The sequence below is a fragment of the Micromonospora citrea genome (assembly GCF_049629545.1).
Taxonomy (GTDB): Bacteria; Actinomycetota; Actinomycetes; order Mycobacteriales; family Micromonosporaceae; genus Micromonospora; species Micromonospora citrea_A.
In genome coordinates, this window is sequence record NZ_JBNADX010000008.1 from 167208 (window position 1) to 221999 (window position 54792).

Here is a 54792-nt window from a genome sequence, read left to right on the forward strand (position 1 = left end):
CGACGTACTCGACGTCGTACTCGAACTTCTCCTCCCAGCTCAGGCTGTTGCGGCCACGCACCTGGGCCAGGCCGGTGATTCCCGGACGGACCTCATGCCGGCGGGCCTGTTCCGGGGTGTACCGGTCGAGGTAACGGATCAACAGCGGGCGTGGCCCGATCAGGCTCATGTCGCCGCGCAGCACGTTCCACAGCTCCGGTAGTTCGTCGAGGCTGAACGCCCGCAGCCACCTGCCGACGCGGGTGAGCCGGTCGGCGTCAGCCACCAGGCCCCGGGCCGGGTCGACGGGCCGCATGGTGCGGAACTTCACCATCTGGAACAGCTCACCGTCACGGCCGGGGCGAGGGTGCCGGAACATGACCGGCCGGCCCAGCGTCACCAGTACCACCAGCGAGACGGCCAGCAGGACCGGGGCGGTGAGGATCAGCAGGACGGCCGCCCCCACCACATCGAGTATCCGCTTGTACCGGTCGTACCGGCGAGTGGACGGCAGAGGCGGGAGCGGTGCGGCCTCGAGGGTGAGCAGAGAGCCGGAACATCGGCCACCGGCGTTCTCGAAGATGCGTTCTTGCACAGGTGAGTCCTCCAGAAAGTCCAGCGAACGTCTGCTCACGCCACCACCGGAACCCGATCTCGCTCCGGGGCAGCCGCAGCGTCGGGATAGGTGTCCAGGCGGACCTGGTCCCCAACGGCGTTGGTCCACGTGAGCATCACCAGATCGTCCGCGCCCGGGTTTGCGATCTCGTACTCCCACATCGTCGGAACGTCGACCACCACCACCTCCTCCTCGCCTGCCACGGTCAGGCGGACGACCGCCTGGTGGCCGACGCGACGGAGCACGATCTCCGCCGTGCCGTCGAGGACGAGGATGCGCCTCACCGTCGCCAGGTGGAAACGGCCGACCTGACGCTCACCGGGTCGCACGGTCGAACGGTGAACCTCACCCGTGCCCTCGGCGTCAGCCGACATCGCCCTGAGCGCCTGGTCTGCGGTTCCACGAGGTGCCGGCAGGAGGGGATGCCGACTGGGAACCAGGTGGGATCGATAGGTGTTGAAGAGCCGGACCGCATACCGGTCGGGCAACGAGGGAAGGCTTCCCCGGCGGTAGGTGCCGGCGTAGCCGGAGAGACGCCGGGCCAGCTCGGGGAGGGTGATCGCGGTTGCTGGCATCGCCGCGTCCCACGTCCCGGATGCGGGGGCTCCGAGCAGCCGTGCGGCGGCATCCGTCACATGCACCAACCTCAACTCCCGATCCTCGTGCACCTCGGGTACGCGCCCGTTGACCAGGACCCCGCAGAACGTCGCGGTGACCCCGTTCCGGAAGGGCCGGCCGTGCTCGCCGTACAGGTTGGGCAGTCGAACGTCCAGGAGGTCCGGTCTGGCGTCGGTCAGCGTGGCGGCGGCCATCGCCTTGGCATCGCCGTACGGCGTACCGTTGCCGGCGAGCACGGAATTTGCGAAGACCACCGAACCCGGTGGCCGAGCAGAGCGACGCAGGCCCTGCGCCAGCGCTTCGGCCAGTTTCACATTTCCCGCGACGACCTCCGTCGGGTCACCCAGATTGACCCCCGCCAGGTGCAGGACGCGGTCGACCCCTTCGAGCCGGGCGGCCACGACCTCGGGGGCTGCCAGGTCGGCCTGGCTGAGCACCACGGGCTCTGGCCAGCCCAGCGCTTGGGCGAGAACGCGTACGTGCCAGCCGAGGAACCCTCCCGCGCCGGTGACGGCTACGCGGGGGCGGGCGAGTTCGGTCGGACTGGCGCCGCCGGCGTTCGAGAGGGAGTCGCAAATCTTCACGAATATGTCCTATCAGACCGGAACGCCGCTTAGCGGACGAAAGCCGATGAACCGGGTGGGATCAGATTGCTTTCCGCCCCAAGGAGATCCAGTATCAGCTCCACGTAGTACGCGGCCACATGGTCCTGAGACCAGGCGTCCATCGTCTCCGACCGCAACCTCACCGTCTGTGCGCGCAACTGCGTCAGCAGGGCGGAGGAGACGGCCGCAGCCCGAGGCGGGACCAGCGTCATGCCCTCCAACACCCCGTCGGCGACCGCGCGGATGCCCCGGTTGTCCACCGCCACCACCGGCGTACCCATCATCAGGGCCTCCGCCACGGCAAGCCCGAAGCCCTCGCGCAGACTGGTCGACAACACCACGTCCGCGGCCGCCAACTCGGCTCCTGGCTCCGCCGTCCAGCCGGCCCGGGTGATGCCCGGCTCCTCCGGCGGATGCCACGACGGTTCGCCGGGGGCGGTCGACCCCACGATCCGCAGCTCAAGATCCGGCACGGACCGCCGCGCCAGTCGCCAGGCCTCGACCGCGAGGTCGATGTTCTTGTCCGGCGTCAGCCTGGCGAGCACCAGCGCCCGCGGGGGGCGGCCCTGCCGCGGCAGCCGCGGCAGCCCGTCCGAACGCAGTCGAAGGGGGTCGATCCCCGCTCCCCCGCAGGGCGCGAGGTGCACCTGCGCGCCCGGGGCCAGCCGCTGATAGATCTGCTGGTCACCACGGTTCGCCGCCACGTACGTCGGGGTGAGGCGGGACATCGCGCGCTCCACCGCGGAGAAGAGGCGCCCGGCCCGGTCCGCGCTGCCGAAGAGCGTCCCGTGCACGACCGCCACGTGCGGAGTTCGGGTCACCCGGGCGACGACCCGGCCGAGCGCGATCCCGTACGGAGTGTTCAGGTGCAGCAGACGCGGCCGCTCGGAGCGCACGATGCGGGTCAGGTCCCGACCGGCCCGGGCAACGGTACGCACGCCTTCCCGCCGGAACGGGGTGATCTCGTACACCTCGTCGAAGCTCTTCTGCAGCGACAGCGGCACCGTTCCCCTGCCCGCCACCGCCACTCTGCGGAACCCGTGCGGGGCGAGCGCGCGGGACACCGGCGCGACGAGGGACTCCAGCGTCGTGCCCAGCGCGGCGAGGAACAGCACGCAGTGGTCCCGCTCAGCCACGTCGCCGACCCTCGGCCTGTTGGTACGCCCACCAACCGCGGTGCGGAAACGCCACTGTGGTCAATTCACTCATGAAAGGGCCTTCTCGTCGTAGTTCACATCTCGTCTGGGTCAACGACCAACCGGACCGCTGGTCGTGACGGCGCGACAGCTGCGTGCACGGGCACTGCCGCAGCGCCGGTTCGCACAGTGGGCGCGGTCACGAGGCAGCCGTGTCGCCCCACTGAGAATGCACCTGCGCTGACCGATCTCGTCGGACTTCACCCAGGTCCACGACGACCATTCGCGCGCCACCGGCGATCACCCCCGGCCGGCCCGCTCCGCCTCACCAGGAGCTGCGTCGAACATGAGCGGCGCACAGATATCGAGACCAAGAAAACGGATTCCGGCCCCCCGGGAACGTGAAAACCAGGGGTGGACCGAGAGGATTCCGACAAGCAGTTAGGGGATTCGTGTGACCCCGGGCCCGCCGCCATGCCCAGAAGCGTCGCTGCCGCACTGACGCCGGCACAGCCGGCCCAGCACGTCGAGCCGCACGGCACGCCGGAACGCCCGGTGCGTCGTTACAGATGGTGTTGGGGGGCCTGCTCAGGGGAGCGTTCGCATCGTGAGACCCATGGAGCAGAGGAGTTTCTCCAGGTGAATCGAGAAGGAGTGCCGCAGATGTGTCATGTGGCTGTTGAGCGGCCGCACCGGGCAACTGCCCGAAGGGGTGCTGCGTGAGGGTCGTGGTTACCGTCGAGGCCCGGTTCTCCAGGACGCCGGATGGCGCGGTCTGGTCGGTCGAGGGTCCGAGCTACTCGTTCTGGACCCGTTATCTGTCAGCCTTCGACCAGGTCAGGATAGTGGCACGCGTCCAGAACACACCTGAGGTCGGCGACGACGCCCGCCGCGTGGACGGCCCTGGCGTCGAGGTATGGGGCATACCCTATTACCTGGGCCCGCGGGAGTACCTAACTGTCAGGCGTGCCGTTCACCGCAGCGTGGCCGCAGCGGCCGGACCGCACGACGCGGTCATACTTCGCGTGCCGTCGCTGATCGGCACCATAATGGCCGGCCTGCGGGAAAGGAACTCACTACCGTACGCCCTCGAGGTGGTCGGCGATCCCGTCGACGTCCTTTCACCGAAGGCTGTCAGTCATCCACTGAATCCACTCTTCCGCCGCTGGTACACGAGTCGCATGAAACAACAGTGCCTGCGGGCCGCAGCCGTTTCATACGTCACCCAACGCTCATTGCAGGCCCGATACCCGACGCGGCCCGGGATGCCGACCTCCGCCTACTCGAGCATAGACCTGCCGACGGACGCGTTCGTTTCCGCCGCACGCGTGTTCCGGCCCGCCGCGGGGCGGACGGTTCTGATCTCCGTGGGCTCGCTCGCCAGGCCCCACAAAGGCATCGACACTCTGCTGGAGGCGCTGGCGCTCCTGACGCGTGCGGGTTCGGACGTCGGGCTCGTACACGTCGGCGACGGGCTTTTCCGCCCTCAGTTGGAGCAACTGGCCGCACGCCTACGGGTCGGCGACCAGGTCCGCTTCCTCGGGACGTTGCCCAGCGGCGAGCCGATCCGTCGACAGCTCGACGCAGCCGACCTGTTCGTACATCCGTCCCGGGCCGAGGGGCTTCCGCGGGCGCTCATCGAGGGGATGGCTCGCGGACTGCCCGCGGTGGCCACCCGGGTCGGCGGAATACCCGAACTCCTGTCCGACGAGGATCTCGTGCCGCCGGACGACCCGCCCGCCCTGGCGAAAGCGATCACCCGCATGCTCCGTGATCCGAAGCTGATGGCAGGCGCCTCCGCGCGCAACCTAACGCAGGCTCGGCAATACGCGGCCGATCTGCTTGCCCCCCGACGCGACGATTTCTACCGCGCCCTGCGATCCAGCGTCGCCGATAGCGCGCAGACAAGGGCCGTCGAATCGGCGCAGGGAGCGAGCTGAACAGTTCGTCTGTCAGATGCCGCCTTGCCGGTCTGGCAGGGAGGGGGTGAGGTTCCCCGGTTCGCCGCAGGGTTTGATGTTCCCCGGGTTTCTCGGAGCCGTGTTGGTTGGCGTCAGGCTACGCACAGGGCGATCGGGTGTAGCCTGACATACTCGATCGGGGTGAGAATGCCCAGTCAGCTGTGGCGGCGTTGCCGGTTGTAGAAGATCTCCAGGTACTCGAAGGTCGCGTTGGCCAGTTCGATGCGGGTGCGCCGGCGACGGCGGTTGAGCAGCTCGGTCTGCATCCGGCCCCGAGGACGCGGCCGCGGTGGCGGGTGTGTCGTCGCCGGTGGCGATCCGGTGGTTCCGGCACGCTGGCGGTGTGAATCGTGCGTTGCCGCCGACGGTGTCAGGCCGCTATCTGTCGACAAGTGAACGAGAGGACATCGCCTTGGCGAGGTCGCAGGGCTTGGGCGTCGTGCGATCGCCCGCCAGTTCGGCCGAGACCCGTCGACCATCTCGCGGAGTAACGGCGCAACGCCTCGACCAGGACATACCGGTTGGACTACAAGGCTTCGACCGCGCAGTGGCATGCGGAGCGTCGAACACGCCGGCAGAAGACCGCGAAGCTGCTGGCCAATGATCGGCTGCGAGAGTACGTCCAGGAACGGCTTGCGTGTGCGATCCGGACAGCGGATGGCCGGCCAGTTACCGGCCCGCAGGCCCGCAGTGGCTGGGCCGCAACAAGCCCCACGAGGCCGATCGGGCATGGACGATTGGGTGGAGCCCGGAGCAGATCTCCCGGAGGCTCAGGGCGGAGTTCCCGGAGGACGAGTCCATGCGCATCAGCCATGAGGCGATCTACCAGGCGCTCTATGTTCAGAGCCGCGGCGCCCTCGCCGAGACGATCACCCAACTGCCCGAGCAGCTCCGCAGATCACTGACGTGGGACCGCGCCAAGAGTTGTCGGCGCACGCACGCATCACGGTCGAGACCGCCGTCCCGCGGTTCTTCGCCGACCCCCACAGCCCCTGGCAACGCGGCATTAACGAAAACACCAACGGCCTGCTGCGGGCAGTACTTCCCGAAAGGCACCGACCTCTCCAGGTGGAGCACCGAAGGAATCAACGCCGTCGCTACTCCCTCAACATTCGACCACGGCAACCCTCCACTGGAAGACCCCCACCATAGCCCTCGACGATCACCTGCAATCGCTCGCAACGAGCTGGTGTTGCGACGACCGGTTAAATCAGCCTCCTGCGCACGAAGCGCAGGAAGCACCGATCGCCGAGCCAGGGATCAAGGGAGAATCATCGGTCTGTGCTCAACTTGACGAGGGCGACAGCGGACGTGATCGATGCTGCATCGGTTGCGAAGGTGCAGCGGAACCCTCCCCGAAACGCTTTCCGCCCGGAATGGCCGTGGAGAAGAGCCACACCACGGCGAAAAGAATAGCGCCGTACAGAGCTGTTTTGAGGAAGGCAAGACTCTCCCCTCGGAAATTGTACATCCAAGTTACCGTGAATAGGACGCTAGCGTACGCGTAGCAATGACCCCTATCTACCACACTTATCAGACGGCGCTGCACGACTGTCAACAATGCAAAGAGGACGGGAATACCGACGAATCCGAAGTTCAGGTATGCCTCTGCGACTAGCGAGAAGCCGTACCCGCTCGCCGAGCCAGCGTTGTACTCCTCCACCAGCCAGACTCCGAGAGAATGCGACGGGGCGCCTGGGACAAGACTGGCCAGGCTTCGCATATAGGTCTCGCCATACGCGAATGGAGTGACATCCGGAACGGCCGCCATGACGAACGTATCGGGAAAGAGCGTGCTGCCTTCGTTCAGGAGGCGGGAAATCAGATCACCCTCGACGGCGAGGGGGTTACCTCGAAGACCTGCAAGGACGACCGCACCTATGGCTCCGGCCGAGCCTGCAGCCAGCAGCCGCACGGACATGGGCCGGTGGCGGAAGAGATGGACATGCAGCAGGATGCTAAACGCCACAAAGATGAAATCTCGCTCCTCAGTTAGCAGACAGTAGGTTACATAGCAGGCAAAATTTATCCAGTACGTCACCTTTCCGAAGCGAGTCATCGTGGCGGTGAAGTAGAGTGCGCAGCACAGGATTTGCGCCAGCAGGAAGTCGTAGTGCCATGGCCCACTCTGCTGAATACGCTCCAGCTTGCTTCCCGAGAATCCCGCCGTTCCTCGGCTGATAATGACCACCAGAGCATAGCCCGCCAAGGCTAAAAACAAGAACGGTGGCAGGTGGTAGCGGCGTCCGGTGTCGTTGAGCCGGGACCGATCCAGTACGGTCCGGCGGGCGGGCAGCAGGAAGCCGACGATCAGCATCCCGATCAGCGCCAGCAGAACACCCAATGCCGCCAGACCGATCTTGCTCTGCGCCGCGCCGGAGTAGATCCTGTTGCCGAGTGCGAAGTTCACCACCGGGCCAAGGCCAAAGTATGCGAAGAACGCGGCCAGGTACGGCAGGGTGTCCCGCCGGCCCGACCGCAGCAGCAGGACAGCGGGCACCGCAAATGCCCCGGCACATATCAGCCAGATGATCGTTACATTGTTCAGATCCATGCTCACTTCGCAAGTGCTCGCTTTAACAGGAGGGCTTTCAGGAGACTGTCACCGCCGACCGTGATGACCACGGACCAGGCGCCCCCGATCAACCCGAAACGTGGCACCAGTAGATATCCGCCAACCGCGGCGACGGCTACCATGATCAGGCTGGCGATCAGCTGGTTGCCGAACCTTCGGAGAGCGGAGAGTGCGCCATTGAGGAAGAAGACCACACCGCTGAGCACCGCCGCGACGGTCAGCAGGATCAGCACGGTGGTTTGGCCGTCATACGACGACCCGTAGACGACGCGGACGGTGACGGGTCCAATGGCGGCCACTGCGGCGACGGCCACCGCGCCGCAGGAAAGCGTCCCCAGCACCAGTTTCAGGGTGAGCGTGGTGAAGGCCGACAGGTCGCCTGCCGCGGATAGCCAGGTTAGTCGGGGTAGCAGCACCTGATAGAGCGCTGCGAAGAGGATGTTGGCGACGAGCACGACGTTGGCCAACGCCGCAAAGATGCCCAGGGCCGCAGCGCCCGCCACGTGTTCGACAAAGTACCGGGGCAGATTCACCGACAGCGACACCAGACCGGAGGCGATGCCGAGCGGCGCGGCGATCACCGCAAGCCGAGTAATCCGGCGCAGGGCCACCAAGGGGTCCGACGGCGGGACGTCATGAGCCACACCGGCCGTCCATGCAGCGGCGCCTAGCGGCTTCGCGGCCCAAGCGCAGTAGCCGATCGAGCCCACCAGGGAACCAACGACCGAGCCCACCACGGCCCACTTGATGCTCCCGGTCAGCATCAGCAGTGAGACCACTGCCACGATCGTGATGAGGCCGTTACACATCATCGATATTGCGATAGGGCGCATGCGCTCATGCCGCTGGAAAAGGCCCCAGTAGATGTCCCCCACGGCATCAAGAGCCTTGGCGACGCCGACCAGCAGTACTATGACCCCGTGCGCCTCTCCGACAAGCGCCGCGAGGACGCCGATCAGCACCAGCGCGACGACCATGCCTGACATTCGAAGCCGCAGGTAGTCGTTGAAGCTGAAGAGATGGCCGGTGTCCGTCACCTGCACCGTTCGTAGCGCAAAGCCGGCCAGCAGGATGATCGGTGCGCTGACCGAAAGCCCAAGAGCGTACTGGCCGACCATCTCCGGTGTGCCGAGGCGGGACAGCAGCACGATGACCGCCCACTGAGCCAACTGGGCGACGATGACGCCGAGCATGCTCCAGGTGATCCCGTTGCCGGCGTGCGGTAGACCTGCGGGCGTCGTCGCGACCGGACCAGCGACCCGTGGTTGACCCACAGGGTCGATGACCGACTGGTGTCGGGAGCCGCTTCCCCTCACCACTACACCGTCCTGTCCAGAGGTCGACGGGCGAACGACATTGCGTCAACGTGCTGCTGGCACGCGGGCCGACATCCACGCGACGGTGTTTTCGAGACCCACGCGCAGTGGGTAACGCTGAGCCGAAGGAAACAATTGCCTCAGCCGCGAGGAGTCGGCCTGCGAGTCGCGCACGTCGCCGGCGCGCGGTGGGCCGTGCACGACCTCGAGCGGCCGGCCGAGCACCTCCTCCAACTCGCTGATGAGTTCCAGCAGGGAGATCCGTACGCCGAAGGCGAGGTTGACCACGTCCGGGGCCGAGACCCGGCGCAGCACCGCGTCCACGATTACGTCTGTAACGCTGCCGACGTAGGTGAAGTCGCGTGTCTGTGTACCGTCACCATGCACCTGCAGCGGTCGACCAGAGAGCGCTGCGCTGACAAACCTGGGGACGACGGCAGCGTACGCGTGGTTCGCCGCTTGGCGGGGTCCGAAGACGTTGAAGAAGCGGAAGGGCAGCACGGACATGCCGTAGCAGGTGGCGTACGCGACGGCGTACGCCTCGGTGGCGAGCTTGGAAACCGCGTATGGGCTTACCGGCATGGGCCGGAGGCTCTCCACGCGGGGCAGCACCGGGTTCGCCCCGTAGACGGAGGACGAGGACGCGACGATCACCTGGGGCACGCCGTGGCGACGGACCGCCTCCAGCACCGTCAGGGTGCCGGTGGCATTGGCGTGGTGGCTGCAGATCGGATTGTCGATCGAGCGGGGCACCGAGCCGAGGGCCCCAAGATGGACGACGCTGGCCGCCCCCGCGACGGCCTCGTCGAGCAGATCGGGGTCGAGCACGCTGCCCTCGAACAAGCGGACCGGCAGGTCGAGCAGGTTGTCGCAGGATCCGGTAGACAGGTCGTCCACCGCGACGATCTCCCTGACCTGCGGCACCTCGGCGAGCGCCCGCACCAGATTGGAGCCTATGAAACCGGCCCCTCCGGTCACCACAATCTTCACGGTTTCTCCATCCGATCGGAAGCACGACGGCATCAGGCCGTCGTGCCGCACCCATGACGGCCCAACGATCGGCACCCCGGCAAGACGCGCCGAAACGCCATTTTCGCCCCATTCGACATGGACTGCGGCTCGAACACCCCCCGTGCGGCCCGTCCTTGTGATGAGCCGTACCGGTGACGGGATCGGGTCTGGTGCTGCACCGTCGAGTCGCACGCCTGCCTGGCCTGTAACGTGTGCGGCGACGATGGTGGTCGTCAACGACACCGCGCTGGTCGGCCAGCCCAGCTCCGGCCTCGTCACCGCCACCTTTGCGAAGGGCAGCCACACGCCGACCGGCTCGACCGCGTACAGCTACCGGCGGTTGAACCGCTGGCCTCTCCGGCTGCAGACGTCGTGGTGGTCACCCCGTCGGCACCGTAGTGCCTGGGTGCCGGTTCCCTCCGGCAGGCAGCGTGAGTTCAGTCAGGCCCGCTCCCTCGCAGCGGGGCACGGAATTTTCCCAGCACACGAGCCACCCCGTCCGGAACACTCGGCAGGGACCTCACCCACCCATTGACATCCGTCTCCACCGAGCGGAAGGCTCGCGACACAGGTCCTTCCACCGAAGGGGATGCGATGAGACCAACACGGCTGGCGATCGCCGGCGTGTTCACCCTGGTCGGCGCGCTGGCGCTGACCGCCCCGGCGACCGCGCGGCCACCGTCCGACCCGGACGGCCGCGACAGCTTGGAGGTGTACGTCGGCACGCTCGACGCGCAGCAGCTGGAGAAGCTGCGCGCCGCGGGGGTCGACCTCGGCCACGACCACCGTGGCACGGAGCACGACGGGTCGACCCGCGTGGAGACCGTGCTCAGCGAACGCCAGGCGCGGCGCCTCGCCGGTCAGGGCGTGAAGCTCGACGTCAAGAAGGTGCGCGGCAAGGCGGCTTCCCAGGCGCTGCGCGAGCAGGCGGCGGCGGGCTGGACGGCGTTCCGGTCGTACAGTGAGCCGGGCGGCCTGCGCGACGAGATCACCGCGACCGTGGCGCGGTACCCGAAGCTGGCGAAGCTGGAGACCATCGGCCGCACGGTGCAGGGCAAGCCGATCCTCGCGGTGAAGGTCACCAAGAACGCGCGGACCGTGCCGGACGGACGGCGCCCGGCGGTGCTCTACGGCAGCGCCCAGCACGCCCGTGAGTGGATCACGCCGGAGATGACCCGCCGGCTGATGCACCACGTGCTGGACAACTACGGCACCGACCCGGAGATCACCCGGGTGGTGGACAGCACCGAGCTGTGGTTCCTGCCGGTGGCCAACCCGGACGGCTACGACCACACCTTCACCCCGGGCAACCGGCTGTGGCGCAAGAACCTGCGGGACAACGACGGCGACGGGCAGATCACCGCCGCCGACGGCGTCGACCTCAACCGCAACTTCGCCTACAAGTGGGGGTACGACGACGAGGGCTCGTCGCCGGAGCCGAACAGCGACACCTACCGGGGCGCCGGCCCGAACTCGGAGCCGGAGACGAAGGCGCTGGACCGGCTCTTCAAGCGGGTGGGCTTCGAGTTCTTCGTCAACTACCACTCGGCCGCCCAACTGCTGCTCTACGGCGTCGGTTGGCAGGTGAGCACGCCGACCCCGGACGACGTCATCTACGAGACGATGGTCGGCGACGACGCCCACCCGGCGGTGCCCGGCTACGACCCGGACATCTCCGCCGAGCTGTACACCACCAACGGCGACACCGACTCGCACGCCACGGTCCGCTACGGCACCCTCGGCTTCACCCCGGAGATGTCGACCTGCCAGTCGGCGGCGGCGTCCGACCCGGACGACCAGTGGCGGCCGGAGGACTGTGTCAGCGGCTTCATCTTCCCCGACGACGAGAAGCTGATCTCGGCCGAGGTGGCGAAGAACCTGCCGTTCGCCTTGGCGGTGGCGAAGTCGGCGGCCGACCCGGACGACCCGGTGTCGGTGGTCGGCCGCAGCACCCCGGACTTCGTGGTGGACGCCTTCGACACCTCGTACGGGCGCACCCAGCAGGTCGCGTCGATCACCCGGCGGGCGCTGAAGGACGTCCGGATGCACTACGTGGTCAACGGCGGTCGGCCGAAGACCGTCAAGGTCCGCGAGTGGCGCGGCGGCGAACGGTACGGCGACACGCACTCCGACTACTACGCCGAACTGCGCGGCACGGTGACCGGCACGAAGCCGGGTGACCGGGTCGAGGTCTGGTTCACCGGGGTCAAGCCGCGCAAGGGCCCGGTGGCCAGCGAGCGCTTCACCTACCGGGTGCACGACGACGTCGGCGGGGACGTGCTGGTGTTGGCGATGGAGGACGTGACCGGGCTGAGCCCGGCGCAGACCGGCACCACGGCGAAGTACGCCGACGAGATCGCCGCATCCCTGACGAAGGCCGGCCGCAGCAGCGACGTCTACGACTTCGACGTCATGGGCCGCAAGGCGCCGCACCACCTGGGTGTGCTGTCGCACTACCGGGCCGTGGTCTGGGAGACCGGCGACGACATCATCCTGCGCTCCCCCGGCCAGGTGGGCGGCACCGCCGCCCGCGCCGCGCTGGACACCGAGCTGGCCGTCCGCGACTACCTCAACGAGGGCGGCAAGCTGCTGGTCAGCGGCAAGTACGCGCTCTTCGCCCAGGCGGCGAACGGCACGTACGTGTACCAGCCGAACGGACCGGCGGAGTGCACCGATCCCGACGACGTCACCTGCCTGGCGCTGTTCAACGACTTCCAGCAGTACTACCTGGGGGCGTACAACTACGTCAGCGACGGCGGCAGCGCTCCGGAGGGCGACCCGTACCCGGTGCGGGGCGCGGACGGGGCGTTCGCCGGGTTCTCCGGTCAGCTCAACGCGGAGGGCTCCGCCGGCAACCAGGACCACACGGCGTCGTTCCTGTCCACGTCGAGCTTCCTGCCGCCGGAGCAGTTCCCGCAGTTCGCCAGTTCGGCGACGGTGGACTGGGGTCGGCCGGGCGCCGCCCCGTTCGACCCGCGTACCGGTGACTGGTACCTGTACAGCGGGCGGGCCGACGAGTCGTACAAGCGGCTCACCCGGACCGTCGACCTGACCTCGGCCACCAGCGGTGAGCTGCGCTTCTTCACCTCGTACGACATCGAGCAGGACTGGGACTTCCTGATCGTCGAGGCGCACGAGGTGGGCAGCGACGACTGGACGACGCTGCCGGACCGCAACGGCCGCACCGGCACGGTGACCGGGGAGAGCTGCGCCTCGGGCTGGGTCACGGTGCACCCGTTCCTCGCCCACTACCAGGGCGCGGACTGCTCCCCCACCGGCAGCACGGGCACCTGGAACGCGGCCACCGGCGCGTCCGGCGGCTGGCAGGAGTTCTCGGTCGACCTGTCGGCGTACGCCGGCAAGCAGGTCGAGGTCTCCATCTCGTACGTCTCCGACTGGGGCACCCAGGGCCTGGGTGTCTTCCTGGACGACGCCCGGGTGTTCGTCGACGGCGCGGTGGTCTCGGAGACCTCCTTCGAGTCCGCCGATCTGGGCGGCTGGACGGTGAGCGGGCCGCCGGCCGGCTCCGCGACGGGCGCCAACGACTGGTCGCGCAGCCAGCAGGCGTTCGAGGAGGGGGCGGCGGTGGTCACCGACGACACCGTCTACCTCGGCTTCGGCCTGGAAGGGCTGGCCCCGGCGGCTCGGGACGACCTGGTCGCCCGGTCGCTGCGGCACCTGTTCGCCCGACCGTGAGCAGGAGGTAAGCCCGGGTGACAGTCGTGCGGCGGGAGACTTCCCGGCCTTCCGCCGCACGCCTTCGCCCCCCGGTTGCCCAGTCGAGGTGTCGGCAGAGTGTGGAGAGGACGAAGTCGACCACGCGACGGGACGTGTCGAGCATCAGATAGTCGGCCTGGAGGACACGCCGGCCGCAACCGGTTCACGCGTCGGCAGGCTCGGGGCTGACCCCCGTACCCCAGATGACCGACGCCCAGGGCCAGCCTTGTGGGACAAAGTTCGATCCGAGGTTCCAGGCACGGGAGGTGATGCTGTACATCGCACCGAGAGTGCCGGGGCGGACCTGCGAACAAGGCAGCAGAGGGCCCCCGGCCTGGCCAGTCCGTACATCGGTAAACCCTGCCCGCTCGAATGCTGCCTTCATCTGCTCTGTCGACATGATGTCCAGGTTGTGTGCGGCTGCGGTCTCCGGACAGAACCGCCGCATGAGGCGTGCAGTGACAGGATGCGAGTAGTTGGGCACGGTGACGGCTGCCATCCCGCCGGGACGCAGGAAACGGCGGTGATATCCGATTGCTTCGGCAGGATCGGTGAAGTGCTCGACCAGCCCGAATGACACCACCAGATCGGCGGAGGGGAGGGTGGAGGTGCGGATGTCACCCAAGTGCAGAGAGGCGGGGACTCCCGCCGCAGCCAGCGCCTTCTCTGCCGCCTCAAGGCCACCTGGAGCATAGTCGATTCCTGAATAGCGGTAGGCGGGCCTGAGTTGGTGCAGTTCAACCAACATGCTGCCGGGTGCGCAGCCCAACTCCAGAACCTCGATCTGCCCGGGCTTGCCGGTGCTGTCCAGCAGATCGGTGAGCAATTGACGCCAGGAGCGGGTTTGCCGCAGTCTCTGCTTGACAATGGTGACGGCACGGTTGGTCCGTCGGCCGGTCCAGATGCTGTCCCAGCTATCGGCAGTCGTCAGGTGGTTATCGTTAGTCATGGCGTTCCTCTCTCATCGACAGTCACAACGACCACTCGTCAGGCTTGAAACTGCCCGTGTCCTAACCGTGAATCAGTTGCAGCGGGGCATGAGAGGTCAGCCGGCGATCTAGGCAGAGACGACGGCCCTGGATGCCCAACGACACCCGGGACGACCGGATGCTCCTCGACTGGCTGCCGATCACCGTCATCACGCCCGTCATCTGTCCTGGTCCCCCGATTACCACCACCTTCGCCTCAACGAGAGATCCTCGACCGGAGTTACTCCGCGCCGGACGGGCCGTGTGGTGAGCTGTACCGGTGGCGGGGTACGTGTTCGGTCTGGTGCTGCATCCCACCCGGGACGTCACCGAGGTGGTCGGGATCATCGAACGGTGGGCGGCCCGGCACGGCAAGGCCCTCGCCGTCCGGGCGGAGGACCGGCACCGGGTGCCCGCCTCGGTGCAGGCGGTCCCGGCGGCGGAGCTGGCCGCCCACGCGGACGCGTTGATCAGCATCGGCGGGGACGGCACCATGCTGGGCGCCCTGCGCTCGGCGGTACGCACCCCGAAGCCGGTGCTCGGGGTGCACCTGGGGCGGGTCGGCTTCCTGGTCGAGGTGGAGCCGCCGGACCTGCCGCGTGCGCTGGACCGGCTGGTGGCGCACGACTTCACCGTCGAGTCGCACGCCTGCCTGGCGTGTGACGTCTGCGGCGACGACGTGGTGGCGTTCAACGACGTGGCGCTGGTCCGCCAACCCGGCTCCGGTTTCGTCACCGCCACCCTCGCCGTGGACGGGCAGCGGTACGGCTACTACCGCTGTGACGCCTTGATCGTGAGCACGCCGACCGGCTCGACGGCGTACAGCTACGCGGCGGGTGGGCCGCTGGTCTCCCCGGCGACGCACGCGGTGGTGGTGACCCCGTCGGCGCCGATGGCCGGCATCTCCCGCTCGGTGGTGCTCTCCCCGGGGGAGACGATCCACCTGGAGCTGCGTCCCGACTCCGCGCCGGTGACCGTGGAGATGGACGGCCTGGTGATCCGGGACGCCGCGACCGAGGGCGCGGTGCACGTGCGCTACCAGCGCGACGCCGGGCTGGTGGTCCGTTTGGACCCGCGCCGCTACCAGGAGCGCAACCAGCTCAAGCTCAGTCTGCTCGACCTGCCGCTGCTGCCCGACCAGCTGCGGGAGCTGCTGCCGGACGGGCTGCGGGAGCAGCTGCACCGCAAGGAGCTGCCCCCGCCCCGTTGACCGGTGCCCGGCCGTGCTCCGGCGGTGCTCAGGCCTTCGCCAGCACCCCGTCGACCAGCGCCTTCGCCTCCTCCTGGATCCGGGCGAGGTGCTCCGGGCCCTGGAACGACTCGGCGTAGATCTTGTAGACGTCCTCGGTGCCGGAGGGGCGGGCGGCGAACCAACCGGTGGCGGTGGTGACCTTCAGCCCGCCGATCGCCGCGCCGTTGCCGGGGGCGGCGGTGAGCGTGGCGGTGATCGGCTCACCGGCCAGTTCCGTGGCGCCGACCTGCTCCGGGGAGAGCTTGCCGAGCACCGCCTTCTGCCGCCGGTCGGCCGGGGCGTCGATCCGGGCGTACGCGGGCGCGCCGAAGCGCTCGGTCAGCTCGGCGTAGTGCTGGCTGGGGGTGCGCCCGGTGGTGGCGATGATCTCGGCGGCGAGCAGGCAGAGCAGGATGCCGTCCTTGTCGGTGGTCCAGGTGCTCCCGTCGCGGCGCAGGAAGGACGCGCCGGCGCTCTCCTCGCCGCCGAAGCCGACCGCGCCGTCGAGCAGGCCGGGCACGAACCACTTGAACCCGACGGGCACCTCCAGCAGCGGCCGTTCCAGGTCGGCCGCGATCCGGTCGATCATGGAGGAGGAGACCAGCGTCTTGCCGACCGCCGCGGCCGGGCCCCACTGCTTGCGGGTACGGAACAGGTGGCCGATCGCGACCGCGAGGTAGTGGTTGGGGTTCATCAGGCCCCCGTCGGGGGTGACGATGCCGTGCCGGTCGGCGTCGGCGTCGTTGCCGGTGGAGACCTGGTAGTCGGCGCGGGCGGCGATCAGCGAGGCCATCGCGTTCGGCGAGGAGCAGTCCATCCGGATCTTGCCGTCGCCGTCGAGGGTCATGAACCGCCAGGTCGGGTCGACCGTCGGGTTGATCACGGTGAGGTCGAGGCGGTGCCGCTCGGCGATCTCGCCCCAGTACGCGACGCTGGCCCCGCCGAGCGGGTCGGCGCCGATGCGCACCCCGGCGTCCCGGATCGCGTCGACGTCGATCGCGGCGGGCAGGTCGTCGACGTAGCCGGCGAGGAAGTCGTACTCCCCGGTGGTGTCGGCGGCGCGGGCCCGCGCGTACGGGATCCGCCGCACCTCCTTGAGCCCGGCGGCGAGGATCGCGTTGGCCCGGTCCTGGATCCATTTCGTGACGTCGGAGTCGGCGGGGCCGCCGTGGGTGGGGTTGTACTTGAAGCCACCGTCGTCGGGCGGGTTGTGCGACGGGGTGATCACGATGCCGTCGGCGAGGCCGCTGGTGCGGCCCCGGTTGTGGGTGAGCACGGCGTGCGACAGCGCCGGGGTCGGGGTGTAGCCGTCGCGGCTGTCCACGAGCACGGTGACGTCGTTGGCGGCGAGCACCTCCAGGGCGTCCACGGCGGCCGGCGCGGAGAGCGCGTGGGTGTCCCGGGCGAGGAAGAGCGGCCCGTCGATCCCCTGCTCCCGCCGGTGGTCGCAGAGCGCCTGGGTGACCGCGAGGATGTGGTCGGAGTTGAAGGCGTTGCGCAACGAGGACCCGCGGTGGCCGGAGGTGCCGAAGGAGACCTGCTGCCCCGGGTCGTCCGGGTCCGGGTGCTCGGCGTAGTAGGCGGTGACCAGCCGGGGCACGTCCACCAGGTCGGCGGGCTCGGCGGGCTGTCCGGCACGGGGGTGGGCCACTGCGGGATCCTCCTGTGGTTCGTGAGTCGCTGACGGGGACGTGCTCAGGGCTCGACGCGCTGCCCCTTGCCGATCACCACGATGCCGTTGTCGGAGACGGTGTAGCGCTGTCGGTCCTTCTCCAGGTCGACGCCGATCTCCGCACCCTCGGGGACGAAGACGTTCTTGTCCAGGATGGCCCGGCGGACCACGGCGTGCCGGCCGATCTCGACACCCTCCATCAGCACCGCGCCGTCCACGTGCGCCCAGGAGTGGACCTTCACCTTCGGCGAGACGACCGAGTTCTCCACCAGCGAGCCGGAGACCACCGCGCCGGGCGAGACCATCGAGCCGACCGCCCGGCCGACCCGCTCGCCCCACTGGTGCACGAACTTGGCCGGCGGCCACGGCGGCTGCTCGGTGTAGATCGGCCAGTCGAAGTTGTAGAGGTTGAACACCGGGTGCACGTTGATCAGGTCCATGTGGGCGTCGTAGAAGGAGTCCAGCGTCCCCACGTCGCGCCAGTAGCCGCGGTCCCGGTCGGTGCTGCCGGGCACCTCGTTGTCCTTGAAGTCGTAGACGTTGGCCTCGCCCCGCTCGACCAGCATCGGGATGATGCTGCCGCCCATGTCGTGCTTGCTGGTCTTGTCCTCCGCGTCGCGCTCGACGGCCTCGCAGAGCGCCCGGGTGCTGAACACGTAGTTGCCCATCGAGGCGTAGATCTGGTCCGGGGCGTCGGGCAGGCCCACCGCGTCGGTGGGCTTCTCGCGGAAGGCCCGGATCCGCCGGCCGTCCTCGCCGACCTCGATGACCCCGAACTGGTCGGCCATCGCCAGCGGCTGCCGGATGCCGGCGACGGTCACCGCCGCGCCGGAGGCGATGTGGTCCTCCACCATCTGCCGCGGGTCCATCCGGTAGATGTGGTCGGCGCCGAAGACGATCACGTGGTCCGGCTGCTCGTCGTGGATCAGGTTGAAGCTCTGGTAGATCGCGTCGGCGGAGCCGGCGAACCACCACGGGCCGCGGCGCTGCTGCGCCGGCACCGGCGTGACGTAGTTGCCGAGCAGCGTCGACATCCGCCACGTCTTGGTGATGTGCCGGTCCAGCGAGTGGGACTTGTACTGGGTCAGCACGACGATCTTCAGAAAGCCGGCGTTCGCCAGGTTGGACAGGACGAAGTCGACCATGCGGTACATCCCGCCGAACGGGACGGCCGGCTTGGCCCGGTCCGCGGTGAGCGGCATGAGGCGCTTGCCCTCTCCGCCGGCCAGGACGATCGCGAGCACCTTGGCAGCCATGTCCCGACGCTATCCATCCTGCCGCGACTTCACCACTCGTACGGGCACAGTTCCGCACCGGCGTGCGGGGCGCATTTCTGCACTATGGTGCCGGACATGACGGACTCCGCACCGCTTCGCGTCGACCTGCTGACCCGGGAGTACCCGCCGGAGGTGTACGGCGGGGCCGGCGTGCACGTCGAGTACCTGGCCCGGGAGCTGCGCCGACTCACCGACGTGCGGGTGCACTGCTTCGGCGCGTCGCGCACGGAGCCGGGCGTCACCGCGTACGCCGAGCCGGCCGGCCTGGCCGGCGCGAACGCGGCGCTGCGGACCATGGGGGTGGACCTGGAGATGGCGGCGGGCTGCGCCGGCACCGACGTGGTGCACAGCCACACCTGGTACGCCAACCTCGCCGGTCACACCGCGAAGCTGCTGCACGGGGTGCCGCACGTGGTGACCGCGCACAGCCTGGAGCCGCTGCGACCGTGGAAGGCCGAGCAGCTCGGCGGCGGGTACGCGCTCTCCTCCTGGTGCGAGCGCACGGCGGTGGAGGCCGCCGACGCGGTGATCGCGGTCAGCGAGGGCATGCGGCGCGACGTGCTGACCGCGTACCCGGCCGTGAACCCGGACCGGGTGCGGGTGGTCTACAACGGCATCGACACCGCCCAGTACGCCCCGGACACCGGCACCGACGTGGTGGACCGGCTCGGCATCGACCCGGCGCGCCCCAGCGTGGTGTACGTCGGTCGGATCACCCGGCAGAAGGGGCTGCCGTACCTGCTGCGCGCGGCCCGGGAGCTGCCCGCCGACACCCAGCTCGTGCTGCTGGCTGGCGCGCCGGACACCCCGGAGATCGCCGCCGAGGTCCAGGGCCTGGTGGCCGAGCTGCGGGCCAACCGTTCCGGGGTCGTCTGGGTGGCCGAGATGCTGCCCAAGCACGAGGTGATCCAGGTGCTCACCCACGCCACGATCTTCGTCTGCCCGTCGGTGTACGAGCCGATGGGCATCGTGAACCTGGAGGCGATGGCCTGCGAGACGGCGGTGGTGGCGACCGCGACCGGCGGCATCCCCGAGGTGGTGGCCGACGGCGACACCGGGCTGCTGGTCGGGATCGAGCAGGCCGCCGACGGCAGCGGACGGCCGCTGGACCCGGAGCGTTTCGTGGCCGACCTGGCCGCGACGATCAACGAGCTGCTGGCCGACCCGAAGCGGACCGAGGCGTTCGGTCTGGCCGGCCGTCGCCGGGCGGTGGAGCACTTCTCCTGGGACGCGATCGCGGCCCGCACCGTCGAGGTGTACCGGTCGGTGGGCGCGGCGGGCTGACCCGAGCGCGAAGCGATCTCGCGCAGTAGGTTGACGGGGTGAGCGGACGGTTCCCGATCGAAGACGTCTCCCCCGTGGTCGCCTGCGGTCGCTACCCGGCCAAGGCGGTGGTCGGCGAGGTGGTCCCGGTGTCGGCCCGCGCGTACCGGGAGGGACACGACGCGCTGGGCTGCAACGTGGTCTGGTTGGGCCCGGACGCCGTGGCGCGCCCGTTCACCCGGATGCGCCCCGGCGAGCCGGGCCAGGACCGCTGGCACGCCACCATCCGCCCGGACGCCGTCGGCGAGTGGATCTTCACCGTCGAGGCCTTCCAGGATCCCTATCTCACCTGGCAGAACGCGGTGACCAAGAAGCTCGCCGCCGGGCAGGGCGTGGCGGATCTCGGCAACGACCTGGCCGAGGGCGCACGGGTGCTCACCGAGGCCCTGGAGCTGGTGCCGGCGGCCGACGTGGCGCGGGTGCGGGCGGCGGTGGCCGCGCTGGAAGACACCGGGCGGGCGCTGCCCGCGCGGGTCGCCCCGGCGTTGGAGCTGGCCGGGCTGCTCTGGGCGCACCCGGTGCGGGAGCTGGTCACCACCGGCGCGGAGCACCGGCTCTGGGTGGACCGCCCCCGGGCGCTCTTCTCCGCCTGGTACGAGTTCTTCCCCCGCTCGGAGGGCGCGGTCCCGGCCACGGTCGACGCCCCGGCGCGGTCGGGCACCCTCGTCACCGCCATGGACCGGCTGGCCGGCGTGGCGGCGATGGGCTTCGACGTGCTCTACCTGCCGCCGATCCATCCGATCGGCCGGGTCAACCGCAAGGGCCGCAACAACTCGCTCACCGCCGGGCCGGACGACGTGGGCTCGCCGTGGGCGATCGGCGCCGCCGAGGGCGGCCACGACGCCATCCACCCCGACCTGGGTACGCCGGAGGACTTCCGCGACTTCGTCGCCGCCGCCGCCGAGCAGGGCCTGGAGGTGGCGATGGACCTGGCGTTGCAGTGCGCGCCGGACCACCCCTGGGTGACCGCGCACCCGGAGTGGTTCACCACCCGCGCCGACGGCAGCATCGCGTACGCGGAGAACCCGCCGAAGAAGTACCAGGACATCTACCCGCTGAACTTCGACAACGACCCGGAGGGCATCCGGGCGGAGGTCCTGCGGGTGGTGCTGCACTGGGTGGGCGAGGGCATCCGGATCTTCCGGGTGGACAACCCGCACACCAAGCCGTTCGACTTCTGGCACTGGCTGATCGCCGAGGTGAAGAAGGTCGACCCGGACGTGCTCTTCCTCGCCGAGGCGTTCACCCGTCCGGCGATCATGCACGGGCTCGGCAAGGTCGGCTTCACCCAGTCGTACACGTACTTCACCTGGCGCACCTCCGCCGCCGAGATGCGACGGTACTGCGAGGAACTGGTCGCGGCGGCCGACTACATGCGGCCGAACTTCTGGCCGAACACCCCGGACATCCTGCACGAGTCCCTGCAGCACGGCGGCCCGCCGATGTTCAAGATCCGGGCGGTGCTGGCCGCGCTGCTCTCCCCCTCCTGGGGCATGTACGCCGGCTACGAACTCTTCGAGCACGTGGCCCGCCCCGGCGCGGAGGAGTACCTGGACAACGAGAAGTACGAGCTGCGCCCCCGCGACTGGGCCGGCGCGCAGCAGCAGGGCCGTTCGCTGGCCCCGTTCATCGCCACCCTCAACCGGGTACGCCGCGACAACCCCGCCCTGCACCGGCTGCGCAACCTGCGCTTCCACGACATCGACAACCCGGCGCTGCTGTGCTGGTCGAAGCACGACCCGGACACCGGCAACACCGTCCTGGTGGTCTGCTCGTTCGACTCGCACACCGTGCAGTGGGGCAACACCACCCTGGACATGCCGGCGCTGGGCCTCGACTGGCACGACCGGTTCACCGTGCACGACGAGCTGACCGGCGCGAACTACGAGTGGGGCCAGCGCAACGCGGTCCGCCTCGACCCGTACCTGCAGCCCGCGCACGTGTTCACCCTGCGCCGGCCGACGGCGGGCGAGCCGGAGCCGGCGGGGAACGCCCCGGCCGGGCTGACCGTGACCGACGTGCCGGCAGACCTCTCCGGCGGCACCGCCCCGACCGCTCCCGCCCCGAAGGACGAGGACCGATGGACCAGCTGATCGCCGGCGAGACGCACGACCCGCACGCCCTGCTCGGCGCGCATCCCGCCGACGGGCGTACGACGATCCGCGCGATGCGCCGGGGCGCCGGCGACGTGGCCGTGGTGGTCGACGGCGAGCGGCACCCGATGGAGCGGGTGCACGACGTCGGCGTCTTCGAGGCCGTGGTTCCGGGCGAGGTCCTCGACTACCGGGTCGAGGCCGACGGCCGGCTCGCCGACGACCCGTACCGCTACCCGCCGACCCTCGGCGACCTCGACCTGCACCTGATCGGCGAGGGGCGACACGAACGGCTCTGGGAGGCGCTCGGCGCGCGGGTCTTCGACGAGGGTGTGGCCTTCTCGGTGTGGGCGCCCAACGCGCGCGGGGTGCGGGTGATCGGCGACTTCACCGGCTGGGGCGCCGACGACGGCTGGCCGATGCGCTGCCTGGGCTCCACCGGCGTCTGGGAGATCTTCGTGCCGGACGTGCCGGTCGGGGCCCGGTACAAGTACCGGGTCCTCGGCGCCGACGGGCGGTGGCGGGACAAGGCCGACCCCCTGGCCGCGTACGCGGAGGTGCCGCCGGCCACCGCGTCGGTGGTGCACCACTCGAGGTACGAGTGGCACGACGCGGAGTGGCTGGCGCGGCGGGCGAAGCGGCAGCCGCACCAGGAGCCGATGAGCGTGTACGAGGTGCACCTCGGCTCCTGGCGGCCCGGCCTCGGCTACCGGGAGCTGGCCGAGCAGCTCACCGCGTACGTCACCGAGCTGGGCTTCACCCATGTGGAGTTCCTGCCGGTGATGGAGCACCCGTTCGGCGGTTCCTGGGGCTACCAGGTCACCGGCTACTACGCGCCGACCTCCCGCTTCGGCGACCCGGACGAGTTCCGCCACCTGGTCGACCGGCTGCACGCCGCCGGGATCGGGGTGATCCTCGACTGGGTGCCGGCGCACTTCCCGAAGGACGAGTGGGCCCTGGCCCGTTTCGACGGCACCCCGCTCTACGAGCACCCCGACCCGCGCCGGGGCGAGCACCCCGACTGGGGCACGTACGTCTTCGACTTCGGCCGCCACGAGGTGCGCAACTTCCTGGTCGCCAACGCGCTCTACTGGTGCGACGAGTTCCACGTCGACGGCCTGCGGGTGGACGCGGTGGCCTCGATGCTCTACCTGGACTACTCCCGCACCGAGGGGCAGTGGCTGCCCAACGTGCACGGCGGCCGGGAGAACCTGGAGGCGATCGCCTTCATGCAGGGGGTCAACGCCACGGTCTACAAGCACCACGCCGGGGTGGTGATGATCGCCGAGGAGTCCACCGCCTGGCCGGGGGTGACCCGCTCCACGGCCGACGGCGGGCTCGGCTTCGGGTTCAAGTGGAACATGGGCTGGATGCACGACACTCTGCTCTACACCTCGAAGGACCCGATCTACCGTCAGCACCATCACCACCAGCTCACCTTCTCCCTGGCGTACGCCTGGAGCGAGAACTACGTGCTGCCGATCAGCCACGACGAGGTGGTGCACGGCAAGGGCTCCCTGGTGGGCAAGATGCCCGGGGACACCTGGCAGCGGCTGGCCAACGTCCGGGCGCTGCTGGCGTACATGTGGGCGCACCCGGGCAAGCAGTTGCTCTTCATGGGTTGCGAGCTGGCCGACGACCGTGAGTGGAGCGAGGAGCGGGGCCTGGACTGGTACCTGCTGCACGACCCGGCCCGGGCCGGGGTGCAGCGGCTGGTGGCCGACCTCAACGCGGCGTACCGGGCCACGCCCGCGCTCTGGGCGCAGGACACCGAGCCGGCCGGGTTCCGCTGGATCGCCGGGGACGACGTCGCCAACAACAGCGTCTCGTTCGTGCGGATCGCCCCCGACGGCGCGACCCTGGTCTGCGTGGCGAACTTTTCCGCGACGCCGCTGGAGGACTACCGGGTCGGACTACCGGCGGGCGGGACGTGGACCGAGGTGATCAACACCGACGCGCACCACTACGGCGGGTCGGGAGTGGGCAACCTCGGCGCGGTGCACGCGCAGGACGTCCCGTGGCACGGGCTGCCCGCGTCGGCCTCGCTGCGGGTGCCGCCGCTGGGCGTGCTCTGGCTCCGCCGCGACTGACGCCGCCCGCCGGTCCCCGCCCCACCCTCGCCACTGCCTGGCGGGTGGTCCGGGCACCCGGAGAGTCCGTCACCGGCAGTGATGTCAGTGGGACACCCCACCTCTCCTGTTCGCATCCTTTGCTCTGCTTCCACCGACGCACCGGTCACGGAGGGTAGCCGGCTCGTCCGACCCGGGGCGGTGCCAAAAAGAACGAAAGTCGAGGTTGGCCGGGGTGGCGCGTCCATGGCAGCAGAGCAAAGGGAACGACAGGTCCCACCGCACCCCGCCACCGCCATGACGCACAGTGACGCACGGCCATCTGTACGGTGCGTCACGTAGATGGCAGACGGGACGGCTCCTGGTCGGTCGGGGTCACCGATGTGGGCCGCCACGGGTGGGCCGCGCCGTTGCCACTCGGACGGCGACGGCGGCGACTCCACCTCTCCCCCGGCCCTGGCGGGCCGCGCCCGCTCACCCCGATGACACTCGCGCGCCTGCTTCGCTGTGTAGCTGAAATGCCGCCGATGGTCACTCTCCGCTGACATACGCGCCCGCACGGCGCACCGGCCTGAACCCCGCCCGGTGTCCACCCGTACCCCCGACCGGATGCCGGACACCCGTGACGTACGAGGCGGAGGAGCTTCGATGGCGTGGAGCAGGGGCACAACCAGGAGCCGCAGGGTGACGGGGTCGTCCCGTCAGCGAAGGGTCGCCGGCGGGGTCGCGCTCGCGGTCACCGCCGCGGCGGCGTTCGCGGTCGCGACCGGGACCGGGCAGGCGTCGGAGAACTGCCAGGGCCTGGACACCGCCCTGCGCAACAACCTGACCTTCATCGCCGGCCAGCGGCAGGATCCGGACGCCAACTCGCCGGCCCGGATCGCCAACCGGCAGGCCGTGGTCGACCAGATCCAGCAGCGCCGGGCGGCGGCCGGCTGCGACGGCCCGGTCGACGTCGCCGGGGCGGCGTGCCCGACGGTGCCCTGGGAGGTCGCCATGGCCGCCCGGCTCGACCAGGCCTGGGCGGTCACCGAACAGATGCGCGGCGAACGCGACGGCCGGCTCACCGATCCGCAGCTGACCGAGGCCCGGGTGAAGCGGCTCGGCGGGATCTTCGGCGGGATCCGCGACATCGTCCAGGGCGCGCGCCAGGCCCAGGGCGCAGCGGCGGCCGGTGGCGGCGCGGCCAACGCCGGCAGCGCGGACAGCGGCGCGGCGGCCGGCGGCGGCGCGAGCCGGGCGGCCGGCATCATCGCCGCCGTCGGTGGCCTGATCGGGCAGATCGCCGGCATCGTCGAGGCGGCCCGTCAGCAGGGCGCGGGCGAGCAGGGCGCGGGCGAGCAGGGCGCGGGCGAGCAGGGCGCGGGCGAGCAGGCCGGGGCAGAGCAAGCAGGCGCGGACCAGCAGGCCGGCGCTGAGCAGGGATCCGACCAGGCGGGCGTGGGCCAGCAGGACGCGGCGGGCCAGCAAGGTGGCGCAGACCAGGCCGGTGGGGCGCAGGCCGGTGGGGCGCAGGCCGGTGGGGCGCAGGCCGGTGGGGCGCAGGCCGGTGGGGCAGACCAGGGCGGGGCACAGGCCGGTGGCGCCAACGGGCGGCTGGCGGACCGGCTCCAGCAGATCCGGGCGCGGATCCAGCAGCTTCGGGCGATCGCCCAGCAGGTGCGCGAGGCCCGCCAGGCCGCCCGCGACCAACGCGCGCAGGACAGGGACGCCGCGCAGGACCCGGATGCCGGACAAGGTCAGGACGCCGCGCAGGACCCGAACGCCGGGCAAGGCCAGGACGACGCACCGGGTCAGGACGCCGCGCAGGGTCAGGACGGACCGCAGGGCCGAGGCGGACCGCAGGGGCAGGACGAGGCCGCCCCCGGGCCGGGTGCGGCACCGGGCCGGGCGGGCATGGCCGGTACAGGCGGCACGGGCACAGGCGAGGGTGACGCCTCGGTCTACCGGGTCGCCGACCCGAGGGTCCCGGGCTGTGGCGAGGCCCCGGCCGGTGGAGGAGCGAACGGTACCGGCGCGGAAGCGGACGCCGGCGACGGCGCGGGAGCCAACGGCGCGGGAGCGAACGACGGCGACAGCGCGCTGACCGGCTCGCGGACCGGCTGACCCGACGGACGTGGGGCGCGGGTCCGGTCGTACCTCAGACCAGGCCCGCGTCCCGCATCAGCTTCCACAGTCCGGCGCCGTCGGGCGCGGAGAGCCACTTCTGCCCCACCGGCCCGGTCGAGGACTGGCCGGCCGGCGCGGGCAGGCCACCCGCGAGCACCGACTGGGTGGGCGAGAGGCGGCGGATCGCCACCCCGGCGACGTTCTCCGGGTGGGCGGCGGCGAACTCGCGGTAGATCTCCTGGTCGTGCTGCCCGTCGTCACCGATCAGCAGCCAACGGACCTCCGGGAACTCCTTCGCCAACCGGGCCAGGGTGGCCCGCTTGTGCTCCCGGCCGCTGCGGAACCACCGGTCGGCCGTCGGCCCCCAGTCGGTGAGCAGCAGCGGACCGGCCGGGTAGAGGTGCCGGGAGAGGAAGCGGGTCAACGTCGGCGCGACGTTCCAGGCGCCGGTGGACAGGTAGAAGACCGGGGCGCCCGGGTGGGCGGTGACCAGCCGCTCGTAGAGCACCGCCATGCCGGGCACCGCGGCGCGGGCGTGCTCGTCGAGGACGAACGTGTTCCACGCGGCCAGCAGGGGCCGGGGCAGCGCGGTCACCATGACCGTGTCGTCGATGTCGGAGAGGATGCCGAACCGGACGTCCGGGTCGAGGACGCGGACCAGGGCCTCCGCCGGTTCGGCGTCGGCGACGCTGAGGCGTACCGAGGACCAGCCGGGGGTGAAGTCACCCTCGATGACGGTGTCGACGAAGCCGCTGCGGTCGGCCTGGGCCTCGTGGACGACCCCGCCCGCCTCGATCCTCACCGTGACGTGCTTGGCCGGCAGGGTGGTGAAGCTGCGCCAGCCGCGTACCTTCTCCAGTCGGCCGCGCTGCCGGGTGTCCGGGCGACCGAGCAGCACCCGGCACATCACCCGCGCCCAGCCGGGCGCGCCGTACCCGGCGTACGCGACGATGTTCATCTGCCACCCGGTGCGCCGCAGTCGGCGCTCCACCAGCTGGTGCACGGCGTCCTCGATCCGCGCGGCCCGGTGCAGGTTCGGTACGGCCAGCTGGCCTGCGGGAGTGGGTGGCACACGGCAACCCTGCCACACCCCGGCGGAACCGGCCACGCGAGGAGTCGTGGGATCGACCACGGGTGCCCGGTGCGGCGTGAAACACTCCGGTCGGGACGGCGACGGGGGCGTTGGTCGTGTCGACACCTGCACCGCAGCACCGCGCGCGGCTCGACCCGCCCGCGCTGGTCGCGCTGCTGCTCGGACTGGCCGGGGTGGGCTACCGGCTGGTCCTGACCCTGCTCACCGTCCCCAACGGCAACAGCGACGAGGCCACCTTCGGCCTGGCCGCGCTGCACATCGCCGACGGCCGGGAACGGCCGGTCTTCCTGTACGGGCAGCACTACATGGGGATGGCCGAGTCGTACCTGGCCGCGCCGCTGGTGGCGCTGGTCGGGCCGAGCTGGCCGGTGCTGCGGCTGCCCCTGCTGGCGCTCTACGCCGTCTTCCTCTGGCTGTCGTACCGGCTGACCCGCCGGCACTTCTCGCCGTGGCTCGCCGCCTTCGTGGTGGGCCTGCTCGCCCTGGGCACGGAACGGGTGGTGCGCGACCAGCTCACCGTGGTCGGCGGACGGCCCGAGGTGAAACCGGCGGTGCTGGCGATGCTGCTGATCGCGGTGGGGCTGGCCGAGCGCCGGGTGGCCCACCGCTCGGCTGCGCTCGGCCTGGCCGGGCTGCTCGCCGGGTTCGCCCTCTGGTCGGACTGGCTGATCGTGCCGTACCTGGCGGTGGCGGGGCTGCTGCTGGTGTACGCGACCCGGCGGGAGTTGCTCGGCTGGTCGGGTGTGCTGCCGGTGGCCGGGTTCGTGGTGGGGGCGGCGCCGATGCTCTGGGACAACCTGCGCGCGCCGCCGGGCAAGGACTCGCTGTCGGTGCTGCGGGAGATCAGCGCCGGGGCCGGCCCGGCGCCGCCGTGGTCGCAGCGGATCGGCGGCGGGCTGCTGGAGGGGGTGCCGCTGGCCTCCGGACTCTGCCCGGTGACCGGTTGCGCCCGCTGGCAGGAGTGGTTCGGCGTGCTGTACCCGGTGCTGCTGGTGGCCGCCGCGCTGCTCGCGCTGCGCGCGTACCGCCGCGCCGCCGGGCGGCCGACCGCCGAGCGGGTCCGGCCGGTCGCGCAGCTCACCCTGGTCGCCGGCGCGGCGCTGACCCTGATCGCGTACGTGCGCAGCCCGCTCGCCGCGACCGACCCGCTGGGCAACGCGCGCTACCTGTCGGTGCTGCAGATCTCCCTGCCGGCGGTGCTCTGGCCGCTCTGGGCGGCGGCGGTGGCCTGCTGGCGGGGCACGGTCGGGGCCCTCGGACGGCTGGCCGGAGCGGCCGCCACCGCCGTGCTGACCGGGCTCACCGCCACCGCCGTGGTGGCCACCGGCCTCTTCGTCACCGGCCTCGACGCGACCCGCGCCGACCAGCGCCGGGCCGTCGACCTGGCCGCCGCCGTACGCGCCACCGGCCTGCGCGAGGTGTACGGGGACTACTGGACCTGCAACCGGCTCACCTTCGACACCGGCGAGCGGGTGGTCTGCGCGGTGCTCGACGACGCCCTCACCCCCGGGCAGAACCGCTACCAGCCGTACTGGCGGCAGGTGGGGCGGGCGGAGCGTCCCGGGTACGTGCTGCCGGTCGGTTCCCCGGCGGAACGCCGGCTGCGCCGGCTGCTCGGCGACGGTGCGGACGCCGCCCGGCTGGTCGAGGTGGCCGGGTATCGCGTGTACCACCCGCCGAGCGCCGTACGGCCGTGGCGCTGAGACCGGCCCGTACGCTGGCCGCGTGCTCATCCTGCTCCCGCCCTCCGAGGGCAAGGCCGACGCCGGCACCGGCCGCCGACTCGACCTCGCCAGGCTCTCCCTGCCCGAGCTGACCCCGGCCCGGGAGGAGGTGCTGGCCGCGCTCATGGCGCTCAGCGCCTCCGGTGACGAGGCGGCGCTGGCCGCGCTCGGGCTCAGCGCCGGCCAGCGAGGCGAGCTGGCCCGCAACGCGCGGCTGGACCGGGCCGCCACCGCGCCGGCCGGGCAGGTCTACACCGGGGTCCTCTACGAGGCGCTGGACCTGACCACGCTGCCCGCCCCGGCGCTGCGGGCGGCCCGCCGCTCGGTGCTGATCAGCTCCGGGCTGTGGGGCGCGGTACGCCTGACCGACCGCATCCCGCCGTACCGCTGCCCGATCGGGGCACGGCTGCCGCAGGTGGGCGCGCTGTCGGCGTACTGGCGGCAGGCGCTGACCCCGGCGATGGAGGCGGCGGCCGGCGACGGGCCGGTGCTGGACCTGCGCTCCGGCGCGTACGCCGCCACCTGGACGCCGCGCGGCGAGCGGGCCGGGCGGACGGTGACCGTGCGGGTGCTGCACGAGCGGGAGACCGACGGCGGGGTGACCCGGACCGTGGTCAGCCACTTCAACAAGGCCACCAAGGGGCGGCTGGTGCGCGACCTGCTGGTCGCCGGCGCCCGGCCGCGCAGCGCCGCCGGACTGGTCACCGCGCTGCGTGACCTCAAGTACACGGTCGAGGAGCAGCCGGTGGCGCCCGGCCGGCCCCGGCAGCTCGACGTGGTGGTGACCGTCCTCTAGGCCAGCCGCAAGATTTCCTCAAGGCTCGGCCGGATCAGTGGAACCGGGCCGGGCCGACGGGTGACGGTATGGGGATCCCGAGCCGACGAAGGAGCGGTCGATGGCCCCGCACACCACCCTGCTCGACCGGCCCCGCCCGTCGTCGCCCCCGCCGCCGATGGACTGGCTGACCCTGGGCGACGCGTTCGAGGTGGCCTGTCTGGTCCGCTGCACGCCCCCGCCCGCCGCCGGTCGCGGCCCGGCCGAGCCGTACCGGCCGGTCGCGGAGTTCAACCGGCCGGAGGCCGCGCTGCGGCTGCGGCAGCTGCTGACCCGGCTGGACGTGCCGGTGGATCACGAGGTGGTCAGTGGCGGCCTGCGCCGCCGCTACGAGCTGCACCGGCTGCACGTGCCGGGCGAGCACCGGGCGACGTACGCCGAGCTGTGCGAGTCGGGGTGGCGGCGGGGCCGCCGCGAACTGCTGGGCGGGCCGGCGCCCGGCGCGTCGACCGCCCGGGCGGCCTGGCGGTGCCGGCTCGCCGCGGCGGCCTGGCGCTCCGCGCTGCTCGCCGGCGGGCGGCACGTGCGCCGGCACATCCTCGGCGTCCGGCTCACCGACCGGGAGCTGGCCGCCGTGCTGGTGCGCGGCGCCGCCCTGCTGGAGGTGCCCGCCCTGCTCCGCCCGGGGGCCGGCTGCTTCGTGGTGAGCGTGGCCGACGGCCCGGACCGCCGGAAGATCATGGAACGCGCCGCCCTGGCCCCTGCCCGGCCGCCCGCCTGAGGCGCCCCCGCTGCCCGGGGACCGGGCTCAGGTTGCGCCGGGGGCGGTGCACGGCGCAGAGTGCTGCCCGTGAGCCGATGCTGGTCCGCCCGGCGGCGCCTGGCCGCCCCGTCCGCGCTGCTGATGCTGCTGGTCCTGGCGGCGGCCGGGCTCGCCGGCTGCCGGGAGTCCCCCGCCGAGCCGGTGGTGATCCGGATCGCCACCGGCAGTCCGACCGCGGTGTACCACGCCTTCGGGCAGTCGCTGGCCGCCATCCTCAACCGGGAGCTGCCCGACGTGCGGGCCAGTGTGGTGGTCACGGCGGCCTCGGCGGAGAACATGCGCCTGGTCGGCGCCGGTCAGGCCGAGCTGGGTTTCACCCAGGCCGACGTGCTGCCCACCGGTCCGGCGTCGCGGCCGTCGGTGCTCGCGGTGGCCCGGGTCTACGACGACCTGCTGCACCTGGTCACCACCGCCGGCGGGCCGGTCCGGACGGTCGCCGACCTGCGCGGCAGGCGGGTCTCGGTGGGCGCGCCCGGCTCCGGCACCGAGGTCACCGCGACCCGGCTGCTGGAGGTGGCCCGGCTCGGCGGCGACCGGGTACGCCAGCAGCACCTGGGCCTCGACGACTCGGTCGCGGCGCTGCGCGAGGGCCGGATCGACGCGTTCTTCTTCTCCGGTGGGCTGCCGGTGCGCGCGGTGGACGAGCTGGCCGACGACTCGGCCACCCGGATCGTCGACCTCGGCGAGTGGACCGAGCCGCTGCGGCGCAGCTACCGCGAGGTGTACGTGGCGCGGGACATCCCGCGCTCGGTGTACGACGTGGACCCGGTGACCACGGTGGCGAACCCGAACTACCTGACCGTCCGCGCCGACCTGCCGGAGCCCCTGGTGCGGGAGGTGACCCGGCTGCTGATGGAGCGCCGGGCCGAGTTGGCGGCGGCGCACCCCGCCGCCGGCCGGATGAGCCCCCGCTCGGCGATCGCCACCGCGCCGTTGCCGCTGCACCCGGGCGCGGCGCAGTGGTACCGCTCGGTCAAGCCCTGACGGCTCAGCCCTCTCCGGCCGGTCGCGTCGCCGGTACGACCACCCCGGGGGCCGCCCCGGTCCCGCCCGGGCCGTCGTCGTCGGTCGGCGTCGCGGCGGCGGGAGTCCCGCCGGCCGGGGCGACGTCGGGCGTCGACCTACCGGCGGGAAGGCGTACGGCCGTCCCGGCGTCCGGCGTGCCGTCCCCGGGGGCCGGGAACCACACCTCGGCGACCAGGCCGCGCGGGTCGCCCGCGCGCATGGTGAGCCGCCCGTCCGAGGCGTCGACCAGCACCGCGACGATGGTCAGCCCCAGCCCGGCCCCCTCGACGTTCTGCGCGTCCGGCGCCCGCCAGAACCGCTCGGTCGCCTGGTCGAGCTGGGCCGGGGTCATGCCGGGGCCGGTGTCGCACACCTGAAGGGCGGTGCCGCCGTCGACCTGCCGGACGGTCACCGTCACCTCGCCCTGCGCACCGCTGAACTTGACCGCGTTGTCGATCAGCGCGTCGAGGGCCTGGTCGACGGCGGTGGGTACGGTCCGGGCGTACGCCGGGCCGTCGGCGCACAGCCGCAGCGTCACCGCGCGGTGCCGGGCCAGCGGCTGCCACGCGGCGACCCGGGAGGCGGCGAGCTCCGCCGCGTCGACGGTGACCCGCTCGTTCTCCTCCCGCTCGGCGCGGGCCAGGGTGAGCAGCGCGTCGAGCACCAGGGCCAGCCGGTCGGTCTCCTCCAACGCCAGCCGGTGTTCGGCCCGACCCTCCGGGTCGGTCAGGCTCGACCCCAGCTCCTCCACCCGCAGCCGCAGCGCGGTCAGCGGGTTGCGCAGCTGGTGGCTGGCGTGCGCCACGAAGGCACGCTGCCGGTCCATCACGTCGGAGACCACGTCGGCCATGTGGTTGAAGCTGGCCGCGAGCCGGCGCAGCTCGGGCGGGCCGAGCTGATGCTGCACCCGCGCGCCCCGGTCCCCCTCGGCGATCTCGTGGGTGACCGCGTCCAGCTCGGTCACCGGGCGCAGCACCCAGCCGGCCAGCCCGAACGCGGTGGAGACGCAGGCCAGCACGGCGATCAGCCCGATGAAGGCCAGCAGCAGCCACCAGGCGGTGACGGTGCGCCGGACCTTGTCCGCCGGGGTGGCGGTGACCACCGCGCCGAGCACCTCGCCGCCGTCGTTGATCGGCACCGCCACCACCAGCGGGCCGTCCACCCACGGCCAGACGGACTCGGGGGCGCTGAACTGCTGGCCGGCCAGGGCGGTCGCCAACGCCGCCTCGGTGCCCGGGCCGGTCCGCCAGGCCGGCGACACCACGACCGTGCGTCCGTCCCGGTCGACGACGGCCGCGCCGATGCCGTACAGCTCGTCGTAGGCGGCGAGTTCGCCGCTCAGTGGCCCGGGCACGTTGCCGCGCAGCGCCGGCCCGGCCAACGAGGCGAACCGGGTCGCGTCGGCGAGCCGGTCGGCACGGACCCGGTCGGTCTCCCGGGAGGCGAGGGTCGCCGCGAGCGGCGTCTCCAACGCCATGAGCACCAGCACCATCAGCAGCAGGTAGCTGATGACCAGTCGACGGCGCACCGCGGGCCCCTCTACTCGCCGCGGAGCCGGTAGCCGACCCCGCGGACCGTCTCCACCAGGCGCGGGTCGCCCAGCTTGCCGCGCAGCGAGCCGACGTGCACCTCGACGGTGTGCCGGTCGGCCCAGGTCGTCCCCCACACGTCGAGCAGGATCCGGTCGCGGGGCACCGCGACGCCGGGCTGGCGGGCCAGGGAGAGCAGGATGTCGAACTCCTTGCGGGTCAGCGCCACCGCACGCCCGTCGACGGTGACCGTACGGGCTGCAGCGTCGATGCGGACCGGTCCGGCCTCGATCAGGTTCCGCGCCGGCACGGTGTGCGCCGCGCGGCGCAGCACCGCCTCTATCCGCGCCTGGAGTTCGACCATGGAGAACGGCTTCACCACGTAGTCGTCGGCGCCGAGGCGCAGCCCGAGGACCCGGTCCCGCTCCTCGCCCCGGGCGGTGACCGCGATGATGCCGAGCTGCGGACTGCGCCGGCGCAGCTCCCGGCAGACGTCGGTGCCGTCGCCGTCGGGCAGGGTCAGGTCCAGCAGCACCAGGTCGCAGGGGGCGGCGGAGAGCGCGGCGGCGACGGTGGCGGCGTGCTCGACCTCGTACCCGCGCCGGGTCAGCGCCGAGGAGAGGGCGGCGGCCACCCGTCGGTCGTCCTCGACCAGCAGGATGCGCACCGGTGACTCCCTTTCGTCGTACGGATGACGTGCGAATGGTGGCAGAAGAGCGCGAGCGGCGGGAGGCCCGCCTCCGGCGCGGGCGTCCGGCGGGTCGGATCGGGCGAGGAGGCCCGGGCGTCGGGGGCGGGTCGTAGGCTGCCGGAATGATCTACAAGTTGGTGCCGATCGCGGACTGGGCGCGGGTGGCGACCGAGCGCGAGGTGCCGCCGTCGGCCCTGGACCGCCAGGACGGGTTCATCCACCTGTCGGCGCGGGACCAGATCGTGGAGACCGCGCGGCGGCACTACGCGGGCGCCACCGGGCTGGTCCTGCTCGCCGTCGACGCCGAGCGCCTCGGCGACGGCCTGCGGTGGGAGCCGTCCCGGGGCGGCGCGCTCTTCCCCCACCTGTACGGGGCGCTGCCGGTCGAGGCGATCGTCGGGGCGCACGAGCTGCCGGCGGACGTGCCGGTCGCGGACGCGGTCGCCGACCTGCTGGGCTGACGGGCCGACGCGCGCGGGCCCGGGACGACGCGGTGTCGTCCCGGGCCCGCCCGGTGCCGGTGGGGTCAGCGGCAGAGCCGCGCGATCTCCTCCTGGAAGCGTTCCATCGGGTTCGCCTCGGCCGGGCCGAGCAGGTACGTCTTCAGCTCGCGCCGGGCCTCGGTCATCGGGTCGTCGCCGGCCCGGGTCAGCGCGAGGATCTTCTCCAGCTCGCCGCAGTCCACCGAGAGCAGGTACGCCGCCCGCGAGGTGGGGAAGTCCCGGCGGAACTCGTCCTCCGGCAGGCCGCTCGGGTTGGCCACCACGTACGGGCGCTGGCTCTGCACGAAGTCGGAGACGACGCTGGAGACGTCGCTGATCAGCAGGTCGGTCTGGTTGAAGCAGTCGAACAGCGCCGGGACGCGGCCGGTCACCACCCGGTGGCCGGGCCCGTCGAGGGTGGTCGCCTCGGTGTCGCCGCCGGCCGCCCGGATCAGCGCCACCAGCCGCTCGTGCACGGCCTTGGCCTCCTTGGACCGGGAGCCGGTCAGCGGGTGCGGCTTGTAGATCAGCCGTACCGCCGGCGAGGTGGTGAGCAGGCCCTTGACGATCCGCTCCCCCATCAGCACCAGCGAGGTGTGGTACGGGTCGTCGTCCAGCCAGCCCTCCCAGGTCGGGGCGTAGAGGACGGTGAACGGCCGCTGGACGGACTCCGCGCCGAAGGTGTGCACACCGGCGAGCTGCGGGCGTCCGATCTCGACGATGTCCTCGTCGCGTACGCCCACCCCGGCGCGGGCGTAGCGCTCACGACCGGCCAGGCCGGCGACCCAGACCTCGTCGTACACCTTGCTGTACGGGTTGACGCTGGCCTGCTTGTCGCTGTCGCCGTGGCCGACGAAGACGTGCTTCATGCCCGGCTCGCGCAGCATGTGGATGTTCGCGCCGACGTTGGCGGCGTAGAGGGCGGTGCGGACGCTGCCCAGCTCCAGGTTCATGAAGTCCACGCCGGCCGGTACGCAGATGACCGGCAGCCGGGTGTCGGCCAGTTCCTGGAACGCCTCCTTGCTGCGCATCAGCACGACGGCCCGCTGGTCCAGCGCCTCGGTCGGGGCCAGCCACATGTTGGCCTGGTAGACGTCCTTGGCGGGGCCGGCGAAGTAGAGCGCCACCTCGGGGCGGTGGCTGTCGAGCCAGCGCTGCACCTGCGTCAGCAGCTGGTCCTTGCCGGCGCCGGTGCCCCGCCCGCGCAGCCAGGTCAGCACGATGATCGCGCCGACCACCGCCGCGACGGCGACCGCGATCCCACCGACGACCAGGACGGGGGCGACGTCCTCCTGGACGGCCGACACGACGGCGGCCGGGATGAGCAGCACGTTGATCACGGCCATCCGTACCCCGGCGTTCTCCGCCGCCCACCGCGGGGGGCGCGGCGCGGAACGGACGGCGCCCAGCTCGATGTTGCGCACCAGCGCGGAGAGCGGGTTACGCCGGTCGATCATCGTGTTCAGCGCGCCGCCGAAGACCGCGGCCACCCAGACCGCCGCGGGCAGGAGCAGCAGCCAGGTCAGCTCGACCGAGGTGAGCTTCACCGTGGCGGCGACCAGCAGCACGGTGGCGAGGTCCCGGCTGAGCTGCCGGTAGCCGCTGTTGAGGCCGACCTTCTCCAGCAGCAGGTCCGACTGGGGCGAGAACCGGGTGAGGGCGTACTCGCCGACAACGGCGGCCAGCGCGGCCACGGCGAAGACGGGCACCCAGCCGAAGGTGCCCGCGACGAGCATGACCAGGTAGGACAGCACCAGCAGCGCGCCGCGGGCGGCCGTGCCGATGCGTCCAGTCAACGTGCCGAACAACGAGTACGCTCCCTACGAGATCGATGACGGGCCTGGCCCGTGGTCGTCACGTCATCACCCGACGCGTGTGCACGCGTGGCAGCCGGTCCGCCCGACCATCACGCGCAGTGACCGTCGCGGGAGCGGGCGGACCCGCCGGCGCCGTAGGCCGACCGGACGGACTCGCCCCATGGTTGAACTCCCACATCACAGTCTGTCACGGCGGCGGCCCGAGCCCTACCGGCCACCCGCGCGTACCTGCGACCTTAACGTGAGTGGACATCGAGGCGACGGGTGGGTATCGGCGTCGTTTACGGCGCAAATCCCCTCGGGTCCGATGCCGTCGACGACAGCGGTCGCAGCGCGCGGACCTGGGCGGTGGCCGCACGGGCGCGGCCCGGGCGCGGTGTGCGCCCGGGCCGCGGCTCGCGGCCTCAGTTGCCGCCCGTCGCCTGACCGGCGGTCGGGGTGCGGTAGCAGATCAGGCCGCCGGGCGACTTGCGGGAGGCGAACTTCTCCAGGTCCAGAGCGGGTACGGCCGCGGCGGTGAGCTTGTTGACCCGCCACAGGCAGACCGTGCCCACGCCCACCCGACCCATGGCGGCCTTCACCTCGTCCACCGGGACCGGCTCCTGCCCGTCGGCGAACTTGGCCAGCAGCAGCCGGTCCTTCGAGAACTGGGTGTCCAGGCCGTAGTCGGTCAGGTAGAGATCGCGGGCCAACACCACGCGGACGCGGCTGGTGACCTGCGGCATGGCCCGCATGATCGACGACGGGGCGAGGAGCAGCCCTTCGGGACGGTCCTGCCGGACGATCCAGAAGGTGGCGTTCTTGCGCACCTCCGGCATCCGCCAACTCGGCTCGGGCTGCACCACGTCGTCGGTCCACATCGGGGTGCCCGCCGTGACGAAGACGGCGACCAGCGCGCCGGGGAGCGCGACGGCGAGGGCCCGGTTCGGCCACTTCAGCCGGGGCAGGCAGAGCGTGGCCAGGACGCCGACGAGCACCGGCAGCGGCACGATCCAGGGCACCCGCCACAGCACGGCCCCCAGCCCGGTCAGGTCGCTGGCGACCGAGATCACCCCCGGCAGCAGCAGGACGGTCACCGCCAGCGCGGCGCCGGCGGCCAGCAGCCGGGGCGCGCCGCGACGCAGCAGCAGGGGCGACCACCACAGGGCCAGGCCGCCGACGACCCCGAGGATGCCGAGCCACAGCGAGAGCATCCAGACGAGCTGCGGCTCGCGCCACTCGGCGTAGGTGGCGACGGCCTGGTCGATCCCGCTGGTGGTGAGCCGGGTGACGATGCCGGAGCCCAGCGGGTAGACCGACGCGGCGGCGAAGCAGAGGAGCGCGTCGCGTACCCGCCGGGTGACGACGAGGATCGCGAAGGCCGCGGCAGCCGCCAGCAACGGCAGCAGGATGACCGCGGTGGTGGTCAACCCCACGGCGCCGACGGAGAGCAGCGCGAGCAGCGCCAGGGCGCGACGGGAGCGGGTCTCCAGGTAGTCGGTGAGGTACACCCAGGCCAGCGGCACCAACGCGTGCAGGAAGACGCTCTTGCCCTGGGTCAGCCGGGGCAGGTGGTAGGTGTTGTACGCGTCCGGGTGACCGGCCACGAACACGATGTACGTCGCCGCCACGGCGAAGACGAGCAGCGCACGGCGTGGAGCCCAGCGTTGACAGATCCGCCACAGCGCGAAGACCACCCCGACGGCCAGCAGCGGGAGCATCAGGTACCACGTCGCCGACGCGGCGTGCACGCCCAGGGCGCGGGCCAGCGCCCCGATGAACACCTCGAACGAGGGGATCGGCGGGTTCGCCGAACCGGCCGGCAGGACGCCCTCGGTGAGCAGGAAGTCCCGGTACGGGATCTCGTCGCGCTCGGCCACCCAGACCGACTTGCCGACGTAGAAGACGTCGTCGAGGGAGACCCGGGCGATCCGCGTCGCGTAGTAGGCCGCCGCCAGCGCGGTGACGATGACCACCAGCGACTGCACCGGCGTGGTCGCCCGCGCCGGGGTGTCCGAGTCGACGGTCGGGGTGCTCGACCCGCCCCGGGGACGGATCGACGGCCACGCGGAGACGATCGCGACCAGCCCGAGGGCGATCGCCGCCGCCCAGCGCAACGTGCCGCTGCCGTACGCGGCGAGGATCACCCCGCCGAGCCCCGCGCCGACCGGGACGGCGTAGCGGCGCAGCAGTGGCCCCCAGCCGGCGGTGGTCGACTCCCCGGACCGCCCGGCCGGGCCGGTGTCGGTGTCGGTGTGCGGCTGCGCGCCCGGGCGGCGTACGGCGAGCCACCACGCCGCGACCGCCGCGATCACCGACGTGCCGACCCAGGCGGCGAAGACCACGGACGGCCGGAGGTCGAGGACCAGGTTGAGGTGGTACAGCAGCGTCCAGAGCGCGAACGCGACCACCCCGGCGTCGGTCACCAGCACGGGGGTCGCGGCCAGCAGGGACCGCAGCCGCGCCGGGACCGACCTCGGTCCGGCGGTGCCGCTCCGCCCGGCCGACGGCCGGCTGTCCGCAGGACCCGGCCCGGGGGGCGCGACGGCGACGTGTTCGACGTGGGGCACGGAACGTCCTTGTCGTCGTACGGATGAAGATGCAGGGAAGTGTGCTGTACGGCCAGGTGTCGAAACGGCGGCTCCAGCACGGCCGGGCCAGCCTAACGGAATCCGGCAGGAGGCCATGTCCCCGCCGAAGGTGACACGCACGGCACTCAACCGACGACCGGCGCCTCACGCTGGCGGGGCAGTTCGCTGCCCGCGCCGAGGCCGGCCGCGACCGCGCCGGCCAGGGTGTCGAGGTACGTGTCGGTCAGCGGGGTGCGGGCGATGGCGAGCCGCCAGTAGAGGGGGCCGACGATCAGGTCGACCGCGGCGTCCGGGTCGGTGCCGGCGGGCAGTTCGCCGCGCTCCACCGCCCGGGCGATCAGCCGGCCGCCGATCTCCTGCTGCTTGGCGCGCAGCACCTGCTGCAGGGTCTGGTCGATGGTCGGGTTCCGGGCCGCCTCGGCGAGCAGGTCCGGGATGATCTGCGAGGCCAGCGGGTGGCTCAGCGCGTGCGCCACGACCTGGAACAGCAGCGCCAGGTCACCGCGGAGGGTGCCGGTGTCCAACGCGGGCAGCTTGCTGCCGGCGGCGGCCACCACGGTCTCCAGGACCAGCTCCAGCTTCGAGCTCCACCGGCGGTAGATGGCCGTCTTGCTGACCCCGGCCCGGCGGGCGACCGCCTCGATCGAGAGCCGGCCGTAGCCGACCGCGGCGAGCTCCTGCATCAGCGCCCGCCGGATGGCCCTGGTGATGTCGCCCCGCAGCACTGCGGCGCCGGCCGGCGTACGCCTCTTCTCGCTGGTCATCGGGGTATCTCCGCACCTGTCACGCAGGCCAGGGTAGCGCAACGACGGTACGGTTGCGTCCCGACGTGTTTTGCACTACCGTCCACGCAGCGACGAGGCGGCCCTCCGCGTCCAGCTCCCTCTAAGATTCCATCGTCGCGCGCATCCCTTTGGCACGAAAGATCGGAGCGCCCTTCCATGGCCGACACCGCGCTGGTCGACCCCGCAACGGGCCTGACCCAGGCGCAGCTGGCCGCCCGGCACGGACTACGGGTCGCCGGCGAGCGTCCCTCCCTGGCCGAATACAGCCGCCGGCTGTGGGCCTACCGGCACTTCATCGCCGCGTACGCCAACGCCAAGCTCGTCGCCTCGTACAGCAACGCGAAGCTGGGTCAGATCTGGCAGGTGCTGACCCCGCTCACCAACGCCGCGGTCTACTACCTGATCTTCGGCGTGGTGCTGGAGCAGAACGAGATCCCGAACTTCATCGCGTACCTGACCACCGGGCTGTTCATCTTCAACTTCACGCAGAGCGCCGTGCTGGCCGGCACCCAGTCGATCAGCGGCAACCTGGGGCTGATCCGGGCCCTGCACTTCCCCCGGGCCAGCCTGCCGCTGGCCGCCACGCTGACCCAGTTCCAGCAGCTGCTGGCGTCGATGGTGGTGCTGATCGCCATCGTGCTGGTGACCGGCGAGCCGATCACCCTGGACTGGCTGATGCTGGCGCCGGCGCTGCTGCTGCAGGCACTGTTCAACGCCGGGGTGGTGATGGCGTGCGCCCGGATGGGCGCCAAGGCCGGCGACCTGAAGCAGGTCATGCCCTTCATCCTGCGCACCTGGATGTACGGCTCCGGCGTGCTGTACAGCGTGACGCTGTTCACCCGGCTGCCGGAGTGGGCGGCGACGGTCATCCAGTACAACCCCATGCTGGTCTACATCGAGCTGGCCCGGCACGCGCTGCTGGAGCAGGCGCCGGTGCTCAACGGGTCACTGGTCCAGCTCTGGCTGGTCGCCCTGGCCTGGGCCCTGGTGACCGGGGTCGGTGGCTTCATCTACTTCTGGCGCGGCGAACAGGAGTACGGCCGTGGTTGAGCACTACGAGGCGTCCAACGACGCGACGATCACCCTGCCCCGGGTCGAGGAGCGGGTCCCCACCGAGGACCGGATCCCCACCGTGGTGGTGGACGACGCGCACGTGATCTACCGGGTGCACAAGGGCGCCGGCGGCGGCACCACCCCGGTGGCCGCGCTGCGGCGGCTGGTCAAGCGCACCTCCGCGCCGAACGTGCGGGAGGTGCACGCGGTGAAGGGGGTCACCTTCACCGCGTACCGGGGCGAGGCGATCGGGCTGATCGGCAGCAACGGCTCGGGCAAGTCGACCATCCTGCGGGCCATCGCCGGGCTGCTGCCGGTCAACCGGGGCGCGGTCTACACCCAGGGCCAGCCCTCGCTGCTCGGCGTGAACGCGGCCCTGCTCAACGACCTGTCCGGCGAGCGGAACGTCACCCTGGGCTGCCTGGCCATGGGCATGCACCCGGACCACGTGGCCCGGATCGCCCCGGAGATCATCGAGTTCTCCGGGATCAACGAGCGGGGCGACTTCGCCAGCCTGCCGATGCGCACGTACTCCTCCGGCATGGCGGCCCGGCTGCGGTTCTCCATCGCTGCGGCGAAGAAGCACGACGTGCTGCTGATCGACGAGGCCCTCGCCACCGGCGACAAGGGCTTCCGCAAGCGCAGCGAGAAGCGGGTGCGCGAACTGCGCGAGGGCGCCGGCACGGTGTTCCTGGTGAGCCACCAGCTCTCCTCGATCCGGGACACCTGCGAACGGACGATCTGGCTGGAATCGGGCGTCCTGCGAATGGACGGACCGACAGACGAGGTCATTCGGGCATACGAGGCATTCTCGAACAGCAAGTAGAATTGCCCTGAACGCCGCGACGCCGACACGGCGCCGGAGACCGCGTCGCCCCGTTGGGGCGACGCGGTCCGCGCGTTAAGGTTCATCCCGTCGCCAGGCTGGCGCAATCTTTCGTTCAGGTATCCCTGAGAGTGAGGATCGGCAATGACGCAGGACCACACCACTGGCCCGGACGCCGCACCGGAGACCCCGGCGCCGTGGCGGCCCTCGCGGACGGTGGCGGTGGTACTGGCCGGCGGCACCGGGACCCGGCTCGGCCTGGGCATCCCGAAGCAGCTGCTGAAGATCGCCGGCAAGCCGATCATCGAGCACACCCTGGCCGTCTTCGAGACCGCCCCGGAGATCGACGAGATCATCGTGCTGATGGCCACCGGCCACGTCGACCAGGCCCAGCAGATCGTCGACAAGGCCGGCTTCCGCAAGGTCAGCAAGGTGATCGAGGGCGGCGACACCCGTAACGCCACCACCCGGATCGCGCTGGACGCGGTGGGCGAGGGCGACGTCAACATCCTCTTCCACGACGCCGTACGCCCGCTGGTCAGCGCCCGGATCGTGCGCGAGTGCGTCAACGCGCTCTGGACCTACTCCGCCGTGGACGTGGCGATCCCCTCGGCCGACACGATCATCCAGGTCGACGAGAACGACTGCATCACCGACATCCCGGTCCGCGCCACCCTGCGTCGCGGCCAGACCCCGCAGGCGTTCCGCTCCGGCACCATCCGCGAGGCGTACCGCCGCGCCGAGGGCGACCCGGACTTCGCCGCCACCGACGACTGCGGCGTGGTGCTGCGCTACCTGCCCGGCACGCCGATCAAGGTGATCGACGGCTCGGACGAGAACATCAAGGTCACCCACCCGGTCGACGTGCACCTGGCGGACAAGCTCTTCCAGCTCGCCGCCGCCCAGGCCCCGCGCCTGACCACCCGCGGCTACACCGAGGAGCTGGCCGGCCGCACGGTCGTCATCTTCGGCGGCAGCTACGGCATCGGCCACGACCTGGCCGAACTGGCCCGCCGCTACGGCGCCCAGGTCTTCCCGTTCAGCCGCTCCAGCACCGGCACCCACGTCGAGCGCGCCGAGGACGTCGAGGCCGCGCTGAAGACCGCCTTCGAGGCCACCGGCCGGATCGACCACGTGGTGGTGACCGCCGGCATCCTGGAGAAGGGCGCGCTGACCGACATGGACCAGGAGACCATGGACCGGGTGCTCCAGGTCAACTTCGTCGGGCCGGTCATCGCCGCCCGGCAGTCGCTGCCGTACCTCCAGCAGACCAAGGGCCAGCTGCTGCTCTACACCTCCAGCTCCTACACCCGGGGCCGGGCCCAGTACGCCCTCTACTCCTCCACCAAGGCCGCCCTGGTCAACCTCACCCAGGCGCTCGCCGACGAGTGGGCCGAGTTCGGCGTACGGGTCAACTGCATCAACCCGGAGCGCACCGCCACCCCGATGCGCACCAAGGCGTTCGGCGAGGAGCCGGAGCACACCCTGCTGGCCGCCGAGACGGTGGCCCAGTCCTCGCTGGACGTCCTGATCTCCGACCTGACCGGCCAGGTGATCGACGTACGCCGGGCGCCGGGCGAGCCGGCCGGGGTGCCGGCCCAGCCCACCGCCGCCGACGCCGACCGGCTCGCCGGCGGCGTCGCGGCCGGCTGACCCGAACCCTCAGGCGAAACGGGCGAGCGACATGCGTGGTGACCTGGTCAGGAAGCTGATCGCGCGGTGCCTGACCACCGGGCTGGCCGTGGTCGCGTTCCTGGTGGTGGCGCTCACCGGCGCGACCGTCGCGGGCCTGGCGCTGGCGGCGGCCGCGCTGGCCGCGGCCGCCGTGGAGCGCCGGGTCCGGGCCAACGCCGACATCACCGCCGAGACGGTGCTGCTCGCGGCCGGCATCCTGATCGGGTACGCCCGCCGGCTCGACGGCGGCTTCGACCCGGTGCTGGCGGCGACCGCGTTGACGCTGCTCGGGCTGGTGCTGCTCGTCGGCCCGCTGCGCGACGCCGGCAACCTGGAGATCCGGGCGGCGAACCTGCCGGTGCGCACCTGGACGCCGGTGGTGGCCGCGCGCCTCGGTGGCGTGCTGCTGGCGCTGCTCGGGGCGGTCGCGGTCGCCGCCGCGCTCGCGTTGCCCGCCGTCGTCGCGCTGGCCGCCACGCTGCTGGTGGCCGGCGGATGCGGGGCGGTCGGCCTCGACCTGGCCCGGCGGCGGTTCCGCCCGAGCGCCGGGGGTGGGCCGGTGGCCCGCGCGCTGCGGGCGCACCAGCCGGAGTTCCTGCTGTACTTCTCCGCCCCGCCCGGGTCGGAGTACCAGGTGACCATGTGGCTGCCGTACCTGGAGCGGCTCGGCCGGCCGTTCCTGGTGATGCTGCGCGAGCCGGAGTTCCTGCCGACCATCGCCGCGGCCACCTCCGCCCCGGTGGTCCACTGCCCCACCCTCAAGGCGATGGACGAGGCGCTGGCGCCGAGCCTGCGGGTGGCGTTCTACGTCAACCACGGCGCGAAGAACAGCCACTGCATCCGGTTCCACCAGCTCACCCACGTGCAGTTGCACCACGGCGACAGCGACAAGGCGCCCAGCGCCAACCCGGTCTCGGCGATCTTCGACCGGATCTTCGTGGCCGGCCCGGCCGCCATCGAGCGGTACGCCCGGGCCGGCGTGGAGATCCCCGCGGAGAAGTTCGTCGTGGTCGGCCGGCCCCAGGTCGAGGCGATCGAGGTACGCACCACCCCGGCGCGCGGCCTGACCGCCCCGACCGTGCTGTACACCCCGACCTGGACGGGCCACCACGCGGACGCCAACTACTGCTCGCTGCCGGTGGCCGAGACCCTGCTGCGCCGCCTGCTCGACCGGGGCGCCACGGTGATCCTGCGGGCCCACCCGTACACCACGCAGAACCCGGCGTCGGCGCGGCAGCTCGCCCGGCTGACCGAGCTGCTCGCCGCCGACCGGGCCCGCACCGGCCGGGCGCACCTGTGGGGTGCGGCGGCCAGCCGCGAGCTGACCCTGACCGACTGCGTCAACCGGGCCGACGCGCTGGTCTCCGACGTGTCCGGGGTGATCTCCGACTTCCTCTACTCCGGCAAGCCGTACGCGGTGACCGACATGGGCGTGGACGGCGACGACTTCGTGACCCGGTTCCCGCTGGCCGGCTCCGGCTACGTGCTGCGCCGGGACATGTCCGACGTGGACGACGTGTTGACCCGCCTGCTGGACACCGACCCGCTGGCCGAGGCCCGCTGGGAGACCCGCCGCCGCTACCTCGGCGACTTCCCGGCCGCCTCGTACGCCGAGGGCTTCCTGGAGGCGGCCCGGCGCGAGCTGGACGGCGCGTGGGCCCCGCCGTCGCCGCGCGGCGCGGACCCGGTGACGTCGCGGGGCACACCAGTCTCCCCCACCGCCTGACCGAGGACTCCCCGGGACGCGCGGCCGCCGGGCCACCGCGACCCGGGCGGCCGGCCCGTCACCGGTACGCGTCGAGCAGCGCGAGCACCGCCGCCGGGTCCTCGACGTGCGCGTTGTGGCCCAGGCCTGGCAGGGTCGCCACCGGCACGCCGAGCTTCTCGAGCTGGGCGTCGGCGACCATCGGGTCGTGCTCGCCCCGGGCCAGCACCACCGGCACGTCGGTGGCCGACAGCAGCGCCGGCAGGTCGGGTGCGCCGACCCCGAACGCCGCCGGGTCCATGGCCAGCCGCCACCGCCCGTCCTCGCGCCGCAGTCCCGCCTCGACCACCGGGTCCTCGGGCGCGAACAGGCCGGTCAGCCCGGCCACCCGCAGGTAGCGGCGGGCCGCCTCGTCCCGGGTGGCGAACCAGGTCACCGGGCGTCGGGCCAGCTCACCGGCCTTGTCCAGCTCGGCCGGGGACCACACCGCCTTGATACCGAGGCCGACCACCGCGTCGACCGGCAGCCCCCCGGCGCGGGCGGCCAGCGCCAGCGCGACCACGCCGCCGAGGGAGTGACCGAGCAGCACCAGCCGCCGGGGCGGCCGGTCGCCCAGCCGGGCGAGCCCGTCGGCGACCCGGTCGGCCAGGCCGGCGAAGGAGTACCGCGCCAGCGGCGGGGCGTACCCGTGGCCGGCGAGGTCGGGCGCCAGCCAGCGTCCGGCCCAGCGCTGCTGGAGCAGCGGCGCCCAGGGCAGCCACACCTCGCCGGTCGCCCCCATGCCGTGCAGCAGCACCAGGACCGGTCCGGATCCCGCGTCGTCGTCCATGCGCCGCAGTGTGCCACCGCCGGGACAGCCGGCGCGAGTGTCGCGAACTCCACTGGGGACGGTCGGTCGTCACGCCGGAGGGGCCACCCACGGCCGAAGATGACGATAGGGTTCGATCTTCCACGGGGGTGGGGCGGCCATCCCCGCGACCGGGCAGGAGGGTGCCGTGCGTTCAAGGCACTGGACGGCGTCAATGGCAGCACTCGCGGTGGTCGCGTCCACCGCGCTCACGGGCGGGTCGGCCACGGCGAAGGCCACCGCCCCGGACAGCGTCGTGGCAGCGGCGGACCGGGTGCTGCGGGTCTACAACAACAACATCGAGAACCTCGTGATCAACAACCCGGACGGCACCTGCACCCGGGTCTCCGGGCCGGACCATCTCACCTCGATGCTGGTGGACGACGCCGGCAGGCCGGCCACCGCGGGGGTGGCCGCGCCGGATCTGCTGATCGTGCAGCAGGTGCGTGGGACGGGGCAGGCCGAGGCGTACGCCGATCAGTTGTCGGCCAAGTTCGGCTACCCGGCCGGCACCTACGGGGCGATCGTGGCGTGGAGCGACCCCGAGCCGTGGGGTTCCAGCCACCACTGCAGCGACCAGAGCCTCGGTGACCTGAAGAAGAAGCAGACCAACGCCATCATCTGGAACACCCGCACGCTCGGCCTCGCCGACGGCGACATCTCCAAGTACTGGAGCGCGGGCTGGTTGAAGCCGGGCACGGCCTACGCCGGCGGCGCCGGCTGCACCCTCTACAAGCCACCGAACAGCGACACCGGCACCACCAACTACTACAAGTGGAAGCGCACCAGCGCCATCGCGGCCCGCTTCACCATCAGGGCGACCGGCACGTCGGTGTTCGCCGCCACCATGCACCTGCCGCAGGAGAACCGGCAGAACGCCTGCGCCGGCGACGGCTACACCGGGATCGCCGGCACCGGCATCCACATCGGCGCGGACGCCACCAGCCTGATGAACGCCTCGACGATCCGGGTGGTGGGGATCGACGCCAACCGGACCGGCATCGCGGCGAGCACGCTGGGCGGCTACGGCATGACCGGCTACGGCGCGACGGCGACACACAGCTCCAGCAAGATCGACTACCTCTTCGTCCGGGGCAGCGTGCAGCCGTCACCCGTCGACCACACGGTGACCGGGACGAAGTCCAACCACCGGGCCCTGTACGCCTTCGTCACGTACTGACGCCCGCGCCGTCGGACACGCCACGGGCGCCGGTCCCCTGCGGGGGCCGGCGCCCGTGGCGTACGAGGCGGGATCAGGCGGAGTAACCGCGGGTGGCGATCCAGTTCGCGAGGTCGATCGTGCTCATCCAGTACTCCGGCAGGTTCGGGTCCGCCGAGTCGGCGACCCGGACCAGCTCGCCGCCGTCGGAGTAGCCGACCACGGCGATGTAGTGGCCGCCCGGGAAGGAGTGCCAGCCGCCGTTGGTGTCGGTGGCCGTGCCGGCCACGTTGGCCACCACGCCCCGCTCGGCGGTGACCGCGGCGACGATGTCGGCCTGGAGCCGGTCGATCTGGGCCGAGCTCGGGGTGCCAGCGAACATCCGGGTCCGGTACGGGTCGCCCTTGACGACCTGGTTCAGCACCCGGGTGGTGTCCTGCGCCGAGTTGGTGCCCATCTCGGTGGTGCCGAGCGGCCCGGCCAGTTCGTCCTGCGTCCGCTCGATGCCGGCCGCGCTGAGCGCGTTGCGCACCGCCGCCGGGCCGCAGGTGTAGTAGGTGAACTGGGCCTCGTAGTCGTAGTCGAGGACCTTCGACGACGGAGGCTTCGGGGTCGCCTTGCGGGTCACGTCGGGGTCGGCCTTGGCCTTCGTGGGGCTGGCCGACGGGCTGGCGCTCGCCGAGGGCGATGGGCTGGCCGCCGGGGTGGTGGCGGCGACGCGGGCCTGGGAGCGGCTGGCCACGTCGGCCAGGCGCGGGGCGGCCTCGGCGACGGCCGCCGGGGTCTGCCGGCGCTCCGGCGACTCGTCGGCGCCGGCGAACAGCGCGCCGGTGCCGGTGGCCAGCAGGAGGGCGGCGGCGGAGCCGGCGACGACCTGGTACGGGCGCTCGGTGGCCAGGCGCCGCAACTGCCGCTTCAGATGGTGCTTCAACGTGTCCTCCACGGTACGGGGGCGGGAGCGGCACGCCGGACCGGCGCGTGACGGGGCGTCACACGCGGGAACGGGATCTCAGGCCGCTCGGCGGGGGGAGCGCCCGGGCGGGGCCGGGCGTCGGGGCGGATGCCGGACTTCAGGACGCGACGGCGCGACCTATCGGCGGATGCACCCCGGTACCGAGGCGGGGATGGCGTGGTGCTGCACGAGGATGGGACTCCTTCCGATGCCGCCGACCGGGTTAGCTGACGGATTCGGGCGGGAAGATCGCCCTACCACGGGCCGTGGCCCGTGGATTCACCCCAGTGGTGCATGGGTCCCCGGTTCGTGGAATCCACGATTGAGCGGGTCGACACGGCGTCGCCTTGTGCGATCGGGAACCGCGCCGGACCGAAGTGACACTACTGGCCGCTATGCGGCTCGCCAAGCGCTGCGAGCTGCGTAAACCTGATCAAGACGCGCAATTTCCGGTGCACTCGCGCACTGACGTCACTCAATGGGACGAGCGGCTTTCCGGGAACCGACGGGCGACAACCGGACAGCGACGGCGACACTTCCGCGATCCGCCGCGGTCACTGTCACGCTCTGTCACGCACGTCCGGTTCCCGCCGGCCGTGACCGGGCTCACCGCATTCGGGTAACGATTTCGGCACCGCCCGTCGTTCAACCGACCCGGGCGGGCCGCCAGCGCGCCGTCGCGGTCGCGCGCGGCGCCGTGCTCGCCGTCCGGGGCACGGCGGACGCCCGGCCGGGACGCAGCCGCTGCGCCGCCGCGTACGCCTCGACGGCGAGGGCGCGGGCGGCGTCGGCCGCCTGTTCGGCGTCCCGCCACGCCGACCGCTCCCGGGCCGCCGCCCGGCGGTAGGCGTCCCGCCGGCTGTCGCGTACCGCCCGGGCGAGCAGCACCTCCTGCTCGACCGGGTGCCGCCGGGGGTCCCAGCCGTCGCGGTGGGCGAAGACGTCCCGCAGCCGCTCCACCGGCAACTCACCCCGCCAGTGGGCGGCCACCGCCGCCTGGTGCAGCCAGCGCTCCCGGGCGGCGTACTCGGCGGGGGTGCGCGGGGTGCGCGGGGTGGGCAGGGCGCCGGCGCCGACGAACCGGCGGGCGGCGGACTCCGCCTCGTCGTACGCCGACCAGGCCCGGTCCACCTCCTCCTGGGCGGTCAGCCACACCTCGCGCCAACGGCGGGCGGTGTGCGCCGCGCCGGACGCGGCCGCGGCGACCTCCTCGGCGTACCGGCGCAGGTCGGCCGCCTCGACGGCGACCTCGGCCGGGGTCGGCTCGCCGGCCGCGGCCTCCTCGGACGGGCGGTCCCGCTCGGGGCGGGCCACCAGCACGGTGAGCACGGTCAGGGCGAGCACGAGCAGCGCCGACCAGATGGCGGCGGCGGTCGGGACCCCGATCAGGAACTGGTAGAGGACGGTGTTCACGGTGGGCACCTCCCGGGGAGCGGGACGCGGACGAGGAGCCCGCACCGCACGACGGGCGACAGGGCCCAGAGGCGCATGCGGGGGGTGAGGTCGGAGAGCGGGTCGCGGGTCGCTCCCGCGCGGCGGTCAGCCGGCGGGCGGGGCGCGCGGGCCGGTGCCGGCCGGCGTCAGCCCGCTCGGGACGGGCGGCGCGGAGGGCTGCGCGGCGGCCGGGCCGGACGGCGCGGCGACCGGCCCGGCGGCGGCGCAGGGCGCGACCGGCGGGGCGTCGGCGAGGGCCGCCGGCACGCCCCGCACGCTTGCGGCGGGCGCGGCGAACGGCGACCCGCAACCCGGGGCCGTCACGACGGCGGCCAGTGCGGGGAACGCCCGGCCGGCGGACGGCGGCGGGCCGACGAGGAGCGCGGACGCCGACGGCGGTGGGCCGGCGAGGAGCGCGGCTGCCGGCGGGACCGCAGCAGCCGGCGGGGGCACGTCGCCCGGTACGGCGGAGCCGCCGAGGGAGAGCGCGACCGCCACGGCGAGGCCGGTCAGCAGTCGGGAGCTCCACCGCGCGACCCACCACAGAGGACTGGTGAGCGCGACCGGAAGCACGTTCCCACGCTACCGCCGATGCCATCCGGGCGCAGCGTCGCCGGGCGTGTCGTGGCACCTCTGAGCGTGTGGCGCACTGGTCGGTACGGCACGGGCGCGTGCCCGCCCGTCGGCCGCACCGGCGGGCGGTCACCGACGTCGGGGCACGGCGGTCGCACCGACCACCGTGGACACCGCTCAGGCCGGGTCGCGCCGGTGCGCGTACTCGACGGGCCGGCCGGCCGGCACCTCGCCGGCGGCCGGACGTGGCGACGGGGTGGCCACGGACCGGGGCCGGGCGGTGGAGTCACCGCGAGCGGCCGGGCGCGCGCTGTCGCCCGGATCGGCCGCGGCGGTCGGCGGACCGGCGAGGACGACGGCGGCCGACGAGCCGGCGGGGACGACGGCGGTCGGCGGACCGGCGGGAGCCGGGCGGCGGCGGGGCGCGAGGCGGCGCATCATCGGCGTCTCGACCCAGCGGTGCATCAGTCCGGCGAGCACCAGGTTGACCGCCAGGAAGCCGAGCACGACCAGCGGCCCCCACCAGCCGGGCAGCCCGACCCCGAGGTACCCGGCGGCCCGCAGCACGGTGACCATCACCAGCACGTGCACAAGGTAGAAGGCGAACGACACCTCACCGAGCCAGACCAGCCGGGGATGCCGCCACGGCGAACGCCGCCCGCGCACGTCGGCGTCCGCGGCGGCGGCGATCACCAGGACGTACGCGGCGGAGAGGATGGCCGCCCACAGTTCGGCCCGGATCCACTGTCCCGCGACCACCCAGGTGGCCACGAAGATGACGCTGGCCAGTGGCAGCGCCGGCCCACGCCACCGGCCGCGCCGCAGCAGCTCGGCCGCGGCCACGCCCAGCCAGAACTCGGTCGAGCGGACCAGCGGGAAGATCTGGGTGAACCACCAGGTGCTCTCCTTCGGCACCAGGAGCTGCCCCGGCCAGAGCGCCACGATCAGCAGCGGCACCGCCACCACCACCGCCCAGAGCAGACCGGCGGGGGCCCGGCGCAGCGCCGGCAGCACCAGCGGCAGGCAGAGGTAGAAGAACAGCTCGCAGGAGAGCGACCAGCTCACCGAGTTGATGCTGTAGAAGTAGCCCGGGGTCGGGTCCCACGCCTGCACGAGGAAGAGGTTCTCCAGGGCCGCGCGGGGCACCACCGGGTCGGCGAACCACCACATCACCAGCAGGGCGGCCGCCCAGGTCACCACGTGGTTCGGGTAGATCTTGGCGAGCCGCCGCCGCCAGAAGTCGCGCCGCCGCTCGCCGTCGCGTGCCGACCAGACCAGCACGAAGCCGCTGAGGATGAAGAAGAACTGCACCCCGGACAGGCCGAGGGTGAACAGTCCGTCGACCACCGCCTTGGCGTCGGGGTCGCCGACGATCCGCATGGTGCCGGCGTGGTAGCCGAAGACCAGCATCGCGGCGACCCAGCGCAGCCCGGTCAGCGAGGGCAGTCGGCTCGCCGGCAGGGTGGCGGCGGGGGCGCCGCCGTCGGCACGGATCAACAACACCTACGTCCCTCCTCGGCCGCGTCGTCGCCACGGCCAGGACGACGTCCACCACGGTCCCGGTGGGGACCGCCGCCGGGCACCCTACCCGCTCGTCACGGGCGGGCACATCGCTCCGGTACGCCGACGGGCCGGCCCCGGACGGGGCCGGCCCGCGTAGGGCGGTGCGATCAGACCGTGGCCATCACGTTCAGGATCCAGTCCCGGCTCTCCGGGACCGTCGCCCAGTAGGCGCTGGCGTTGCAGGTGCTGGACCCGCCGGAGAGCACGCCCACCTGGTAGCGCAGCCCGTCGACCAGCTTGAACAGCGGGCCGCCCGAGTCACCGAAGCAGACGTCACCGTTGAGGCCGGTGGTCCGGATGCCCCGGCCGCCGTAGAGGTCGGTGTCGTCGATCGACTGCACGTACTGGGTGGCCCGCCGCAACTGGGTCGACGGGGCGCACGACGTGCAGGTACGACCCCAGCCGAAGGCGTAGGTGGTGGCGCCGACCTTGGTGGTGGCGGTGGGCAGCCGTACCGGCTGGGCGTTGGCCGACCGGTTCAGCTTGAGCATGGCGATGTCGTGACTGGTCCGCACCCGCGAGGTGGAGATGTAGACGACGCCGCCGCCGCTGTTCCAGTAGATGCTCTTCACCCGGACCGACAGGCGGGAGTCCGCGATCCGGCCGTTGCTGTCGTACATGCAGTGCTTCGCGGTCAGCACCCAGTAGTTGCTGACGATCGAGCCACTGCACTGGTAGCGGCCGTCGACCATCAGGGCGGCCAGGCCGTCCGCGTCGGACTGGAGCTCACCACCGATGATCGGCTGCGGTGCCGCCGAGGCCGGTCCGGTGAGCCCGGCCGTCAGCGACAGTCCGGCGAGCAGCGCGACGAGCGCGCGTGCCCACCGGCCCTGGATACGGTGCAAGGAGATCCCCCGTGCCATGTGCTACCTCCATCGAGATCGACGATTTCCACGATCATCCATGTCTGGCGAACGGCTCGCTGCCCCGCCCCGGTCACGGTGGGTCGCCGCTCGTGTTCGCCCTGCTGATCACCGGGGAGATCGAGATCCGCCGTTCCCACATGTCGGGACGTGGCTGACGGACGCGTCGTTAACCCGCCGTCCGGACGCTGTTCAGTAACTCCATCTCCGCCGGATACGTCAGGTTCCGTGCCCGTCCACCCGGGTGCACGAGGGTGGCGGCGTGGTCAACCAGCCCGTGCCCGTCCCGCTGCTCAGCGTCGTCGTGCCCGTCCACGGGGTCGAGGCGTACCTGCACCAGTGCCTCGACTCGATCCGCACGGACGTGCCGGCCGGTGAGCGGGACGCGGTCGAGATCGTCGCCGTCGACGACGCCTCGCCGGACCGCTGCGGTGAGCTGCTGCGCGCGTACGCCGCCACCCACCCGCAGGTGCGCACGGTGCACCTGAGGAGCAACGTCGGCCTCGGCCCGGCCCGCAACGCCGGCCTGGAGGTGGCCACCGGGTCGTACGTCTGGTTCGTCGACAGCGACGACTGGCTGCCCCCCGGCACGCTGCCCGCCGTGCTGGACCGGCTGCGCGCGCACCACCCCGACGTGCTGCTCGTGGACCACCTGCGGGTGCACGAGGACGGCCGGCGCGAGGTCGACGCGAGCAGCCCGCTGCTGCGCGGGACGCCGGACGTGGTGCGGCTGGCCGACCGGCCGCAGCTGCTGCGGGTGCAGCACACCGCGTGGAACAAGGTGGTCCGCCGCGCCTTCCTGGACGAACTGGAGCTGCGCTTCCACCCCGGCTGGTACGAGGACATCCCGTTCAGCCACCCGCTGCTGATCGGCGCGGAGAAGATCTCCGTGCTGGACCGGGTCTGCTACCTCTACCGGCAGGGCCGGCAGGGCGCGATCACCTCCACCCGCAGCGGCCGGCACTTCGACGCCTTCGACCAGTACGACCGGCTGCTCGACTGGGTCCGGCGGCGGCACCCGGACCCGCGGCTGCACGCCGAGCTGTTCGGGCTGATGGTCAACCACATGCTGGTCGTGGTGGGCAACGACGACCGGCTGCACCCGCACCTGCGCCGGGCCTTCTTCCGCCGCGTGGCCGAGCAGTACCGTAAGCACCTGCCGGAGGGCGGCTATCCACGTCCGGGCGGGGTGGCCGGGCTGAAGCACCGGCTGGTCGGCCGGGACGACTACCTCGCGTACGCGGCGCTGCGGCGGGCCCACCGGCTGGCCGGCGCGGCCCGGCGGGCGACCACCGCCCCCGGGGCCACGGTGCGGCCGCCCGCCCCCGACACCGCGCCGGCGACCCGGCCGGACGCGCCGGCCACCCGCCCCACCCGGTGAGGGACACCCGTCGGCGCACCCCGACGCCGGGAGCCGGACCGGCTCCCGGCGCCCTGGTTTTCCCGTCGTCCACGGACGGCACCGGTAGGACCGCGCCGCGGCGCGGACGCACAGCGAACAGAGGTCGGGCATGACGTCGACAGTGAAGATCGGACCGCACCTGGTCGGGGGCGGGGAGCTGCCCTTCGTGGTCGCCGAGATGTCCGGCAACCACAACGGGGACCTGGACCGGGCGCTGGCGATGGTGGACGCCGTCGCCGCCAGCGGCGCGCACGCGCTGAAGCTCCAGACGTACCGACCGGACACCATCACCATCGACGTCGACACCCCCGCCTTCCGCATCTCCGGCGGGCACGAGCTGTGGGGCGGGCAGAACCTGTACCGCCTCTACGAGAAGGCGCACACCCCGTACGAGTGGCACGGGCCAATCTTCGCGCGGGCCCGCGAGCGCGGGTTGACCGTCTTCTCGTCGCCGTTCGACCCGACCGCCGTGGAGCTGCTGGAGGAGCTGGATACGCCGGCGTACAAGATCGCTTCGTCGGAGCTGGTCGACCTGCCGCTGATCCGGCTGGTGGCCGGCACCGGCAAGCCGTTGGTGATCTCCACCGGGATGGCGACGGTCGCCGAGATCGACGCGGCGGTGCGCACCGCCCGGGAGGCCGGCGCGGGCAGCATCGTCCTGCTGGCCTGCACCGCCTCCTACCCGGCGCCACCGGCGGACAGCAACCTGCGCCGGATCCCGGTGCTGGCCGACCTGTTCGGCGTGCCGGTGGGCCTGTCCGACCACACCCCCGGGATCGGGGTGCCGGTCGCCTCGGTGGCGCTGGGCGCCTGCTTCATCGAGAAGCACGTGACGCTGGACCGCGCCGACGGCGGGGTGGACTCGGACTTCTCGCTGGACCCGGCGGAGCTGGCCGCCCTGGTCGTGGAGTCGCAGCGGGCCCACGCGGCGCTCGGCGGCACCCGGGTCGGCCCGACCCCGGCCGAGCGGGAGGGGCTGCGCTTCCGCCGCTCGCTCTGGGTCGTCGAGGACGTCCGGGCCGGCGACCCGGTGACCGCGCGCAACGTGCGCTCGATCCGCCCGGCCGGCGGCCTGCCGCCGGTGCAGATCGACACCGTGCTCGGTCGCACCTTCGCCGTCGACGTCCCGCGCGGTACCCCGCTGAGCTGGGACCTGATCTGACCGGCGCCG

At 72.2% G+C, this 54792-nt stretch carries 39 protein-coding genes, 2 pseudogenes and 1 riboswitch (1 of these 42 cut by a window edge); of the genes and pseudogenes, 20 read left to right on the forward strand and 21 right to left on the reverse strand.

The features are described 5' to 3' along the window. The 3 genes in view from ACPFP2_RS11915 to ACPFP2_RS11925 are tightly spaced (at most 47 nt apart) and all read right to left on the reverse strand, a layout consistent with a single transcriptional unit that may run on beyond the window. A protein-coding gene (locus ACPFP2_RS11915; protein ID WP_424088985.1) for a sugar transferase crosses the window boundary here: on the reverse strand, positions 1-562 show its 5' portion. Its footprint begins 194 nt before the window's first position; the window shows 562 of its 756 coding nt (coding positions 1-562); the start codon lies at positions 560-562; its stop codon lies off the left edge, out of view. A 47-nt stretch (positions 563-609) separates the two neighbouring features. Further along, positions 610-1797: an NAD-dependent epimerase/dehydratase family protein gene (locus ACPFP2_RS11920; RefSeq protein WP_424088901.1), complete on the reverse strand. Its 1188-nt coding sequence runs from the start codon at positions 1795-1797 to the stop codon at positions 610-612. Between the two features lie 29 nt (positions 1798-1826). Further along, positions 1827-2954, reverse strand: coding sequence for a glycosyltransferase (locus ACPFP2_RS11925; RefSeq protein WP_424088903.1), 1128 nt, complete (start codon positions 2952-2954; stop codon positions 1827-1829). 728 nt (positions 2955-3682) lie between these two features. Here ACPFP2_RS11925 and ACPFP2_RS11930 point away from each other — a divergent pair. Next, on the forward strand, positions 3683-4894 hold the full coding sequence (locus ACPFP2_RS11930; RefSeq protein ID WP_424088904.1) for a glycosyltransferase family 4 protein: 1212 nt from the start codon (positions 3683-3685) through the stop codon (positions 4892-4894). A gap of 310 nt (positions 4895-5204) precedes the next feature. Beyond that, positions 5205-6124: pseudogene (locus ACPFP2_RS11935) on the forward strand (IS30 family transposase). A 76-nt stretch (positions 6125-6200) separates the two neighbouring features. On the opposite strand, the gene wzy reads toward ACPFP2_RS11935, so the two are convergent. The 3 genes from wzy to ACPFP2_RS11950 are packed head-to-tail and all read right to left on the reverse strand — an operon-like array spanning position 6201 to position 9796. After that, positions 6201-7469 (reverse strand): O-antigen polysaccharide polymerase Wzy, encoded by a 1269-nt coding sequence (gene wzy / locus ACPFP2_RS11940; RefSeq protein WP_424088906.1) that lies wholly within the window; start codon positions 7467-7469, stop codon positions 6201-6203. A 2-nt stretch (positions 7470-7471) separates the two neighbouring features. Beyond that, the gene (locus tag ACPFP2_RS11945) at positions 7472-8809 is read right to left on the reverse strand and encodes a lipopolysaccharide biosynthesis protein (protein ID WP_424088908.1); all 1338 of its coding nucleotides are present in this window, start codon (positions 8807-8809) and stop codon (positions 7472-7474) included. Positions 8810-8851: 42 nt separating this feature from the next. Further along, entirely contained in the window at positions 8852-9796 is a 945-nt protein-coding gene (locus tag ACPFP2_RS11950) for an NAD-dependent epimerase/dehydratase family protein (protein ID WP_424088910.1), read from the reverse strand. A 615-nt stretch (positions 9797-10411) separates the two neighbouring features. Here ACPFP2_RS11950 and ACPFP2_RS11955 point away from each other — a divergent pair. Next, positions 10412-13513, forward strand: coding sequence for a M14 family zinc carboxypeptidase (locus ACPFP2_RS11955; RefSeq protein ID WP_424088912.1), 3102 nt, complete (start codon positions 10412-10414; stop codon positions 13511-13513). 184 nt (positions 13514-13697) lie between these two features. Here ACPFP2_RS11955 and ACPFP2_RS11960 read toward each other — a convergent pair whose 3' ends face one another. Then, on the reverse strand, positions 13698-14483 hold the full coding sequence (locus tag ACPFP2_RS11960) for a class I SAM-dependent methyltransferase (protein WP_424088914.1): 786 nt from the start codon (positions 14481-14483) through the stop codon (positions 13698-13700). A gap of 299 nt (positions 14484-14782) precedes the next feature. On the opposite strand from ACPFP2_RS11960, the gene ACPFP2_RS11965 reads away from it, so the two are divergent. Continuing rightward, positions 14783-15712: an NAD(+)/NADH kinase gene (locus ACPFP2_RS11965; RefSeq protein WP_424088916.1), complete on the forward strand. Its 930-nt coding sequence runs from the start codon at positions 14783-14785 to the stop codon at positions 15710-15712. Positions 15713-15740: 28 nt separating this feature from the next. Here ACPFP2_RS11965 and pgm read toward each other — a convergent pair whose 3' ends face one another. Together pgm and glgC are read right to left on the reverse strand one after the other, a co-directional pair. Continuing rightward, complete coding sequence (gene pgm, locus ACPFP2_RS11970) at positions 15741-17384, reverse strand: phosphoglucomutase (alpha-D-glucose-1,6-bisphosphate-dependent) (RefSeq protein ID WP_424088918.1); 1644 nt, start codon at positions 17382-17384, stop codon at positions 15741-15743. A 44-nt stretch (positions 17385-17428) separates the two neighbouring features. Then, positions 17429-18661: a glucose-1-phosphate adenylyltransferase gene (glgC, locus tag ACPFP2_RS11975; protein WP_424088920.1), complete on the reverse strand. Its 1233-nt coding sequence runs from the start codon at positions 18659-18661 to the stop codon at positions 17429-17431. Positions 18662-18757: 96 nt separating this feature from the next. Between glgC and glgA the strand changes: the two genes are divergently transcribed. The 4 genes from glgA to ACPFP2_RS11995 all read left to right on the forward strand — a co-directional run bounded on the left by glgA (position 18758) and on the right by ACPFP2_RS11995 (position 26273). Continuing rightward, complete coding sequence (gene glgA / locus ACPFP2_RS11980) at positions 18758-19966, forward strand: glycogen synthase (RefSeq protein ID WP_424088922.1); 1209 nt, start codon at positions 18758-18760, stop codon at positions 19964-19966. A 38-nt stretch (positions 19967-20004) separates the two neighbouring features. After that, positions 20005-22098: a maltotransferase domain-containing protein gene (locus ACPFP2_RS11985; RefSeq protein ID WP_424088923.1), complete on the forward strand. Its 2094-nt coding sequence runs from the start codon at positions 20005-20007 to the stop codon at positions 22096-22098. After that, the gene (gene glgB / locus ACPFP2_RS11990; RefSeq protein ID WP_424088925.1) at positions 22086-24188 is read left to right on the forward strand and encodes a 1,4-alpha-glucan branching protein GlgB; all 2103 of its coding nucleotides are present in this window, start codon (positions 22086-22088) and stop codon (positions 24186-24188) included. Before ACPFP2_RS11985 ends, glgB begins: the two co-directional genes overlap by 13 nt. A 663-nt stretch (positions 24189-24851) precedes the next feature. Beyond that, positions 24852-26273 (forward strand): hypothetical protein, encoded by a 1422-nt coding sequence (locus ACPFP2_RS11995; protein ID WP_424088927.1) that lies wholly within the window; start codon positions 24852-24854, stop codon positions 26271-26273. Between the two features lie 34 nt (positions 26274-26307). Here ACPFP2_RS11995 and ACPFP2_RS12000 read toward each other — a convergent pair whose 3' ends face one another. After that, positions 26308-27348 carry an App1 family protein gene (locus tag ACPFP2_RS12000; RefSeq protein WP_424088929.1) on the reverse strand — a complete coding sequence of 347 codons (1041 nt, stop codon included), beginning with the start codon at positions 27346-27348 and terminating at the stop codon, positions 26308-26310. A gap of 116 nt (positions 27349-27464) precedes the next feature. On the opposite strand from ACPFP2_RS12000, the gene ACPFP2_RS12005 reads away from it, so the two are divergent. The 4 genes from ACPFP2_RS12005 to ACPFP2_RS12020 all read left to right on the forward strand — a co-directional run bounded on the left by ACPFP2_RS12005 (position 27465) and on the right by ACPFP2_RS12020 (position 31675). Continuing rightward, entirely contained in the window at positions 27465-29072 is a 1608-nt protein-coding gene (locus ACPFP2_RS12005) for a hypothetical protein (protein WP_424088931.1), read from the forward strand. A 22-nt stretch (positions 29073-29094) separates the two neighbouring features. Next, positions 29095-29889: a peroxide stress protein YaaA gene (gene yaaA / locus ACPFP2_RS12010; RefSeq protein WP_424088933.1), complete on the forward strand. Its 795-nt coding sequence runs from the start codon at positions 29095-29097 to the stop codon at positions 29887-29889. A 100-nt stretch (positions 29890-29989) separates the two neighbouring features. Then, positions 29990-30649 carry a hypothetical protein gene (locus ACPFP2_RS12015; protein ID WP_424088935.1) on the forward strand — a complete coding sequence of 220 codons (660 nt, stop codon included), beginning with the start codon at positions 29990-29992 and terminating at the stop codon, positions 30647-30649. 123 nt (positions 30650-30772) lie between these two features. Then, positions 30773-31675, forward strand: a complete 903-nt coding sequence (locus ACPFP2_RS12020; protein ID WP_424088987.1) for a TAXI family TRAP transporter solute-binding subunit — start codon at positions 30773-30775, stop codon at positions 31673-31675. Positions 31676-31865: 190 nt separating this feature from the next. Here ACPFP2_RS12020 and ACPFP2_RS12025 read toward each other — a convergent pair. Together ACPFP2_RS12025 and ACPFP2_RS12030 are read right to left on the reverse strand one after the other, a co-directional pair. Continuing rightward, a pseudogene (locus ACPFP2_RS12025) lies at positions 31866-33224 on the reverse strand (sensor histidine kinase); the annotation flags it as partial. 11 nt (positions 33225-33235) lie between these two features. Then, the gene (locus tag ACPFP2_RS12030; protein ID WP_363866358.1) at positions 33236-33892 is read right to left on the reverse strand and encodes a response regulator transcription factor; all 657 of its coding nucleotides are present in this window, start codon (positions 33890-33892) and stop codon (positions 33236-33238) included. Positions 33893-34038: 146 nt separating this feature from the next. Between ACPFP2_RS12030 and ACPFP2_RS12035 the strand changes: the two genes are divergently transcribed. Beyond that, positions 34039-34377, forward strand: a complete 339-nt coding sequence (locus ACPFP2_RS12035) for a DUF952 domain-containing protein (protein WP_424088938.1) — start codon at positions 34039-34041, stop codon at positions 34375-34377. 65 nt (positions 34378-34442) lie between these two features. On the opposite strand, the gene ACPFP2_RS12040 is transcribed toward ACPFP2_RS12035, so the two are convergent. From ACPFP2_RS12040 to ACPFP2_RS12050, 3 genes are all read right to left on the reverse strand, one after another. Next, the gene (locus ACPFP2_RS12040) at positions 34443-36206 is read right to left on the reverse strand and encodes a CDP-glycerol glycerophosphotransferase family protein (protein WP_424088940.1); all 1764 of its coding nucleotides are present in this window, start codon (positions 36204-36206) and stop codon (positions 34443-34445) included. A gap of 413 nt (positions 36207-36619) precedes the next feature. Beyond that, positions 36620-38764: a DUF6077 domain-containing protein gene (locus tag ACPFP2_RS12045; protein ID WP_424088941.1), complete on the reverse strand. Its 2145-nt coding sequence runs from the start codon at positions 38762-38764 to the stop codon at positions 36620-36622. 146 nt (positions 38765-38910) lie between these two features. Beyond that, positions 38911-39549: a TetR/AcrR family transcriptional regulator gene (locus ACPFP2_RS12050; protein ID WP_424088943.1), complete on the reverse strand. Its 639-nt coding sequence runs from the start codon at positions 39547-39549 to the stop codon at positions 38911-38913. Between the two features lie 177 nt (positions 39550-39726). On the opposite strand from ACPFP2_RS12050, the gene ACPFP2_RS12055 reads away from it, so the two are divergent. The 4 genes from ACPFP2_RS12055 (at position 39727) to ACPFP2_RS12070 (ending at position 44849) form a co-directional block, all read left to right on the forward strand. Further along, entirely contained in the window at positions 39727-40620 is an 894-nt protein-coding gene (locus ACPFP2_RS12055; protein WP_424088945.1) for an ABC transporter permease, read from the forward strand. Between the two features lie 28 nt (positions 40621-40648). Next, positions 40649-41449, forward strand: a complete 801-nt coding sequence (locus ACPFP2_RS12060; protein WP_424088989.1) for an ABC transporter ATP-binding protein — start codon at positions 40649-40651, stop codon at positions 41447-41449. A 144-nt stretch (positions 41450-41593) separates the two neighbouring features. Continuing rightward, positions 41594-43102 (forward strand): D-ribitol-5-phosphate cytidylyltransferase, encoded by a 1509-nt coding sequence (locus tag ACPFP2_RS12065; protein WP_424088947.1) that lies wholly within the window; start codon positions 41594-41596, stop codon positions 43100-43102. 31 nt (positions 43103-43133) lie between these two features. Further along, a complete protein-coding gene (locus ACPFP2_RS12070; protein WP_424088949.1) occupies positions 43134-44849 on the forward strand; it encodes a CDP-glycerol glycerophosphotransferase family protein in 1716 nt (571 codons plus the stop codon). A 58-nt stretch (positions 44850-44907) separates the two neighbouring features. On the opposite strand, the gene ACPFP2_RS12075 is transcribed toward ACPFP2_RS12070, so the two are convergent. Beyond that, on the reverse strand, positions 44908-45657 hold the full coding sequence (locus ACPFP2_RS12075) for an alpha/beta fold hydrolase (RefSeq protein ID WP_424088951.1): 750 nt from the start codon (positions 45655-45657) through the stop codon (positions 44908-44910). Between the two features lie 193 nt (positions 45658-45850). On the opposite strand from ACPFP2_RS12075, the gene ACPFP2_RS12080 reads away from it, so the two are divergent. Continuing rightward, positions 45851-46855 (forward strand): hypothetical protein, encoded by a 1005-nt coding sequence (locus ACPFP2_RS12080; protein ID WP_424088953.1) that lies wholly within the window; start codon positions 45851-45853, stop codon positions 46853-46855. A gap of 73 nt (positions 46856-46928) precedes the next feature. On the opposite strand, the gene ACPFP2_RS12085 is transcribed toward ACPFP2_RS12080, so the two are convergent. The 5 genes from ACPFP2_RS12085 to ACPFP2_RS12105 form a co-directional block, all read right to left on the reverse strand. After that, entirely contained in the window at positions 46929-47777 is an 849-nt protein-coding gene (locus ACPFP2_RS12085) for a C39 family peptidase (protein WP_424088954.1), read from the reverse strand. A gap of 206 nt (positions 47778-47983) precedes the next feature. After that, a riboswitch (cyclic di-AMP (ydaO/yuaA leader) is annotated at positions 47984-48125 on the reverse strand. 306 nt (positions 48126-48431) lie between these two features. Next, the gene (locus ACPFP2_RS12090) at positions 48432-49199 is read right to left on the reverse strand and encodes a hypothetical protein (protein ID WP_424088956.1); all 768 of its coding nucleotides are present in this window, start codon (positions 49197-49199) and stop codon (positions 48432-48434) included. 126 nt (positions 49200-49325) lie between these two features. After that, positions 49326-49793 (reverse strand): hypothetical protein, encoded by a 468-nt coding sequence (locus ACPFP2_RS12095; RefSeq protein ID WP_424088958.1) that lies wholly within the window; start codon positions 49791-49793, stop codon positions 49326-49328. Positions 49794-49970: 177 nt separating this feature from the next. After that, positions 49971-51296, reverse strand: coding sequence for an acyltransferase family protein (locus ACPFP2_RS12100; RefSeq protein ID WP_424088960.1), 1326 nt, complete (start codon positions 51294-51296; stop codon positions 49971-49973). 167 nt (positions 51297-51463) lie between these two features. Beyond that, entirely contained in the window at positions 51464-52219 is a 756-nt protein-coding gene (locus ACPFP2_RS12105; protein ID WP_424088962.1) for a S1 family peptidase, read from the reverse strand. A 262-nt stretch (positions 52220-52481) separates the two neighbouring features. On the opposite strand from ACPFP2_RS12105, the gene ACPFP2_RS12110 reads away from it, so the two are divergent. After that, positions 52482-53600, forward strand: a complete 1119-nt coding sequence (locus ACPFP2_RS12110; RefSeq protein WP_424088964.1) for a glycosyltransferase family 2 protein — start codon at positions 52482-52484, stop codon at positions 53598-53600. 130 nt (positions 53601-53730) lie between these two features. Next, positions 53731-54783, forward strand: a complete 1053-nt coding sequence (pseI, locus tag ACPFP2_RS12115) for a pseudaminic acid synthase (RefSeq protein WP_424088966.1) — start codon at positions 53731-53733, stop codon at positions 54781-54783. Positions 54784-54792 lie beyond the last annotated feature (9 nt).

Excerpts from the sequence above, each read along its gene's own strand:
- glgA (WP_424088922.1), top strand. The coding sequence starts at position 18,758 with ATGACGGACTCCGCACCGCTTCGCGTCGACCTGCTGACCCGGGAGTAC.
- ACPFP2_RS12070 (WP_424088949.1), top strand. The coding sequence starts at position 43,134 with ATGCGTGGTGACCTGGTCAGGAAGCTGATCGCGCGGTGCCTGACCACC.
- glgC (WP_424088920.1), bottom strand. The coding sequence starts at position 18,661 with ATGGCTGCCAAGGTGCTCGCGATCGTCCTGGCCGGCGGAGAGGGCAAG.
- ACPFP2_RS11960 (WP_424088914.1), bottom strand. The coding sequence starts at position 14,483 with ATGACTAACGATAACCACCTGACGACTGCCGATAGCTGGGACAGCATC.
- ACPFP2_RS12105 (WP_424088962.1), bottom strand. The coding sequence starts at position 52,219 with ATGGCACGGGGGATCTCCTTGCACCGTATCCAGGGCCGGTGGGCACGC.
- glgB (WP_424088925.1), top strand. The coding sequence starts at position 22,086 with ATGGACCAGCTGATCGCCGGCGAGACGCACGACCCGCACGCCCTGCTC.
- ACPFP2_RS12015 (WP_424088935.1), top strand. The coding sequence starts at position 29,990 with ATGGCCCCGCACACCACCCTGCTCGACCGGCCCCGCCCGTCGTCGCCC.
- ACPFP2_RS12020 (WP_424088987.1), top strand. The coding sequence starts at position 30,773 with ATGCTGCTGGTCCTGGCGGCGGCCGGGCTCGCCGGCTGCCGGGAGTCC.
- ACPFP2_RS12080 (WP_424088953.1), top strand. The coding sequence starts at position 45,851 with ATGGCAGCACTCGCGGTGGTCGCGTCCACCGCGCTCACGGGCGGGTCG.
- ACPFP2_RS12065 (WP_424088947.1), top strand. The coding sequence starts at position 41,594 with ATGACGCAGGACCACACCACTGGCCCGGACGCCGCACCGGAGACCCCG.
- ACPFP2_RS12035 (WP_424088938.1), top strand. The coding sequence starts at position 34,039 with ATGATCTACAAGTTGGTGCCGATCGCGGACTGGGCGCGGGTGGCGACC.
- ACPFP2_RS12075 (WP_424088951.1), bottom strand. The coding sequence starts at position 45,657 with ATGGACGACGACGCGGGATCCGGACCGGTCCTGGTGCTGCTGCACGGC.
- ACPFP2_RS12050 (WP_424088943.1), bottom strand. The coding sequence starts at position 39,549 with ATGACCAGCGAGAAGAGGCGTACGCCGGCCGGCGCCGCAGTGCTGCGG.
- ACPFP2_RS12055 (WP_424088945.1), top strand. The coding sequence starts at position 39,727 with ATGGCCGACACCGCGCTGGTCGACCCCGCAACGGGCCTGACCCAGGCG.
- ACPFP2_RS11955 (WP_424088912.1), top strand. The coding sequence starts at position 10,412 with ATGAGACCAACACGGCTGGCGATCGCCGGCGTGTTCACCCTGGTCGGC.
- pseI (WP_424088966.1), top strand. The coding sequence starts at position 53,731 with ATGACGTCGACAGTGAAGATCGGACCGCACCTGGTCGGGGGCGGGGAG.
- wzy (WP_424088906.1), bottom strand. The coding sequence starts at position 7,469 with ATGGATCTGAACAATGTAACGATCATCTGGCTGATATGTGCCGGGGCA.